Annotated in this window: 50 protein-coding genes and 1 tRNA gene (1 of these 51 cut by a window edge); 24 read left to right on the top strand and 27 right to left on the bottom strand. The window is 37.5% G+C overall.

Annotated elements, in window-relative coordinates:
* The first annotated feature begins 334 nt into the window (after positions 1-334).
* The 4 genes from PHV30_00550 to PHV30_00535 all read left to right on the top strand — a co-directional run bounded on the left by PHV30_00550 (position 335) and on the right by PHV30_00535 (position 6,358).
* Positions 335-1,201, top strand: coding sequence for a hypothetical protein (locus PHV30_00550; GenBank protein MDD5455501.1), 867 nt, complete (start codon positions 335-337; stop codon positions 1,199-1,201).
* Positions 1,202-1,286: 85 nt separating this feature from the next.
* Positions 1,287-2,411, top strand: a complete 1,125-nt coding sequence (locus tag PHV30_00545; GenBank protein MDD5455500.1) for a hypothetical protein — start codon at positions 1,287-1,289, stop codon at positions 2,409-2,411.
* A 151-nt stretch (positions 2,412-2,562) separates the two neighbouring features.
* A complete protein-coding gene (locus PHV30_00540; protein MDD5455499.1) occupies positions 2,563-4,647 on the top strand; it encodes a hypothetical protein in 2,085 nt (694 codons plus the stop codon).
* A gap of 7 nt (positions 4,648-4,654) precedes the next feature.
* The gene (locus tag PHV30_00535; GenBank protein MDD5455498.1) at positions 4,655-6,358 is read left to right on the top strand and encodes a hypothetical protein; all 1,704 of its coding nucleotides are present in this window, start codon (positions 4,655-4,657) and stop codon (positions 6,356-6,358) included.
* Between the two features lie 159 nt (positions 6,359-6,517).
* On the opposite strand, the gene PHV30_00530 is transcribed toward PHV30_00535, so the two are convergent.
* The gene (locus PHV30_00530) at positions 6,518-9,673 is read right to left on the bottom strand and encodes a C39 family peptidase (protein ID MDD5455497.1); all 3,156 of its coding nucleotides are present in this window, start codon (positions 9,671-9,673) and stop codon (positions 6,518-6,520) included.
* Positions 9,674-10,136: 463 nt separating this feature from the next.
* Here PHV30_00530 and PHV30_00525 point away from each other — a divergent pair, with 463 nt between their 5' ends.
* The gene (locus PHV30_00525) at positions 10,137-11,447 is read left to right on the top strand and encodes a hypothetical protein (protein MDD5455496.1); all 1,311 of its coding nucleotides are present in this window, start codon (positions 10,137-10,139) and stop codon (positions 11,445-11,447) included.
* Positions 11,448-11,450: 3 nt separating this feature from the next.
* On the opposite strand, the gene PHV30_00520 is transcribed toward PHV30_00525, so the two are convergent.
* Positions 11,451-13,046, bottom strand: coding sequence for a glycosyltransferase family 39 protein (locus tag PHV30_00520; protein MDD5455495.1), 1,596 nt, complete (start codon positions 13,044-13,046; stop codon positions 11,451-11,453).
* Positions 13,047-13,195: 149 nt separating this feature from the next.
* Between PHV30_00520 and accC the strand changes: the two genes are divergently transcribed.
* The 6 genes from accC to ugpC all read left to right on the top strand — a co-directional run bounded on the left by accC (position 13,196) and on the right by ugpC (position 18,506).
* Complete coding sequence (accC, locus tag PHV30_00515; protein MDD5455494.1) at positions 13,196-14,557, top strand: acetyl-CoA carboxylase biotin carboxylase subunit; 1,362 nt, start codon at positions 13,196-13,198, stop codon at positions 14,555-14,557.
* A gap of 11 nt (positions 14,558-14,568) precedes the next feature.
* A complete protein-coding gene (gene nusB, locus PHV30_00510; GenBank protein MDD5455493.1) occupies positions 14,569-15,015 on the top strand; it encodes a transcription antitermination factor NusB in 447 nt (148 codons plus the stop codon).
* The gene (locus PHV30_00505) at positions 15,000-15,647 is read left to right on the top strand and encodes a riboflavin synthase (GenBank protein MDD5455492.1); all 648 of its coding nucleotides are present in this window, start codon (positions 15,000-15,002) and stop codon (positions 15,645-15,647) included. Before nusB ends, PHV30_00505 begins: the two co-directional genes overlap by 16 nt.
* On the top strand, positions 15,637-16,845 hold the full coding sequence (locus PHV30_00500; GenBank protein MDD5455491.1) for a bifunctional 3,4-dihydroxy-2-butanone-4-phosphate synthase/GTP cyclohydrolase II: 1,209 nt from the start codon (positions 15,637-15,639) through the stop codon (positions 16,843-16,845). The genes PHV30_00505 and PHV30_00500 overlap by 11 nt, the downstream gene beginning before the upstream one ends.
* 67 nt (positions 16,846-16,912) lie before the next feature.
* Entirely contained in the window at positions 16,913-17,371 is a 459-nt protein-coding gene (gene ribH / locus PHV30_00495) for a 6,7-dimethyl-8-ribityllumazine synthase (GenBank protein ID MDD5455490.1), read from the top strand.
* 31 nt (positions 17,372-17,402) lie between these two features.
* On the top strand, positions 17,403-18,506 hold the full coding sequence (gene ugpC / locus PHV30_00490) for a sn-glycerol-3-phosphate ABC transporter ATP-binding protein UgpC (GenBank protein ID MDD5455489.1): 1,104 nt from the start codon (positions 17,403-17,405) through the stop codon (positions 18,504-18,506).
* A gap of 10 nt (positions 18,507-18,516) precedes the next feature.
* Here the strand turns inward: ugpC and rnc are convergent, their stop codons facing one another.
* Both rnc and PHV30_00480 read right to left on the bottom strand, forming a co-directional pair.
* Entirely contained in the window at positions 18,517-19,242 is a 726-nt protein-coding gene (gene rnc, locus PHV30_00485) for a ribonuclease III (GenBank protein ID MDD5455488.1), read from the bottom strand.
* The gene (locus tag PHV30_00480; protein ID MDD5455487.1) at positions 19,242-20,414 is read right to left on the bottom strand and encodes an LL-diaminopimelate aminotransferase; all 1,173 of its coding nucleotides are present in this window, start codon (positions 20,412-20,414) and stop codon (positions 19,242-19,244) included. The genes rnc and PHV30_00480 overlap by 1 nt, the downstream gene beginning before the upstream one ends.
* A gap of 137 nt (positions 20,415-20,551) precedes the next feature.
* Between PHV30_00480 and PHV30_00475 the strand changes: the two genes are divergently transcribed.
* Positions 20,552-20,848, top strand: coding sequence for a hypothetical protein (locus tag PHV30_00475; protein ID MDD5455486.1), 297 nt, complete (start codon positions 20,552-20,554; stop codon positions 20,846-20,848).
* A 166-nt stretch (positions 20,849-21,014) separates the two neighbouring features.
* On the opposite strand, the gene dapF is transcribed toward PHV30_00475, so the two are convergent.
* On the bottom strand, positions 21,015-21,851 hold the full coding sequence (dapF, locus tag PHV30_00470; GenBank protein MDD5455485.1) for a diaminopimelate epimerase: 837 nt from the start codon (positions 21,849-21,851) through the stop codon (positions 21,015-21,017).
* A gap of 106 nt (positions 21,852-21,957) precedes the next feature.
* On the opposite strand from dapF, the gene PHV30_00465 reads away from it, so the two are divergent.
* The 3 genes from PHV30_00465 to PHV30_00455 are packed head-to-tail and all read left to right on the top strand — an operon-like array spanning position 21,958 to position 25,131.
* On the top strand, positions 21,958-22,560 hold the full coding sequence (locus tag PHV30_00465) for a hypothetical protein (protein ID MDD5455484.1): 603 nt from the start codon (positions 21,958-21,960) through the stop codon (positions 22,558-22,560).
* A gap of 58 nt (positions 22,561-22,618) precedes the next feature.
* Entirely contained in the window at positions 22,619-23,341 is a 723-nt protein-coding gene (locus tag PHV30_00460; GenBank protein MDD5455483.1) for a biotin--[acetyl-CoA-carboxylase] ligase, read from the top strand.
* A 17-nt stretch (positions 23,342-23,358) separates the two neighbouring features.
* Positions 23,359-25,131: a phosphoenolpyruvate carboxykinase (GTP) gene (locus PHV30_00455; protein MDD5455482.1), complete on the top strand. Its 1,773-nt coding sequence runs from the start codon at positions 23,359-23,361 to the stop codon at positions 25,129-25,131.
* Positions 25,132-25,168: 37 nt separating this feature from the next.
* On the opposite strand, the gene PHV30_00450 is transcribed toward PHV30_00455, so the two are convergent.
* On the bottom strand, positions 25,169-25,306 hold the full coding sequence (locus tag PHV30_00450) for a hypothetical protein (protein MDD5455481.1): 138 nt from the start codon (positions 25,304-25,306) through the stop codon (positions 25,169-25,171).
* A 211-nt stretch (positions 25,307-25,517) separates the two neighbouring features.
* Here PHV30_00450 and PHV30_00445 point away from each other — a divergent pair, with 211 nt between their 5' ends.
* Complete coding sequence (locus PHV30_00445) at positions 25,518-26,711, top strand: glutamate--tRNA ligase (GenBank protein MDD5455480.1); 1,194 nt, start codon at positions 25,518-25,520, stop codon at positions 26,709-26,711.
* On the opposite strand, the gene PHV30_00440 is transcribed toward PHV30_00445, so the two are convergent.
* Positions 26,704-27,060 carry a hypothetical protein gene (locus PHV30_00440; GenBank protein ID MDD5455479.1) on the bottom strand — a complete coding sequence of 119 codons (357 nt, stop codon included), beginning with the start codon at positions 27,058-27,060 and terminating at the stop codon, positions 26,704-26,706. The two genes, PHV30_00445 and PHV30_00440, sit on opposite strands and share 8 nt — an antisense overlap.
* Positions 27,061-27,140: 80 nt before the next feature.
* Here PHV30_00440 and tsaD point away from each other — a divergent pair, with 80 nt between their 5' ends.
* Positions 27,141-28,148 (top strand): tRNA (adenosine(37)-N6)-threonylcarbamoyltransferase complex transferase subunit TsaD, encoded by a 1,008-nt coding sequence (gene tsaD / locus PHV30_00435; protein MDD5455478.1) that lies wholly within the window; start codon positions 27,141-27,143, stop codon positions 28,146-28,148.
* Position 28,149: 1 nt separating this feature from the next.
* On the opposite strand, the gene tyrS is transcribed toward tsaD, so the two are convergent.
* Positions 28,150-29,328 carry a tyrosine--tRNA ligase gene (gene tyrS, locus PHV30_00430; GenBank protein MDD5455477.1) on the bottom strand — a complete coding sequence of 393 codons (1,179 nt, stop codon included), beginning with the start codon at positions 29,326-29,328 and terminating at the stop codon, positions 28,150-28,152.
* A 78-nt stretch (positions 29,329-29,406) separates the two neighbouring features.
* Here tyrS and PHV30_00425 point away from each other — a divergent pair, with 78 nt between their 5' ends.
* Entirely contained in the window at positions 29,407-31,533 is a 2,127-nt protein-coding gene (locus tag PHV30_00425; protein ID MDD5455476.1) for a PBP1A family penicillin-binding protein, read from the top strand.
* A 2-nt stretch (positions 31,534-31,535) separates the two neighbouring features.
* On the opposite strand, the gene PHV30_00420 is transcribed toward PHV30_00425, so the two are convergent.
* The 5 genes from PHV30_00420 to PHV30_00400 form a co-directional block, all read right to left on the bottom strand.
* Positions 31,536-32,465, bottom strand: coding sequence for a ribose-phosphate pyrophosphokinase (locus PHV30_00420; GenBank protein ID MDD5455475.1), 930 nt, complete (start codon positions 32,463-32,465; stop codon positions 31,536-31,538).
* Between the two features lie 58 nt (positions 32,466-32,523).
* A complete protein-coding gene (gene miaB, locus PHV30_00415) occupies positions 32,524-33,651 on the bottom strand; it encodes a tRNA (N6-isopentenyl adenosine(37)-C2)-methylthiotransferase MiaB (GenBank protein ID MDD5455474.1) in 1,128 nt (375 codons plus the stop codon).
* Between the two features lie 17 nt (positions 33,652-33,668).
* On the bottom strand, positions 33,669-35,051 hold the full coding sequence (locus tag PHV30_00410; GenBank protein ID MDD5455473.1) for a mannose-1-phosphate guanylyltransferase/mannose-6-phosphate isomerase: 1,383 nt from the start codon (positions 35,049-35,051) through the stop codon (positions 33,669-33,671).
* Between the two features lie 106 nt (positions 35,052-35,157).
* Complete coding sequence (locus PHV30_00405) at positions 35,158-36,561, bottom strand: glycosyltransferase family 39 protein (GenBank protein ID MDD5455472.1); 1,404 nt, start codon at positions 36,559-36,561, stop codon at positions 35,158-35,160.
* Between the two features lie 32 nt (positions 36,562-36,593).
* Positions 36,594-37,082, bottom strand: coding sequence for a hypothetical protein (locus PHV30_00400; GenBank protein ID MDD5455471.1), 489 nt, complete (start codon positions 37,080-37,082; stop codon positions 36,594-36,596).
* A gap of 96 nt (positions 37,083-37,178) precedes the next feature.
* Here PHV30_00400 and PHV30_00395 point away from each other — a divergent pair, with 96 nt between their 5' ends.
* Both PHV30_00395 and PHV30_00390 read left to right on the top strand, forming a co-directional pair.
* Positions 37,179-37,385, top strand: coding sequence for a DUF1858 domain-containing protein (locus PHV30_00395; protein ID MDD5455470.1), 207 nt, complete (start codon positions 37,179-37,181; stop codon positions 37,383-37,385).
* Positions 37,386-37,420: 35 nt separating this feature from the next.
* The gene (locus tag PHV30_00390; protein ID MDD5455469.1) at positions 37,421-38,182 is read left to right on the top strand and encodes a 4Fe-4S dicluster domain-containing protein; all 762 of its coding nucleotides are present in this window, start codon (positions 37,421-37,423) and stop codon (positions 38,180-38,182) included.
* 15 nt (positions 38,183-38,197) lie between these two features.
* Here the strand turns inward: PHV30_00390 and guaA are convergent, their stop codons facing one another.
* From guaA to rpsB, 4 genes are read right to left on the bottom strand one after another with little or no spacing between them, the layout of a single operon-like run.
* Entirely contained in the window at positions 38,198-39,733 is a 1,536-nt protein-coding gene (gene guaA / locus PHV30_00385; protein ID MDD5455468.1) for a glutamine-hydrolyzing GMP synthase, read from the bottom strand.
* Positions 39,733-40,893, bottom strand: a complete 1,161-nt coding sequence (locus tag PHV30_00380) for a GuaB3 family IMP dehydrogenase-related protein (protein MDD5455467.1) — start codon at positions 40,891-40,893, stop codon at positions 39,733-39,735. Before PHV30_00380 ends, guaA begins: the two co-directional genes overlap by 1 nt.
* Positions 40,894-40,912: 19 nt before the next feature.
* Entirely contained in the window at positions 40,913-41,764 is an 852-nt protein-coding gene (gene tsf, locus PHV30_00375; protein MDD5455466.1) for a translation elongation factor Ts, read from the bottom strand.
* A 4-nt stretch (positions 41,765-41,768) separates the two neighbouring features.
* Positions 41,769-42,752 carry a 30S ribosomal protein S2 gene (gene rpsB, locus PHV30_00370; protein MDD5455465.1) on the bottom strand — a complete coding sequence of 328 codons (984 nt, stop codon included), beginning with the start codon at positions 42,750-42,752 and terminating at the stop codon, positions 41,769-41,771.
* A 178-nt stretch (positions 42,753-42,930) separates the two neighbouring features.
* On the opposite strand from rpsB, the gene PHV30_00365 reads away from it, so the two are divergent.
* Positions 42,931-43,140 (top strand): hypothetical protein, encoded by a 210-nt coding sequence (locus PHV30_00365; GenBank protein MDD5455464.1) that lies wholly within the window; start codon positions 42,931-42,933, stop codon positions 43,138-43,140.
* On the opposite strand, the gene PHV30_00360 is transcribed toward PHV30_00365, so the two are convergent.
* The 3 genes from PHV30_00360 to PHV30_00350 are packed head-to-tail and all read right to left on the bottom strand — an operon-like array spanning position 43,141 to position 44,608.
* The gene (locus tag PHV30_00360; protein ID MDD5455463.1) at positions 43,141-43,569 is read right to left on the bottom strand and encodes an ATP-binding protein; all 429 of its coding nucleotides are present in this window, start codon (positions 43,567-43,569) and stop codon (positions 43,141-43,143) included.
* A 15-nt stretch (positions 43,570-43,584) separates the two neighbouring features.
* On the bottom strand, positions 43,585-43,956 hold the full coding sequence (locus tag PHV30_00355) for an STAS domain-containing protein (protein ID MDD5455462.1): 372 nt from the start codon (positions 43,954-43,956) through the stop codon (positions 43,585-43,587).
* Between the two features lie 55 nt (positions 43,957-44,011).
* Positions 44,012-44,608: a hypothetical protein gene (locus PHV30_00350; protein ID MDD5455461.1), complete on the bottom strand. Its 597-nt coding sequence runs from the start codon at positions 44,606-44,608 to the stop codon at positions 44,012-44,014.
* Between the two features lie 162 nt (positions 44,609-44,770).
* Here PHV30_00350 and PHV30_00345 point away from each other — a divergent pair, with 162 nt between their 5' ends.
* A complete protein-coding gene (locus PHV30_00345; protein MDD5455460.1) occupies positions 44,771-45,196 on the top strand; it encodes a response regulator in 426 nt (141 codons plus the stop codon).
* A gap of 15 nt (positions 45,197-45,211) precedes the next feature.
* On the opposite strand, the gene PHV30_00340 is transcribed toward PHV30_00345, so the two are convergent.
* The 4 genes from PHV30_00340 to PHV30_00325 form a co-directional block, all read right to left on the bottom strand.
* Positions 45,212-46,492, bottom strand: coding sequence for an AAA family ATPase (locus PHV30_00340; protein MDD5455459.1), 1,281 nt, complete (start codon positions 46,490-46,492; stop codon positions 45,212-45,214).
* A 67-nt stretch (positions 46,493-46,559) separates the two neighbouring features.
* Positions 46,560-47,018, bottom strand: coding sequence for a flavodoxin family protein (locus PHV30_00335; GenBank protein ID MDD5455458.1), 459 nt, complete (start codon positions 47,016-47,018; stop codon positions 46,560-46,562).
* Between the two features lie 4 nt (positions 47,019-47,022).
* A complete protein-coding gene (locus PHV30_00330) occupies positions 47,023-48,012 on the bottom strand; it encodes an inorganic phosphate transporter (protein ID MDD5455457.1) in 990 nt (329 codons plus the stop codon).
* 32 nt (positions 48,013-48,044) lie between these two features.
* On the bottom strand, positions 48,045-48,689 hold the full coding sequence (locus PHV30_00325) for a DUF47 family protein (GenBank protein ID MDD5455456.1): 645 nt from the start codon (positions 48,687-48,689) through the stop codon (positions 48,045-48,047).
* A gap of 135 nt (positions 48,690-48,824) precedes the next feature.
* On the opposite strand from PHV30_00325, the gene PHV30_00320 reads away from it, so the two are divergent.
* Positions 48,825-48,913 (top strand) — tRNA-Ser (locus tag PHV30_00320).
* A 280-nt stretch (positions 48,914-49,193) separates the two neighbouring features.
* On the top strand, positions 49,194-49,415 hold the full coding sequence (locus PHV30_00315) for a helix-turn-helix transcriptional regulator (protein MDD5455455.1): 222 nt from the start codon (positions 49,194-49,196) through the stop codon (positions 49,413-49,415).
* Between the two features lie 497 nt (positions 49,416-49,912).
* Here the strand turns inward: PHV30_00315 and PHV30_00310 are convergent, their stop codons facing one another.
* The 3 genes from PHV30_00310 to mnmE all read right to left on the bottom strand — a co-directional run.
* Entirely contained in the window at positions 49,913-50,548 is a 636-nt protein-coding gene (locus PHV30_00310) for a hypothetical protein (protein MDD5455454.1), read from the bottom strand.
* 225 nt (positions 50,549-50,773) lie between these two features.
* Positions 50,774-50,986, bottom strand: a complete 213-nt coding sequence (locus PHV30_00305) for a hypothetical protein (protein ID MDD5455453.1) — start codon at positions 50,984-50,986, stop codon at positions 50,774-50,776.
* 213 nt (positions 50,987-51,199) lie between these two features.
* Positions 51,200-51,588 carry the 3' portion of a tRNA uridine-5-carboxymethylaminomethyl(34) synthesis GTPase MnmE gene (mnmE, locus tag PHV30_00300; protein MDD5455452.1) on the bottom strand. Its footprint extends 997 nt past the window's final position, so the window shows 389 of its 1,386 coding nt (coding positions 998-1,386); its start codon lies beyond the right edge, outside the window — the gene reads right to left on this strand; its stop codon occupies positions 51,200-51,202.

The following is a 51,588-nucleotide window of genomic DNA, read 5'->3' as shown; positions in this document are numbered from 1 at the left end:
TTATTATGCATTTACCCTTCAATAAGCTTAAATTATATACTGAGAAGTCAGTAGCCTATAAAGCTTTTCAGGTAACCTCCGCGTTTATACCCATACACGATCTGTTACCCAAAAAGCTTAGAGAAATATAGTCATAGCTTCAATTCTGTGCTTTGTCATTGCGAGGAGCGCTAGCGACGAAGCAATCCCCATAACTAGCAGAGTTCTCTTTTTGGTGAAACGATAAAAAGATTCATGCAACTTTTTTGAACGATCTTACGATATATAGACAGGCGTAAAGTTTGTAGTTTGAAAACCCTGTTTTCAGGGAATAATAATAAATGAAGGTAAAAATATGGCAGAACCAATAGCAATTAGTAATAGTTATCAAATAAATGATCTCAGTACGTCTGATAAATGGCAGAAAATAATTAATGACTTGAAAGCAACATTTCAGAAAAACTCTGAATCCGCGACAGCTGAGACAATAACCAAGGCTGTACTGGACTTAAAGCAACTTAAAGTAAACGGAATGAGCATTGTATCATTTGATACCGAAGCATCAGGCGCTATTAAATCTATAAAAGTTTTTGATCAAATTTCTAAAACATATAAAAGTTATGATTTGAAATCATTTATTGAACAGGTAGGCAAAAATAGGGATGTATTAAAAAGCCTGCTGGATAATCCTCTTATAATGCATAGCCTTAATGAGCAATTAAAAAGTGCCGGATTATCCGATGTTTCAACGTTAGGAAACAGCAAAGAAACTCTAGAGTCCGCTATAAAAAAATTGACGGAAAACTGGGACACTATGGAAATATGGAAACGACAAATGATTTTAGAAATTTTAACTTTTGTGGCTAATACTAGGAGCGAGTTGATTGAAAAGATTATAGAGGACTGGAAAAAACAACAAATAGAAGACCAGAAGAAGTTTGAAGAATGGTTAAAGAAAAAAGAAAAGACAGATAACGAAAAAAAGATATACGAAAAAAAATTGCAGGAAATTGTAAACAAAATAGAGATGATCAAGAAGAGTATCGGTATTCAGGGCCTTTCTGCTGACGCCAAGAATACGTCTGCATTAGAAGCTTTATTGGCAAATTTGGAAGCGTTAAAAAAGCAAATGGAAAATAACCTTACAAAAAATATTGATAACAAGCAATTTTTATTTAATAGATTTGACGAACAAAGACAAGAACATATTTTCGCCGGCTAAGATTTATCCATCGAATAATTTTCATACAAGTTTTCTTTCAGCCATTACGATATAAAGTATAAGGTTTATAATTCAGGGGGATAGTGTGTCCATACAACCTTTAAATTTAACAGAACAAGCGGTAAAAGCTCAAGAAGCAGCCGCTTTATCCAATACACCATCTGCATCTCCGCAAAGCTTCAATGAACTTTTAAAGCAGCCCGGCAATGTTCCTCCAGGCATTTTGCTGGCTTTTGACCAGGTGAACAGGAACAAGGTCAAACTTGGATTAACTGTTGAAGATAAACAAAAATTAAGCAAAGTTCCTTCCTTAATTCTGCCTATTAATGAAAAAAGCCTTAAATCATTAACTCCTGAACAGATAAAAGATATCAAACAAATTGATCCGCTGCTGGCAGCAAAGCTGGAAATTATGAAGTGGATGGCTGTTGAGAAAGGCAAAGCTGTAAATCCCGAAAAAGAAATGGACACTGCCAGTTTGGCTGATTTCATGGCGAATATTAAAACTTGTTTGGGATGCACAACTGACGGTGAATTAAGGGATAAGCTGGATAAGTTCAAAAAAATGGGAGTAAAAGAATTTGATGTAAATATAGACAGCGCAGGAAAAGCCAAAATCAAGATCGCTGAAGGCAAGGTAGATGCTCAGGAATTTACAAAAAACCTGTCAAACGACACAAACAATGTTTTTCTTCGGGAGGTTTTCGAGTTTGTTAGAAATCTACGCTCGGACTTAAAAGAACAGATTTTTAAAATCATTTTTGATCCAAAGAGAAAGGCAATGGAAGCCGCCGCGGAAAAGAAACTGAACAAAATGGCTGAAAAATTTGCTCTGCAAAAAATTCAAAACGCGCTCAAACTGGATAAAGTGAAAAACGACAAAAATTTACAGCAGAAATTAATGGAGGTAAAAGCCCAGATATTGCAGTTAAATGTAAAAAACAATAATTCCTCACTAACATTATCAGAAGAGCAAAAGAAAGAAATTGCTGAAGAGCTAAACAAGAACTTAACTGAAGCATATAAACTTCTTAAAGAATTTAAAAACAAAAACAAAGGTAGTGTGGATATTGAAAAAAATGTGGATTTGAATTCTTTGGATACACTGTTAAGTTTTTTAAATGATGTTAGCAAACAAAATAATGGACTAAATCTAAAAACAACTATTGCGGAAGAAAAAGCAAGATTAAATATAGTTTCTGTAACCTAAAATTCGAGTTTAAAACAATAAATCTCCGGGCACAATAATATATAGACAAACCTAATTATGATCCGGTTTGTGCTCAGGGCTAAGGGCTCGGTGCTTTGTTTTATATTAATTTATTTTTAAGTGCGAAGGAAGAAGGACGAAAGAGGAAAAAATGGCAGAGGAAATAAATGGAACCGGAATAAGAATTACAGGGATTCAGGCACTAAAAGATAATACAGCTGAAGGAACTGCAATATTCACTTTACATGTTGGTGGGAGCATAGGAACCAAGTCATATACCAAAGAACAATTATTAGATTTAGCTAAGCGAGCTGGTTTCAATGGTTTAGAAAATTTATTCACGAAGCAGAACCTAAAAGATTTGGATAGTTTTTCTTTGACAGGAAAGAAAATTGTTTCTGATAATTTAAATGACGATCATTCTATTTTGGAAGCGTTGGTTACCTTTTTTATCGACTGCAAGGTAAACGGAGGTGTTGATAATTCTAAAGCGGAAGAATTATTAAAAACAATAAGTTCTTTACCAGATAAATTTTCAAAAATGCAACATGGTAACGATAAAGCAGCCTACGTTAAGACTCTTGACCTTAAATCTCTTTTTGAAAAAGCTATCGGTACTGAAAAAGATAATTTTTTAAATGATAGCCCAAATTATCAATTCTCAAAAGGCATTTCTGAAGGAATGGTTAAACAATCGCTAGGGTTGGATGGAACAGGGCAGCCACCAGGGAATACGGATACTAAAGTCAGCGAGAAAAGAAACAAGATGGGAATTATGGAGGCTGAGATAAAACAACTTGAAGGCAAGCTTTCAAGCAAAGAGGCAATTATATTGGAAACCTTGATTAATTTGGAGGATATTAAGGATTTTCCCGAATCAAAAATTGGAGAATTGAGAAATTATCTTGCACATCTTGAGAATGCTAAGCAGAAGTGGTTCGGCAGCAAAAAAGAATGTAATATGTTGCTAAACAATATAAGGTCAGTGCTGGGATTAGCTGCTGTTGATGAAAAAGAAGACATTGATCCGAAATATTTGAAAGCTCTTGATGATTTTGAAAGAAAAGAAAACGGCAAATCGTTTGTTGAAATAGTGATGAATTATAAAGCCACGATAAAACGAAACGGATCAGGAGGCCCATCCTCAGTGTTTACAAAAGAGGAAATTAACAAAGCACGTAAGGGTTATCTTCCAAAAATCAGCAGGGATGCTCGATATTTATTTTTGGATGGTAGCGATGTTCCCTGGACAAATAAACAATGCAGCATGCTAAAATCCAGTTTACCTGAAAAACTGTTTGAGTATTATGCTAAATTTTGTACCACTACAGCCGGGATTGATTATAGGAAAATGATGGCCTGCTTTATGGCTGACTTGGCAGATGCCGACATCATGTCTCCGGATGACATTAAAAAGTTTTACAGAAAAGACCCGCTGGATGAACGTTTTTGCAGAGATATAAAGGCGAAATTTAATAAAAACAGTGATTTTGATGAAAAACTTAAACTATTTATCAAACAGGCGACAGTACCCTTGAATAGCGTGATCATAGCTGAAGAGGACCAGTTTAATCCTTATGAATTTCTAACCAAAGCCAAAGCAAACAATAAACTTGAATTGTCCAAACAATTAAAAGAGATATGGGATAATATCGGGAAAAATCATATTAAAGGAACAGTTGATACTACAGAGGTTAATCCTTTTGAGCAGGCGGTCGGAGGTAAATTGCCTGAAGATATTGCCGGAGAAGTATTGCGGGAACATAAAGACAAAGTATTAACTAATTTAAGGAAAATATCAGATGGAGCTAAATCCAAGTTAAATATTGACGAACAATTACCAAAATTAATTGCTGACAATAAATATGAAGAAGCAAGAATATACATTTATAACTTACCAAAAACCTCGGATGAAAAGAAAAAAATGGAAAGTTATTTGGATATGCTGATGCGCGCCGAACTGATTATAAGTGATCCTGCTCCGGCTAAAGCCAAAGAACTTGTTTATCTGGTTGGGTCAATGGCTCAATTCTCAGCCGCAGGCAATAATCCTCAGGGCTATGCACAGCTACTAATATATGGAATTGAAAGCTTCAAGACTGATGGCCTGGACTTAAACAAGCTTCAAGAAGCTACAAACTTCAAGGCTACTATTGACGGGAAACAACAAACTCCAAAAAGTCCGTTTGCTGCTTCCGGACTGCAAGGATTTGGGCCACCAACGGAAGGTCGGTAGAAAATAAATGCGCCAAGTAGCTATACCATTTAGGCAACAACCCCAATCACCATCGCCAGCACAACAGACCTATATCCCAGCAAGTGACCGACAACAGCAACCCGGAAAAGTCAGCACACCGGTGAGCAAACAAGGTGAGGGTGGCGAAGCAAAAGCCCCTGCTGGCAAACAGATTGAATCACAAAACTTAAAACCTCTTTGGGATGTGTTCGGTTTCTATGTTACCAACTGGACAAAGAATGGCATGGAGATAAACGCGGAATTCCTGTCCGAAGGGTTCGGCGTAGACAAAAAAACAGCCGAATCAATTATTGCCGATTTAAAAAACAAGGGCATGTTGAACGCTGCCGGATATTTAACAGTAAGCGACAAAAACGGAACCTTAAATAAAATAACAGATGAGAAAGCAAAAAAAGCTTTAATTTTTGCCTTTGAAGTGAAGAGCATTATCTCCGGCGGGTCAATCAAATGGGACGATATTAAGAAGTTATTCAATGCTTATGAAGAAAATATGGGGAGAAACAAAAATGGCGACGGAGGGATGCTTTTAAAATTAAACATTTCTGAACACAAATTCAAACAATATTTTTCAGAAGAAAAGAAGCAAAATACAGTGGATGAATCTGCCTGTATTGGTTTATCAAGTATGTTGCAAAGCCTGGAAACAGAGAGGGCGATTAGAAGAGAAGGAAAGATCAATAAAACTTTATTGGACGATATGTTTTTTAACGGCAAGAAATTAGTGAGCATTACCGAGATAGTTGAAGACGGTAAAAAATGTCTCGATATTCCCGAAAAAGGTTTAACTTATGCTGAGTTGCAACAAAAATTTAAGGCCCATGGTTACGAGTGTATAATACCCGAAGGCATTGACCCGAAACAGGAGACAGAAAGTTCTTTTTTGAGCGCGGAAATGAAGGGGTTCGTAGACTTTGCCTTAACCCAAAAAGATTATTATTTACTGACAAAAAACAAAGAATTATTGGGTGATGGCAAAACAGTCCTGAATATGGAGCCTAAAAATGTTGTTTCCTACTTGTTTGCTTCGAGTAATGACGGAATAGTTAATGATGAGAAATTTTGTTTGAACTATAATTTCAGCTCTAAATTAATGGAAGATATATCGAAAAATTTGAACCAGAAAAACATGCAGGAAATGCTTGATAAGCTGGCAAGTGAAATTGAAAAATTTTCCAAAGGAAGCCCTAAGGGCGATAAAGCGGAAGTCAAAAAAAGACTGGAAAATAACGCGGCTTATCTGGCGGTGATTATTCTTAAAAAACAAAAGGAGATTAACAGCAGCAGCGAAACTTTAATCAAAGCGATAAACTTTTTGTCCGAAAAAAGTGAAGAATTAAAAGATATCAGTGGCAAAGAAATTATTTTCCAAGATTTGATTTGTTCAATACAGGGTAGCAGAAGCCTGGAAGAACTAACCCCCAAGGATTTGCTGATTATTGCTTCTTTGCAAAAAGCTATCGAAGCGTCGGGCGTAACGACAGTACATTCATTGAAATCAACCTGCGAAGAAGCACTCAGAGTTTTGGTATCAAAATATAATAATGCCGAAATTAATGAAAGCTTCGGCAAGCTGATGCCTGAATGGTTGAAAAAGCAAATTGCCGGTATATCTGCTGAAACTGACAAACAGTATAAAGAAAACGCGGGAAAGTTTACGAAAAAAATAACCCCTGTATCGTCACAAAACTAGATGACTGAAGAAAAAATTCGAAATAGCTACACAAGATAAATAAAGATTGCGCTGTCTAACAGAATACTACTGAAGAACAGAAAAAGCTCAGGAAAAAGCCAAGAAATTTGCTTGGGAAATAGGGTTGCAGTTGAGTTAAATATTAAAAAAAATTAAAACTTACGAAGCAAAGCTTGAAGACTTTGCGGAAAAAGACCAAGCAGCTTTTCCTTGAGTCTTGATAATGTTGTTATCAGCTAACACCAACCCCGCAGTTCCAGTTAATTTAACTCCGCCATTAAAATAACTTCGATTACCCCTATTGGGGTCCATAACTAAATATTTACCTGTTTCTTTGTCTCTACCTATAATTACTATAAAATGTCCTCCGGTAGTAAAGCTTCCCGGTTTCATGGAAACTATGACCATGCGTCCCTGATCCAGGGCAGAATCTATTGAGTTTACCCCTTCACTTTGATAATCCAATCCATATGCCTTAGCAGCAGCTGGAAAAAATCCATGACCTGTACCTTCTGAAGATGTTCTATAACCTTTAGCTAATGAAAACGCTGCCAGTTTATCAGGAGTATAATTTTTGCCTGTAATAGTTGAAGCTACCATTGCCATTGAGGTTGGCCCACAACCTGAACTTGCTATATTCTGGTCCCTGCTTCCATTTCTGGAATATGAGATACCACCCCAGTTAGGGTCTCCTTGATTATAGTAAACAAATTTATTGTTCTTATATTTTATTTCCTCAATTCTTATATTTTTGTTAACTTCCAGGTAATTTTTATCTATACCATTGTTCTGCAATTTATAATACCAGTCTGTTATTTTGGCTACATAGTCTTTAGTTTCATGTATATCAGGAACATGGCCGCCGTTCTTTAATACTCTATTCTCACCTGCGTTGTAGGAAGCCAATACCAGAGTTAACAACCTTTGGGGATCATTTTTAAGTTCAGGAAATTTTGTTATAAGCTGTTCAATAATATTATTTATGTATACTGAAGCGAGAATAAGGCTCAACTTTTTATCAGCCAGATTTTCCTGTACCTTTACTCCATTTGCTATTTCTGTAAATTTTCCCTGAAGTTCTTGAGGAATGATTCCTCTGCTCAGAGCGAGTTTCGCCATGCTTATTGCAGTACCGCGCATAAATTGCATGGCGCCCATAGCACCTTTAGGGCTTAAAGCACGGTTATTGCCTCCACTTTCCTTTTTCATCATACAGGCTAGAAGGTTTGATATGTTTAAACCATAAGAACCCTTCACAAATATTTGTTCTAATGATTTAGCGTACTGTTTATACTCATCGTCATTTGCGAATTCATATAGTTTTCTTATATCTTCGGAATAATTTTGCGCAGGACTTAATTTCTCAAAATTATCGCTGCCGATCTTCCCCAGAATTTCTTTCGAAGGAAGAAGTTGTTCTAGTTCAGAGGCTGTATAAAGCCTGATGTCTTTTTGTAAATAGAAACTACTTATCCAGGCGAAATACTTTTTTAATGATTCCTCCATCTTTTCTTCAAATTTTTTTGAAGAGACAAGTTTTTTAGCCAGTTCACCTATATAACTATCTTTCAACTTCTGCTGTTCATCGTAATTGTCATTTATTTTAACTAGATAGTTGTTACGTAAATCATCTATTTCTTTTTTTTGGGAGGGATCTAATTTCTCATGTTTATTGGTAACTGCTCCCTGATCTATAGCTCGGATTGTCCTGAGGTTGAGCCGGCCGTCGGCCATTGAAGTTCGTAAGTTGCCGACACCTCCACCCAGGCCCATCGCGGATCTATTAAGCTGATAAATAAAAACTTTTTCGTCAAATTCTTCAGCGCTGCAGGAAGATAGATCATTGATCCCCAAAGCGTCCTGTATTTTTTTTCTTAGTTCCTGATTACTTAAACGGCGCAGACCCTCCAGAGTAAGATAATCACTCTCATCTGTAAGTCCGCATTCGGTTTGGACATTATCCCTGACATAAGCTTCCGGTTTGCTACTAAAAACACCCTCTTTTTCTTTCGGTTTTCCCGTGGTTCCCGGCTCCTCAACTGACTCAAGTTTTTCAAGTGTCCACCTGTCTAAAATACCTGTTTTTTGAGGAAGATTATGTTTTTGTTGAAAGTCAGCAATTTTTTGTTTTATATTATCTTTATTTATAATACCGTCTGCGTTAAGCTTGTTAATATTACTTAATAACCTTTTCGTACGACTATCCAGAATGCCTGATTTGTCTAAGCCGATGTGTTCCTGTAAACCTTTAATCAGTTTATATATCTCTAAAGGATGATCGGATAATAACTTTTCCCCGGATATGCCCAATAATGCACATAAGGCTTTTTTTTCTTCCTCAGATAGCGATTCTAATATTGTGCTTTGTTCTAAAAGTTGGGTTATTAATAATTGGGTTTTGCGATCTATAACACCAGAGGAAGGTTTTCCCTTATCAAATACTATTTCCTGAAAAGTTTTAATTTTCTGTAATTCATCTGGCTTAACAGGAGAATCCGGATTTTTCGGATCATAAGTGATTCCAAGGAGAGCGAAATATTTTATTTTTTCTTCATCATTACTTTCGAGCAAAAACTGGGTAGCGCCCTCAAATTTTCCGGTTTTTTCCAGACCATGTTTTTCCTGGAAATATTTTATTTTTTCACTTAATTTACCCGGAGTCAATTTCCTTTGTGTCAGATCATCGAAGTTAATGCCAAGTTTTTCGCAAATATCCCTTAATGAGCCTATATCATCATGCGCTAATAATTCTTCAACATATTTATCGTACGGTTCGCTGGCGGAAAAGGTAAAGTCATTAATATACCCGGTTTTTTCCAGACCATGTTTTTCCTGGAAATATTTTATTTTTTCCTGTAGTTCCCCTTTTTTTAATGACCCTTCTCTTAGTACCCCCAAATCTACACCAAGAATAGCATAACGATCATTAAGAATATCCGTATTATTAACAAGGGATTCTAGCAGGGTTTTGGTTTTATTATCAAAAAGCCCTGTTTTTTCGAATCCATATTTTTCTTGAAAAGCCTTAATTTTAATTTCCAAGTCTGAATATTTCATATCTTTAAGTTCAGAAAAATTGATCCCCAACTCCCTGCAGGCTTCTATTTGAAAACCTTTATCCTTGTTTTGTAAATAATTCAGGGTATCTATTGCGGGACTAGGCTTTATATTCCATTGAGGTATCGGTGATGCGGCACCCGGTTTGTCAGGCTTTGTTTCTTTTTTCCCACCTGCTGCTTCCGGTGTTTGAGGTTTTAATCCCCAGGCAGGAGGTGGTGTTTGTGCAGCTGATGGTGGTGGCGTTATTGGTGCCATATCTTTCCTTTATTCATAATTATCTATATATATTCTGCCCTGATTTTAATTTATTTAAACTACATATTTAGGCCGGTTAATTATATTCAAAAATCTTGGTGTATTTTTAAAATTCGTTGCCGATATATTGTTATAAGAGCAAGAAATTTGGAGGGGATGAGGATCATGACAACCAGTAAAATAATTAAAAAAATCGCCGCAAGCAGAGGATGGGAAATCTTAAGAGATTCATTTGCTAACGGAGTAGTGATAAAGAACCCGGACGTAAGAATTATTTATAAATAGTCTAACCTTGAAAGCCAGATTGGAAAGTCTCCCCCGACTCCCCGCCCAATCTGGCTTTTTTTATTTCCATATATATCGACTTTTTGTGATATATGAAATTGCTTGAAATTTTTTAAAACAGTGTTCGATATATAAGTATAAGAGGGAATTTTTAAGGCAATAAAGGGGGATGGGGAACATGGGCGAAAATTCAATAAATTTAACGAGAGCAATATTTACAATACCAGGTGAAACACCACTATTAAAAGCTAACTCTGCAGGCTCGGCAAATAAGATCAATACTCAGGAATTAAAAGCACAAAATGTAGACAGCACAGCAAATACGAGCAACTGGCTTGCATATCTTCGAGTTACACCGGTTGTTTTAAATCCGGGGGTTGATATTGTACTTGTTGGGGATAAATTAAATGAAACAACTCCATTGGTTAGCACAATTCCTTCCGCAAAAGAATTAACCAATAACAAAAACGCAAAGATCAAAGTACAGGATTTTTTAAAAAACTTAGAAGCTTTGGGAATTTCTCAGAAAACAACACAGACAATTAATAATTACATTAAAGATGAAATTCTGACAGTAAACACTCTTGCGGGTTCCAGGATATTAAATGCTGAGCAGCAAAAATCCCTTGAAAACTATAAAACGGTTATGGCTATTGTGGATATGATAAATGAAAAAAAACTAAAAACATCATCTAAGGAAACCAAACAAACCTTGGAAAAAGCAGGAGCTGAAATTTTTTTCTTAACTGGCAATGGAGAAATAGTAAAAATAAAGGACCATTTAATCCGTAAAGATAACAATCTGGTCAAAAAAGAGGAAGACATCCTCGATAGCAATCAAATGGTGAACGAATTAATAGCAGAATTTGAAAAACAATCAGGAAGAGCTAAAAGCTTTACGGATGGTCAATCTGATCAGGCAAAAAAAATAATAGAAGATAACGAAAAAGCAGTTCAACAGTTAACTGAGTTAAAAAAAGATTTGCAAATTTATAAAGAATATTCCGATACAAATAAATATTTAAAAACTTTAATTACTGCCCTTGAAAAAGCTGTTAAAGCCGGCAACATTCAGACAGCTTATGATCTGAAAAATTTAATCGATGATACCATTAAACACCTTTTGGAAAAGGGAAAAGATATAACCAATAATGGCAGAACAGATAGCATCAAAGATGGGTTCACAAAAGATATGGAAAAAAATATTGAAAAAGTACAGACTTTAAGCAAGCAACTTGATGAGACCGGCGGAAAACAAGCGCTGAACAGCTCCGGAATATACTCGGCAACAATAGCAGGCACAACTTCAAAAATTTCCGGCAATCAAGAAGGGCTGGCTGGATTATTAGACAGATTTGAGAAAGAGTTGGCAGCAATAATGGGAAAGATCATTGATTTTCAAAATAAAGGCCAAATGCTAAATATTAAGAAAGCGATCTATGATATTCCGGCGGATAATCCTAAGCCGGCTTCCACCATGGGCTGCTGATAATTAATTAATTTTGATCAGCGAAAATTGATATCCGCTTTTAATAACTAAAGTTTTTTCAGAGATTTGCTTAATTCTATTTAAATCATTAAGCGGTAATACTATGTAAATTATTCCAGGTTCGGTTGCAACTGTTTGCTTAAGCTCTTCTATTTTTTGAATATGTTCCACCTTATGGTTCAGATAATACATCAGTGCTGGGCTGTAGCCCTCAAAATTAATTATAGTATAGGATTTTTTTTCGGTTTTATTTATTACATCCGCAAATATTTTAGTGTCTTTATATTTTTCAATTGCCGGCAGGAAAAAATGTGTCAGATAAAAAACAAATAAAATTGTGCAAAGCGTATAGGAATAAATGGCCGTTGCGGGTTTTTTATTCTGTAGAAGTTTTACCAGTACAAAAATAATCGCGAAGTTCAGAATGACAGTTTTAATTAGCCAGGACTGATCTGCAGCATATATTTTCGGCAATTTACCGAAAACGCTGAACCATAAGAGGACCAGGGAGAAGAGTAAAAGAACAAACGAGCTTAGTTGCAACGGTATTTTATTTTTTATCCGATACAAAGATGCAGATATGAGAATAGACAGGAAAGGGAAAACAGAAAAAATATAATTAGGCAATTTGGTGCCGGCTAGCGTAAAAAAAATAAAAGTTATTACCAGAAAGAATATGGAAAATTGCACGAAGTCACGTTGTTTGTTGTCAGTAGTCTGCTTTTTCGAAAGTAGAAGTAGCGCATTGGGCAGAAAGAATATCCAGGGAAAAAAGAGCAGTAGTACCGGGAAATAGTAATACCACGGACCGGCTTGGTTTTCTACCGCGCCGAAAAAACGATACCAGGTGTAATCTTTAAGCGCTATGTTAAAAAAATCCCAGCCGTGACTGGTTAATTCTATAACATACCAGGGGCTGATCAGCGCAATAAAAAAAAGAAAATTCAGCCAGATTTTTTTATCAAAAAGAAATTTCAGGTCTTTTTTCCAAATTAAAAAGGGAATAATTACCATAAAAGGATGTACCAGTCCGACCGGACCTTTGGTTAATACCGCGAGGGTCGTGCTGATGGCCATAAAAAAGAAATAACGGCCCTTTAGGGTGGGATTGTAATAAGCTTTAAAAAAAAGATAAAGGGTAGTGAGAATAAAAAAGTTTAAAAACGTATCAAAAATTGCCAGCCTGCTGATTATATAATAATAAAAGGAAGTGCCCAGAATAAGCGCGCTGGAAAAAGCAATACGATTAGCGAAAAATTGTCTGGCCAGAAGATAGGTCATGATTAGTCCCAGCACACCGAAAAGGCCTTCCCAGAAACGCAGATTAAATTCTGTCCAGCCGAATAATTTGCAAAGAGTGGAAGTCATCCAGAAATAAAGAGGAGGATGAATGTACCAGTTTTGTCCGTTATAGTGCATAGTCAGCCAATCGCCGGTATTTACTATTTCTCTGGCTACAGCTGAATAATTGGTCTCAGAGTTATCAAAAAGTGAATAGTTTTGATTGCCTACTAAAAAAAGAAAAGAACCGATAATTATTAAAAGAAGTATGCGCAGCAGAATTTTACGAGTAAATTTGGGTCTTAAATGATTTAGCATGATTCTAATATTTTATTTTACCCGGTTGTTTTTATACTTACAGAGTACTATGTAAAGCCAAGTCTCAGTAATAGTAAGCCATTTTATCACCTATTGCAGATTAGGGTAATATGCTATAATTTGCAATTAACTTTCGAAGGAGATGCAAATTGTTTAAAAAAATACTTATTGCCAACCGTGGCGAAATTGCTGTCCGTATTATTCGTGCCTGCAAAGACATGGGCATCAAGTCGGTTGCGGTTTATTCCGAAGCAGATAAAAATTCCTTGCATGTAAAGTTAGCTAATGAAGCTTTTTGTATAGGTCCGGCCGCGGCCGCAAAAAGTTACTTGAATATTCCCGCCATTATCAGCGTCGCCGAAGTTACAGGCGCTGAAGCCATACACCCCGGATACGGTTTTTTAGCTGAAAACGCCAAGTTCGCAGAAGTTTGTCAGACCAACAATATCACCTTCATCGGTCCTACAGTTGATAATATTATTTGTATGGGAGACAAAGCTATTGCCAAGGATACTATGCGTAAGGCCGGCGTTCCGGTTATCCCTGGCTCTAAAGGTGTGATCGCCGATATAAAAGACGCCGAAAAGCTGGCCACACGCATCGGCTACCCGGTTATCGTTAAAGCAGTAGCCGGGGGCGGCGGCAAGGGCATGAGAGTTGCTAAAAACGTAAAAGAGTTAAAAAAGTATTTTTCCATGGCCCAAACCGAGGCTCAGGCTTCTTTCGGCAATCCTGATATTTACATGGAAAAATATATTGAAGAGCCGCGTCATATCGAAATTCAGATTTTAGCTGATAAGCATGGGAATGTTATTCACCTGGGTGAGAGAGATTGCTCTATTCAGCGCCGCCATCAGAAACTTCTGGAAGAATCACCTTCACCTGTTCTGACCAATGAATTAAGGACCAAGATGGGCATTATTGCTGTAAAAGCGGCAAAAACCATCAAGTATATCGGTGCCGGAACAATAGAATTTCTTCTGGATAAAAAGAAAAAATTCTATTTTATGGAAATGAACACCCGTATTCAGGTAGAACATTGTGTTACCGAAGAGGTCACGGGAGTTGACCTGGTGAAGGAACAAATCAGAGTTGCGGCCGGCGAAGTTTTACACTATAAACAAAAAGATATCCAAATTATCAGCCATGCCATAGAGTTCAGAATTAACGCTGAAGACCCTACTCACAACTTTCTGCCCTCTCCGGGTGAAGTTCGGCTGTATTTGCCGCCCGGTGGCCCTGGAGTGAGGGTAGACAGCCATCTGTATGCAGGCTACAGGGTACCGCCCAACTATGATTCCATGCTGGCCAAATTGATTATCCGCGGAAAAAATCGTAAAGAGGTCCTGCAAAGGGCCAGACGAGCCCTGGATGAGTTTGTGATTGACGGAGTGCATACTGTTATACCTTTTCATCAAAGAATATTGGACGATAAAGATTTTCAAAAGGGAGAAGTATATACCAATTTTATTGAAACACACCTGAATACACTTCTGGCCGGTAACACCTAAAGGCATAATTTATGGGGAAAAGAAGTACCGCGCGAAAATTGGCCATGCAGGCCCTCTATCAGTATCAGGTACAAAAAGCCAATCAGGAAGAAATCCTGGATTACACGCTTACCAAAGACCAGTACATTGAAGAGACCAGAAGCTTCGCCGCAGAAATTTTTAACGGCTGCATTGATAATATGAACATGTTGGATAAGCTCATAGCCGATTATGCCATAGACTGGAAGCTGGACAGGATTGCCTTAATTGATAAGGCCATTCTTAGAGTGGCAATTTGGGAAATGTTATTTACCGACACATCTATTAAAGTCATAATTTCTGAAGCGATTGAGCTTATCAGAAAATACAGTGTTTATGAAGCCATAAAGTTTATCAACGGAGTATTAGGTGGAATTGCCAAAAACAGGGCAGACATCCAGAAACGCGAGAGGATAACCCCCTTATGTTTACCGGAATAATTCAGGATATCGGCATAGTTGAAGAAATAGAAAAAACTTCATCCGGGGCAGTCCTGAAGGTCCGTAGCGAAAAAATATGCGGATTGTCCAAATTGGGAGAAAGTATAAGTGTTAATGGTGCTTGTCTAACGATTTCCAAACTGGATAAAACACAATTCCAGGCTGATGTTCTGAACGAAACACTGAAACGTACTAATCTTGGAACTCTGCTTAAATCTTCAAAAGTTAATCTGGAGCAAGCGCTTACACCGACATCCTTACTCGGAGGACATTGGGTGCAGGGCCATGTAGACGGAATCGGGGTGGTTCAATCTTTGGAAAAGGCAGGAGAAGACCATATACTTACTGTTAAGCCGAATGAAGAGATAATGAAATATCTTGTGCCTCAAGCTTCTATAGCTATAAATGGTACCAGTTTGACCATAGCTCATGTCTTGTCTTATTCCCTTGTAGCTTCTATAATTCCAACAACCTATAAGGAAACTAATATTCATCTATTGAAAAAAAGTGATCCGGTAAATATTGAGGTTGATATGATCGGCAAATATATATATCATTACGTACATCAACCGTTTGAAACAAAAAAAAGCAAGAAAATAAGTGAGGAGTTTTTAAGAGAACATGGATTTTAATACAATTGAGGAAGCTTTGCAGGATATTGCCAATGGGAAAATGATTGTTGTTGTTGATGATCCCAATCGTGAAAATGAAGGGGATTTGGTAATGGCCGCGCAGTTTGTCACACCTGAATCTATAAATTTTATGATTAAAAATGGCCGCGGACTAGTTTGTTTGCCTCTATCTGAAGCAATTGCGGAAAAGGTTAGCCTGAAAGAAATGGTTGCAGAAAACCGGGAAAGCCTGAGGACCGCTTTCACAGCAAGCATAGACGCATCACCCAAACATGGTGTAACAACAGGGATTTCAGCGGCTGACCGTGCCAAAACAATACAGGTAGCAATTAATCCTGCCAGTCAGCGTGAAGATATAGTTTCTCCCGGACATATTTTCCCTTTACTTGCTAAAAGAGGAGGAGTTCTGAAAAGAGCAGGGCATACGGAAGCCGCTGTGGACCTGGCTAAAATGGCAAATCTTCTGGAAGCCGGAGTTATCTGCGAAATTATTAAAGACAATGGAGAAATGGCCCGGGTAAAGGATCTGGAAGGATTTATCAAAAAGCATAGGTTAAAAATTATTACTATTGAAGATCTGATTAAATATCAGGTACAGCGAGATCGTTTTGTTATACGGGCAGTAGAATTTAATATGCCGACCGAATATGGATTTTTTAAAGGATATGGTTATAAAGACACTTTGAGCGGTATGGAAAATATTGCTTTGGTAATGGGAGATATCAGTTCCAAAAAAGATATTTTGGTACGTATGCATTCGGAATGCCTGACCGGAGATGTTTTCCATTCCCAGCGCTGCGATTGTCATTACCAATTGGATAAAGCGTTAAGGATGATTGCCAAAGAAGGTACGGGAGTAATTGTATATTTGAAGCAGGAAGGACGCGGCATAGGCCTTATCAATAAACTTAAAGCTTACAGATTGCAGGAAGAAGGCCGTGATACTGTGGAGGCCAACATCGAACTGGGCTTTGATCCGGATATGCGCAATTATGGAATGGGAGCGCAGATACTTTATGACCTGGGTCTGACTTCCATTCGCCTTATAACCAATAATCCTCAAAAAATTGTAGCATTAAAGGGTTATGGTATTGAAATAACAGAACGGGTATCGATTGAAATGAAGCCGACAGAATTTAATAAACGATACTTACAGACCAAAAAAGATAAAATGGGCCACCTGTTAAAGCTGAAATAAGAAATAGTGGTTTCCAATTCAGCTAAAAAATTTTATAATAGGCAAAAAACAAGGAGCTGATGCTGGCATGATTTACGAAGGAAAAATTAATGGAAAAGGCAAAAAGATAGCTCTTATTTGGAGCCGGTTCAATGAGTTCATAGGGACTAAACTACTGGAAGGCGCCAAAGACGCTCTGGTTCGTCATGAAGTGGACGAAAAAAATATTGATATCTATAAAGTGCCTGGTGCCTTTGAGATACCTTATACTTTAAATCTGATAAAGGAAAAAGGGTATGATGCCATCATCTGCCTGGGCGCTGTGATAAAGGGGGCCACTCCGCATTTCGAGTATGTTGCTTCTCAGGTGTCCAGAGGTGTAGCCAGCATTGCGCTGACTACAAAGACTCCTATAATTTTTGGAGTTCTGACCACCGAATCTATTGAACAGGCAATAGAAAGAGCTGGCGCTAAATCCGGCAACAAAGGCTGGGAAGCAGCGGTTAACGCCTTGGAAATGATTGATTTAAAAGCAAAAATTAAATAAAGATTTCTCTAGTATAAAAGGAGCTGAAAGCATGTCCGGAGTTGTACTAAAGCAAGTTGTCAAAAATTTTGGAAAAGTTGAAGTTGTTAAAGGTATTAATTTAGATATACAACCTCATGAATTTGTAGTTCTTGTTGGACCTTCAGGTTGCGGCAAGACAACAACCTTGCGTATGATAGCTGGCCTGGAAGAAGTAACTTCAGGTAAAATTTATATCGGTGATGAAGATGTTACTTTCACACCGCCAAAAGACCGTGATATCGCCATGGTTTTTCAGAATTACGCTTTATATCCGCACATGTCAGTTCGTGAAAACATGGAATTTGCCTTAAAGATTCGTAAACATTCCAAACATGAAATTGAGCAAAGAGTTGAAAAAGCAACGGAAATCCTGGGGTTGAAAAAATATCTGGAGAGAAAACCCAAGGAACTTTCCGGAGGTCAGCGCCAGAGAGTCGCTTTAGGCCGGGCAATCGTGCGACAGCCAAAGGTATTTTTAATGGACGAACCCCTTTCTAACCTGGATGCCAAGCTAAGGGTTCAGACCAGAGGTCAGTTAAAAAATATTCATGAAATGCTCAAAGCTACTTTTGTTTATGTAACACATGACCAGATAGAAGCTATGACTCTGGGGAACAGAATTGTGGTTATGAATGAAGGAGAGATACAGCAGTTCGACAAACCTTTGGAGGTATACGATAAACCGAATAATACATTTGTAGCAGGATTTATAGGTTCACCTTCGATGAATTTTTTTGACGGTAAAGTTATGGAGCGTAAAGGAAAATTCTATTTCGAGAGTAGCAACTTTAAGCTGACATTACCAGATACATTAAATGATGAATTTAAAAAAATGGGAGAAATTGATGTTATTCTTGGTGTTCGTCCGGAAGATATCGTAGATTACCAGAAAGCTCTGCGCAAAAAGTATACTGAGGAAAAAGTGGAAGCAAAAATTGATTTTGCCGAACTTTTAGGCCCGCAAACATTTTTACATTTATCCATCGGCGGAACCAAGTTTTTAGGAGAAGTAGACCCTGCTTTTGACTTCAAACTTGGACAAACGATTGAATTGGGTTTTTTCCTGAAAAACATGCATATGTTCGACAGCAAGACCAAGATGGCCCTGATTTAGCAGCAAAAATTTATTTAATATCTTTTCCCAATTTTTGCAGCAAATCCTGTGCAGCAGCTGATTCAGCTGATTTTTTTGATGACCCCATGCCTATTCCGATTAATTCTTTTTTATGAGTAAGAAGAATAGTTTTAACTGTAAATTTTTTGGCGTGATCAGGTCCTGCTTCTTTCAGTAACTGATATTCAGGTAGTCCCAGCCCCTGGCTTTGAGTGTATTCCTGTAGCCTGGTCTTATGGTCTTTGAGGTCCTCCTCTGAGAAATTTTTTGAAAGAACAGTGTGTAAAATATTTAAAATAAAAGCTCTGGTTGCATCCATTCCCTGATCAAGATAAAAAGCACCGAATAAAGCCTCCAGAGCGTTAGCAAGGTTAGACTCATTGGTTGCACCGAGATTTTTTTGTTCACCTTTGCCCAAGAGCAGATAATTGCCCAGGGATATCTCCAGTGCTTTTTGAGCCAGCGTAGCATCACTAACCATTATTGCCTGGCGCTGAGCCAAGTCACCCTCATTCTGGTCCGGGTATTGTTTATAGAGGTACTCTGTAATGACAAACTTTAGAATAGAATCGCCAAGAAATTCCAGACGTTCATTGCTGAATTTATCAGGCAGATTGCCTTCATAGGTATAGGAACTGTGCGTCAGAGCTTGAGAAAGCAAAGACAACTGATCAAAATAAATGTTTAGTATTTTTTCCAGTGTCCGAAGATGCTCAATGCGCTGATGGTTAAGCATTATTTATAACTTATATTTTTATCTTTTAATCTTTGTAAAGCCTGGGTAATTCTTTCCTTGGTTTCTGTTAGCGCAATACGGAAATATCCTTCTCCTTCTGGACCGTAACCATTGCCAGGAACGATTACAATACCACATTCATCAAGTACCTTGGTCACAAATTCTGCCGAGGTATATTTTTTAGGAACAGGTGCCCAAACATAAAAAGTAGCTTTAATCGGTCTCAAGTTCCACCCCAGCTCATTTAATCCTTTTGTCAAAACATCCCGTCGTTCTTTGTAAAGATTATTAGTTAATTCGATTTGTGGCGCAGGCTGTGTAAGCGCGACAATGCCGGCCTCTTGTATGGCTTTAAATATTCCCGAATCAATATTGGTTTTTATTACACCCAGAGCATTAATAGCATCCTTATTGCCCACGGCCATACCTATACGCCACCCCGTCATATTAAATGACTTGGATAAAGAATGAAATTCTATAGCTACATCCTTGGCACCATCCACTTCCAAAATACTCGGGGCTTTATAACCATCATAAGTCATTTCGCTATAAGCCAGGTCGGAAGCTATCAGGATGTTATTATTCTTTGCCCATTTTACAACCTTTTTATAAAAGGGGATTTCAGCTATAGCGGCTGTGGGATTATTGGGATAATTTACATAAAGTATTTTAGCTTTTTTTACAACATCAGCCGGGATGCTGTCCAGATCAGGTAAAAAATTATTTTCAGTTGTCAAAGGCACAAAAAAAGGTGTTCCGCCGGTAAGAATTGTTCCCATTTTATAAACCGGATAGCCAGGGCTGGGTACCAGGACAATATCTCCAGGGTCGATATAAGCGCTTAGCAGATGTGCTATCCCTTCTTTGGAGCCGATTAAGGACAAAACTTCAGTATCGGGATTCAAATCAATGTTAAACCGTTTTTTATACCAAGATGCGACGGCTTCCCGAAAATTTTTAGTCCCTTCGTACGGAGGATAATTGTGGTTTGCGGGATTATCAATGGCATTATGCATGGCAGCCACAATATGTGGGAATGTAGGCTGGTCCGGGTCTCCAATCCCTAAGTTGATAATATCCACACCTCCGGCAATGGCCTGCGCTCTTTTCTTGTCGATTTCTGCGAACAAATAGGGTGGAACATGCTTAAATTTTTTTGATGTGGTTACCATTAAATTCTCCTTAAATTCCCTGAAATTTTCGGCCTTTTTACACGATATATTATTATAAGTTCAAAAATTGACCACTTGTCATTTGAATTAAAAGATATAATATAATATATAAGGGTTTATTAAAAGGGGGCAGTGAGATGTTTTTCAACAAAAAGAAAGTTATAAAGAATCCGGATGAAATGGTCCTTCTGTATATGGAGAATCACAGCGATAAATATATTAAGGAAATAAACAAAATTGATTCTAATCTTTTAGCCAAAGTTCTCGTGCAATTTGATGTAAAGAGCGTTAGTAATTTAATGCTGAAACTTTCTCACACCAAAGCTATAGAGGTTTTTAAACTTATAGAAACCAAAAAACAGGCTGAGATTATTAAAAGATTGCCTTCCGATTATGCAGCCCTGTTCATGAAAGAAACCCTTATCAGAGTCTAGATATACTCTTAGCAAAATGGTTTTCGGCATTGTTGCCTGCGTCGCTCACTGCTCAATGTACCTGTAAGTACACTTCCGCTGTTCGCTTCTTGGCGCCTCGCCGAAATTCAATTTTGCGTCGAGTATGTTGCATTTAAACTGAAAACCATTACTGTTTTTGTATGGATTATTTTATTTTTCCGTCAAAAACTGTTTCAGCAGGTCCGGTCATAAATACCGATTTGCCATCATGCCATTCGATATTCAGGTCCCCACCCAGAAGATGAACTTTTACCAGATTGTTTAACTTTTCCAACAATATGCCTGCAACAACCGATGCGCAAGCTCCTGTTCCGCAAGCCAGAGTCTCTCCGCTCCCACGTTCCCAGACCCGCATTTTGATTTCCTTTTTGGAAAGTATTTCGATAAATTCTACATTTGTTCTTTTGGGGAAAAGTTTATTGGTTTCCATTTCTTCACCGATTTCCCGAACCGGATAGTTGTCGGTATCTTCCACAAAGACCACTGCATGAGGGTTCCCCATACCTACAGGAGTAAAAGTAATAGTTTTATTCTTTAGTCGTGCTTCTGCCAGCTTGATCGGGAACTGTTTATCCAGGTTAACGGGAATTTCTTTGGGGTTAAACCTGGGCTGGCCCATGTCTATCTTAACCAAGGCTTTGTTGTCAGCCATTTCTACAATTTCTGGTTTCATTAATCCGGCCAGTGTTTCCACTGAAAAAGATTTCTTTGTAACAAGTTTTTTCTTCCAGGCAAAAAAAGCGAAACAGCGTATCCCGTTACCGCACATCTCCGCCTCCGAACCATCGGCATTATAAATTTTCATTAAAAGGTCAGCTTTTTTTGAACGTAAAGCGAGAATAACTCCGTCAGCACCTATCCCGTAATGCCGGTCACAGAGTTTCCTGGATAATGCAGGCCAATTGATGCCGTTTACCAGCTCCTTAAAGCCGTTAATGATAATGAAGTCATTACCTGTTCCCTGCATTTTTGTGAAGTTCATGTCTGCTCCTTTTTGTTTATTATAAATTATTTTTTAATTTTGTGGTGGGATTTTTTTATTTAACTGACGAAATATTGTTTGAAATGTAACTATTCAGGAGTCCATAATGAATAAAATATTAAGTATTAATGTAAAGAAAGGAAAACCCCTATCTTTAATAGTGCCGATAGAATCTTATGCGGCTATTAAGAATGGTTCCCTTACAATAATAGCTGACAGGCTTAATGTAACCTTGCCGATTATTGGTACACAATTAAAAAAAGTGCTTACGATTTCAACGAATTCTGATAGTATTCCGCAAATAACAACTGATATTTTTCAGGGAGTTTTCATAAATAATGTGAAAAAAAAAGAAATAATCAAATTATTCCAAATATTGAATAATCCCGAGAAATTCAAGGATAAATTTCTTTGTGTCATGTCTGACTTTTCTTCGGACTTTGACTGGAACACAATATTGGATTCTGAGCATTATACTCCCGGCATATACATGGTAATAAACAAGTATAAGGCAATGATTTCCGGCAATATGCAAACAAGTTATACTTCATATGCCTATCATAATGTGAAGAGAGGACCGCTTACCGGTTCTTTATTTGTTTCGCAAAAAGATATCCAGGACAAAGAACCTGTTTTCGCCGGTGTCTTCAGAATAGGCGATGATAAGCAGGTATATATCAGAGCTCTTTTCAATATTGATGTTGAATAACCTGGATTTTTTAACTTTATTGTTATCAAACCGGCTTTAAAGTAAAATAACTTTTATAATGTACTCTTTGCAGAGCTTCAAGGAACTTCCTTCTACTAATACATATGCCTTGCAAAATTTGGCGAAACTCTCGGACAAACAGGTTGTTGTCGCTGATAAACAGACCGCCGGTCGGGGCAGGTTCAACCGTGAGTGGTTTTCCGATATACCAGGCAATGTTTACCTGTCTATAATTTTAAAGCCAAAAGATACAAACCGTTTTATTATCAGCGCACTGTCCCATTTTACAGCGATTATAATTTGTCGCACTCTTGAAGAGTACAAAGTGCGAGCAAACATCAAGTGGCCAAATGATATATTGGTAAAAGGGCAGAAAATTGCCGGCATACTTGCCGAGTCATCTTTTAGCGGACAGCAATTTTTAGGCTTGGTAATGGGCATAGGGGTGAACCTGAATATGCCGCAAGAGTTCCCCAAAAGGATAAATCGTTCGGCCACCTCTCTTAATCTGCTCCAGGGAAAAGAGGTTAACAGGGATTTTTTTATTACAAGCTTTCTCAATAAATTTTTTGAATGCTATGACAAATATTGTGAAACCGGGTTTCCGATTATTAAAAAGGAATATATTAAAAAAAGTTCTTTTATAGGAGAAAAAGTTAATGTAAAATGTGGTGAAGATATAAAGAGCGGAATAGCTCAAAGTCTCACCGATAATGGAGAATTAATATTATTAACTGATAGCGGGACACTTGAAGAAATAAGTGTTGGCGAAATCTATTAAATTAAGGAGGAGCAATAATGGCAACACCGTTGGAGAAATGGGTAGAGGAGCAGGCAATTTTAACCAAGCCGGATAAGATTTACTGGTGCGACGGTTCAGAAGAAGAAGCACGGAAACTCATTGAAATTGGAATAAAAGAGGAAAAAATTGGAGATACACCTATTTTTCGTGAACTTAACCAGAAAAGCTGGCCAAATTCATATTATCATAAAAGTCATCCGACAGATGTAGCCCGTACCGAACATCTGACATTTGTTTGTCATAAGAATAAAGATATAGCCGGGCCTAACAACAACTGGATGGATCCCGCAGAGGCCAAAGAAATGATGACCCAGCTTTCCGATGGTTGCATGCGCGGTAAGACCATGTATGTTATGCCCTATATGATGGGCCACCCGGATTCACCTTATGCCAAGATGTGTGTACAGCTGACCGATGTGAGCTATGTTGCGGTGAGCATGAGGATAATGACTCGCATGGGTAAGCAAATTCTGGACAAGATAGGGAATTCAGATAAATTTGTTAAAGGGTTACATTCGGTTGGCGATTTCGACCCCAATAAAAGATTTATCATGCATTTTCCTGATGAACAGTTTGTGTGGAGCATAGGATCGGGTTACGGGGGTAATGCACTTCTGGGTAAAAAGTGTTTTTCATTGAGAATAGCTTCCTGGCAGGGCTACAAAGAAGGCTGGCTGGCAGAACATATGGTGGTAATGGGCATTGAAGACCCGCAAGGCAAAGTAACCTATATAACAGCGGCCATGCCCTCAGCTTGTGGCAAGACAAATCTGGCCATGCTGCAATCAGCTTTGCCCGGTTATAAAATCTGGACATTAGGCGATGATATAGCTTGGTTGAACGTAGGGCCAGACGGAAGGCTTTACGCCATAAATCCGGAATCAGGATTTTTTGGCGTTGCTCCTGGTACTTCCATGAAGACCAATCCTAACATGATGAGAACATTGAAAGCCGACAAATATTTCCCGACTTTATATACCAATACCGCTATAGATATTGATAAAAATGAACCATGGTGGGAAGGTTTGGATGGCGAAATGCCAAAAAACATGATTGATTGGCAAGGTAAACCCTGGGATAAGTCTTTAAATACCAAAGCAGCTCATCCCAATTCCAGGTTTACAGCTTCCATTTATAATTGTCCCACGCTTTCTACGGAAGCAGACAATCCCCACGGCGTTCCTATATCCGCGATTATATTAGGAGGAAGAAGGGCTAAGCTTATTCCTTTGGTGCTCGAGGCTTTTGACTGGCAGCATGGTGTTTTCCTGGGTGCAAGAACAGGCTCAGAAACTACAGCGGCCGCAACTCATAAAGAAGGTCAATTAAGAAGAGACCCAATGGCTATGATACCTTTTTGTGGCTATAACATGGGAGATTATTTTAATCATTGGTTGAAGGTTGGTAAAAAACTGACCAATCCTCCCAAAATTTACACTGTTAACTGGTTCAGGACCGATGATGACGGCAAATATATTTGGCCGGGTTTCGGTGATAATATGCGCGTTTTGAAATGGATATTGGACAGGATTGATAATAAAGTGCAGGCGAATGAAACACCAATAGGGCTTATTCCTAATATTAAAGACCTGGACCTGAAAGGCCTGAATATTCCTGAAGAAAAAATGGAAAAAATTTTTGAGATCAACAAAAATGAATGGCAGGCGGAACTACAGGATGTGGAAAAGTTCTTCAACCAGTTTGAAGGGCATATACCTGATGGCATTTGGCAGGAATTTAATAAAGTTGAGAAACACTTCAGACATTAATTTCTAAAAGTAAAGGGAGGCTTAAGCCTCCCTTTACTTAATTGTTACTAAACAACAACATAAATTGTTTATTCTCAATTGTCAGGACAACACTTATAGGTGAATAAATAGGTTTATCTATTTTCACAGCTTCTTCAAACATCTTTTTCAAAACTTCCTCTTTGGTTTTTTCCATAATATTACCCTTTCTTATCATGTGAAACGCAATATTGTTGCCAGAAGAGAAAACATTAAATTTTTTCTAGTGACCACTTAAGAAATTGAATGATTCTACAGCTAATTACCATAGACCGGAGAGTACAAGAAATCTTTAATATGTATATTTTTTATACAATGGGATCGCGGATTGCTTTTTTTAAGCATCTCAAGCATAATTTGAAATTACTATGATTATTACTCGTTTTGCTCCAAGCCCGACCGGACATTTGCATATCGGAGGAGCCAGGACCGCTCTTTTCAGTTATCTGCATGCCAGGCATCATGGAGGGCAATTCCTTTTACGCATGGAGGATACGGACATCGCTCGTTCCAGCCGCGAATATGCCGACAGCATTATGCGAGACTTGCTATGGGTCGGGATTGAATGGGACAATTCCCTTATTCCCTTCCAATCGGAACGGCTCAAAGTATATGAGCCTTATCTGCAAAAATTGATAAACAAAGGATTTGCCTACCTTAAAGATGGAGCTTATTATCTCAAGGGACAAGAAGATATCGAGGATTTCGTAATCAAGAAATCCGACGGTTTACCGACTTTTCATTTCGCTGTAGTCATTGATGATCATGAAATGGGCGTAAATACTATTATTCGTGGCAACGATCATTTAAGCAATACGCAGAAACACCTGTTGCTTTATAAATATCTGGAACTACCCAAACCAAAATATTTTCATCTTCCTTTAATTGTTGATGAAAACGGTCAGCCTTTCAGCAAGAGAAGCAACGATACTAATGTTTTTTATTACAGGGAAAAATTTTATTTCAGCGCAGCTGTATTAAATTTTCTGGCCAGGCTTGGTTGGGGCTATCAGAACCAGGAAATTTTTTCCAAAGAGGAATTGATAGAGCTTTTTGATATTCAGAAGATTTCAAAAAATCCGGCCAAACTTAACAATCAAAAACTTAACTGGCTGAACACACAATATCTGAAGAAAGCTGACATAAAACAGCTTAAAGAATATCCTTTTGAACATATTTCACAGATTATAACATTGGCAGATAAGGATGGTGATAAAAAAAACTTGCTGTTACAGCTACAACAGAAGGCTTATGACCTGGCTGAGCTTGATAAGCTGACTGTTCCTTTTTTGCCCGGATTTGAGGCAGCACAATACTTTCAGGATGAGTTTGGAGAAATAAGTAAGGATTTGGCAGTACTAATCAGAAACATAAAAGAATGGTCAATAAAAACTATTGAAGAAAGTATAAATATATGGTTGTGTGCACAGCAAAAAGAACTCAAACTTATTGCTGCTCCTTTAAGAAAAATTTTAACCGGGCAGGAGAAATCACTGGATTTATTCTCACTCCTTTATTATCTGGGAAAAGAAGAGGTTCTGAGAAGACTGAATGCTATTTAGACAGATAATATCTTAAATTCTGATTTAAAAGGTTAATACGTTTTTCAATATTATCCATTTCCAGTTCGCAGTTTTTTATTTGGCTTAAAAGGTCTGATCTTCGTTCTTCCACATGCATAGACTTTTTGTGCTCCTGATTATCTTCCGAATTATAGTTATTGGCTACAGATGCAAAATTAAGCTTGGCCAGGAGTTTCTTTGATTCAAAGATTTTATCGGCAAGGCTGATTTTTTTGTTGGTGAGAATAAGCAGGTCGGATTTAGTCTTGTTATACGCCTCATATTTATCGGTTGAAATAGAAAAACAAAAACCCAGGCACAAAACCAAAAAAAGAAAGAAAGGTTTCATGATTAAGTTTATTTTAATATGTTGTCTGGAAAATATCAATTTACAGAATATTTATTTCCCAATATGATTTAACCAGAAAAATGATAACCATTGGTATAGAATCGTCTTGTGATGAAACTTCGATTGGGATTATTGAAAACGGCCGAAAGGTTTTGGCTAATATTATATCGTCACAAATTAAGTTTCATAAAAAATATGGCGGAGTTGTTCCGGAAATGGCCTCCCGTCTGCATGTCCTAAAAATTATCCCCGTCTTGGAAGAAGCGCAAAAAAAGGCAGGAATTGTTTTTAAAAATATTAATTTAATTGCGGCTACTCAGGGGCCGGGGCTTTTGGGAGCTTTGAGCACAGGCTTTACAGCCGGGAAGACATTGGCCTATACATTGGACCTTCCTTTTATTGGAGTGAACCATATTGAGGGGCACATTTATGCCAATCTCTGTGATGAAGAGAAAGAATTTGTATTCCCTGCGCTGGCATTGATTGCATCAGGCGGGCATACCCAGTTAATCCTGATAAAAAAGGAGTTTAAATATCAGTTAATAAGCAATACACTGGACGATGCCATAGGAGAAGCTTTTGACAAATCTGCCCGGGTAATAGGTTTGGGCTATCCCGGAGGTCAGATTATAGACAGACTGGCAAAAGAAGGCGACAAGAAAGCTTTCAAATTTCCCAGCGTAAAAACACCGGCGCCACTTGATTTCAGCTTCAGTGGGCTAAAAACCGCCGTTATCAGACTAGCCAAAGAATATAATCTTGTCGATAAACCCAAAGATTCGCAAATTATCAAGGATTTTTGCGCGTCTTTGCAAAACAAGCTTATTCAGGAGTTGGTCCAAAAAACTTTTTTGGCTGCTGAGCAGTTTCAGGTCAAGCATATAATTGTTGCAGGCGGAGTTTCTGCGAATTCATTATTACGTGAGGAGATTACAAAAAGAAGCGGTTATGAAATAGCACTTCCTGCCTTAAAGTACTGTACCGATAACGGAGCAATGATTGCTTCGGCCGGATATTATCGTTATAAAAAGGGATTTTCGACACCGCTGTCTGCCAAACCATTTGCCAGTTTTTCTGACCTCAACTAGATCATTGCCATTTGATTCTGGCAAACTTACGTTTGCCTACCTTCAAAACGCAATCGTTTTTTGTTGAAATCTTGAAAAGAGGATCGGTTATTTTTTGTCCGTCTATTGATACCGCACCTTGTTCAATCATTCTGCGGCCTTCTTTGTTACTGGCAACTAACTCGCAGGACAGCAACAAGCTGCTGACATTATATTCGTCCTTTTTTAATTCGATTACCGCTATTTCATCAGGGATTTCTTTTTTTTGGAACATCTGGATAAAATCCTGTTCAGCTTGAGCTGCAGCGGCCTTGTCGTGGTATTGCTCCACAATAATTTTGCCTAAAGCTACCTTAAGGTCTCTGGGGTTAATTTTTCCGGATTGTATATCTTTTTGCATGGTTTTTATTTCCAAAGCGGAGTAGTCAGTAAGCAATTCATAATATTTAACCAGCAATTTGTCGGGTATGGACATTATTTTGCCGAACATTTCTCTGGGAGTGTCTGTCAGACCGATATGATTGCCCAGACTTTTGCTCATTTTTTCTGTACCGTCCAGTCCTTCTAAAATCGGCATAGTTATTACGACCTGAGATTTTTGTCCGTATTCTTTCTGCAAGTGCCTGCCTACCAGCAGGTTAAATTTCTGGTCAGTACCGCCGATTTCTATATCCGCTTTTAAATGGACAGAGTCATAACCCTGTAATAACGGATAAATAAATTCATGCAAGCTGATAGACTGGTTTTTTTTGAAACGCTGCTTAAAGTCATCTCTTTCCAGCATGCGGGCTACGTTATACTTGGCTGTTAATAAAATCAAATCTTTGGAGGTCAGCTTATTTAGCCAGTCGGCATTATAAACCACAACCGTCTTTTTTTTGTCTAAAATTTTAAAAACTTGTTCCTGATATGTTTTGGCGTTTCTTAATACTTCTTCGTCAGTTAAAGGTTTTCTTGTTTTAGACTTGCCGGATGGGTCACCTATTGTCGCGGTAAAGTTTCCGATTAGAAAGATTATTTCATGACCCAAATCCTGAAAACGTTTGAGTTTTCTAAGAACGACCGTGTGGCCGAGGTGCAGGTCAGGAGCACTGGGGTCGGCACCCCATTTGATTTTTAATTTTTTATTGTTTTTCAGAAGATTTTCAAGTTCTTCCAAACTGATTATTTCTTCAATACCTTTAAGTAAATCTTCGTCCATTGTGTGAAAAGTCCTTTAATGAATAGGTAATCTTTGATAATATATCATATTGGAAAGTTTTAAAGCAAGGAGCAAAGAGTGGTCTTTGAAAGAAGAGTGCCTATAAAAAGTGGCTTGAAAACCGGCCGGTCAAGGTTACCCCAGAAGAAATACAGACGAAAAAAAAGGAACGAAAAAGTAGAACGATTTGTTAACAATTTCTGGAAAGTTGTGGCGGTTATAGTTGCTATTGTTTCTCTGTTTATAATAATTAATGTTATATATTTAATGTATACATTACCCGATGTTACTGTGATTTCTAACACATTACCCAACGAAACAACCAAGATATATTCGGCAGACGGAGTGATACTTGCTGATTTGCATAAAGAAGAAAACCGTGTGGTTGTTCCATTTTCAAAGATTTCTTTAACAATGAAAAAAGCGGTTGTGGCTCTGGAAGATGCACGTTTTTATCGTCATCATGGTATAGATCCGATTGGTATTATGCGCGCTCTTGTAGTGGATATAATCAAACATGAAAAAGCTCAGGGTGCCAGCACAATTACCCAACAGTTAGCGCGCCATTTATTTCTAACTAAACAAAAAAGATTACAACGAAAAATAGCTGAAGTTCTTTTAGCCATTAAAATTGAAAGACACTATACCAAAGATGAAATACTGGGAATGTACCTGAACCAGGTTTATTGGGGTAATAATTGTTATGGAATAGAATCCGCATCCATGCAGTATTTCAATAAGCACTCCGAAGAACTGACTGTTGCCGAAAGCGCTATGTTGGCAGGCATGTTGCGAGCCCCGGAATTCTATTCGCCTTATCGAAATCTTAAGGACACTTTATCACGCAAGGATGTTGTCTTAAAAAGAATCTACAAAACACATCTAATAAATCGTGCGGAATATCTGGAGGCAATGAAGGAACCGCTGATAATCTCACCACGCAGGAAATTAAAATACAAGGCTCCATACGTAACCAGTATGATAATTGATAAGTTGGTGGGGCTATATGGAGAAGAGGCTGCTTATAATAGTGGTTTAAAGGTGTATACTCCAATTAATTATAAAATGCAGATGGCAGCTGAAAAGGCAGTGGATAAAGCGATAGAAGATGGCAAAGCAGCAAGCCTTAACTATAGCCAGGGTGCATTGCTGGCTATGGATACGAATACCGGCTATGTGATTGCCATGGTAGGGGGTTACGATTTTTTAAATAATCAGTTTAACAAGGTAACCCAAGCCAGAAGGCAACCAGGTTCTGCCTTTAAGCCTTTCGTATATTTAACTGCCCTGTCCAAACAGCTTTCACCAGGCACGATTTTTAACGATTCCCCGGTAGTTTTCAATACCATTATGGGACCTTATGCTCCTACTAACTACACTCTTACTTATGAAGGACGATTACCTATGAGGGCAGCCTTAGAAAAATCTATTAATGTTGTGGCGGTAAAGATGGTGAGTATGGTTCGGCCAGAGAGTGTTATAGAAACAGCACGTTTATTTGGTATAACAACTCCGCTTATGCCGGTTTTATCCTTGGCTCTGGGTACCCAGGAGGTTTCCATGACCGAACTTACCGCGGCCTATGGAGCGTTTGCCAATGGTGGTACTCTTTTCAAACCTGTGTTTATCAAGAAAATTGAAGATCGTAATGGTGTTGTTTTGTATCGTGAAGACATCAGAAGCAAGAAAGTTTTCGATTCCAATCTGGTTTATACGCTGGTTGATATGATGAAGGGCGTTGTTGAGAACGGTACCGGGCAAGCTGCCAAACTTCCCAGACCTATGGCCGGAAAAACAGGAACTACCAGTGATTATAAAGATGCCTGGTTTATAGGTTATATCCCACAAATGGTGGTTTCCACCTGGGTGGGCAATGATGATGGCACGCCAATGCGTAAAGTTACCGGTGGTATGGTTCCGGCTTCAATATGGAAAGAGTTTATGAAGGTTGCCTTAATAAATGTTCCACAGATGGAATTCCCAAAGCCACAAGGTTTAATTCCTGTGAATATCTGCTGGACATCAGGTAAAAGAGCCACAGCTTATTGTCCGGTTACCTCAACTGAAAAATACTGGCCTGGACATGACCCCAAAGATTATTGTGATATTCATGGTCCTGACAGCAGTCGTGAAAATGATCCTGCCGCACCAGTTTCTCTAGAGAATAAAAATGGTGGTTGGGTTAAAGAGTTTTTAGAACAATAAGTTCAGTTAAAAATTTCGCTGATGGAAAGATTGTTATGATTTCTGCTTATAGCTTCGGCAAAAAGCGGTGCTGTTGATAATATTTTTAGGCCCGGGAATTTTTTTTCCTTGGGAATCGGAATAGTATTTGTAACTACAACTTCTTTAAATCCGGCGTTACTTAAACGTTCTATTGCCGGCCCTGAGAAAACAGCATGGGTGGCTGCCAGGTACATTTCTTGATTGCAACCATTTTTCCTAAGCGCATCGAGTCCCTGTGTAACACTACCACCAGTATCAACCATATCATCAAATAAAATAACGGTTTTATCTTTAACATCACCAACAACATGCATTATTTCAGCCTTGTTATGTTCCGGCCTGGTTTTATGCAAAATAGCCAGCTCTGCTTTGATGCGGTCTGCAAATTTTTTAGCGGTTTTTGCTCTGCCGGTATCAGGTGCAACCACAACAACATTATTTAATTTTTTGTTTTCAAAATATCTTACAAACAAAGGTAAAGCTGTTATGTGGTCCACCGGGATATCGAAATAGCCCTGGATCTGGTCGGCGTGCAGGTCCATGGTTATAACTCTGGTGGCTCCCGCGGTAGTGATCAAATTGGCCATTAGCTTCGCTGAAATCGGTTCTCTTGGACTGGATTTTTTATCCTGCCTGGCATAGCCGAAATGAGGGATAACTACTGATATTGTTCTGGCGCTGGCCCTGCGAATGGCATCAATAGTAATAAAAAGTTCCATTAAATTATCATTAACATTGTCAGACGCAGTCTGAATATAAAATACATTAACTCCGCGAATACTTTCATTAATTTTTGTAAAGATTTCGCCACAGCTGAAACGGAAGAATTTGATATCACCTAAAGAAATGCCAAGGTATTGAGCAATTTCGTCTCCCAGTTTGGGATGAGAACTGCCAGAAAATATTTTCATTTTTCTACCAGAAGGGCTAATCATGACCCCTAAATTAAACTACGAAAAGCTTGTTTTTTCAACCCGTATTTTTGGAGAAAGCATACTCGTCTACAGCCTTCTGTAAAAGCAGAAGCCTTGTATGTCTGGTTTTTTCATCAATCTGTTTGTCCATTTCAGCTGCTTTAGTGCCTTTTCTGGGAGAAAAAGCAGCGGTATTAACCCTGTAAAATCCCAGTTCCTGGACTGCTTTTACAGTATTTTGAAACTGTTTTTCCGTTTCCCCGGGAAAGCCAACAATCAAGTCTGTAGAAATTTTAACATCGGGGATGATTTTTTTAATAAGCAGAACCAGGTTCTTATACTGTTCATAGCTATAACCCCGGTTCATTTTTTTCAGGATTTCGTTATCGCCAGCCTGAAGAGGAAAATGGATTTCTTTATTTATTTTGGGGCTTTTGGCAATTATTCTAATAAGTTTTTCAGATATATCCTTGGGGTGTGAAGTAAGAAAATCAATTTTCGATATATGGGAATACTTATGAATATCAGTTAATAGATCGGTAAAATCATAATCCATGTACAGGTTTTTGCCATAGGAGTTAACATTCTGTCCGAGTAAAAATATTTCTGTGTATTTAGAAGAGTGAAGAGATTCTATTTCCTTAAAAATGTCTTCTTTTTTCCTGCTTTTTTCACGGCCTCGTGTATAAGGCACTATGCAGTAAGAACAAAAATTGTCACATCCAAACATGATTGGGATCCAGGCCTGTTTTCGACTATCCCTAAGAATATTTTTGAACACAAAATTTGTATCCTTATTAACTGAAAGGCTTATGCGTTCTGTATTCGAAGAGAGTAGTTGAGGTAAAAATTCAATGGAATTAACTCCTACTATATAATCTATATATGGGTGCTTTTTAAAGATATTGTTTTTTTCATATTGCGGTATACAGCCGGCCAGAATTATTTTTTGTGAAGATTTTTGTTTTTTTCTTCTACCGGCAAATTCTCTGATACGACCAAATACCCTTGTTTCAGCATTTTCTCGAACGGCGCAGGAATTAAATATCAGATAATCAGCCTGATCCGCTTTATCTGTTTGCTGTAGTAAACACTCCTCTGTAAGGATTCCAGCCATAAGCTCGGAATCATTTTTATTCATTTGACAACCATAAGTAAATATATAGAAAGTGCCGGAAATCATAGTATTAAAAGGGAACCCTAAACCCTGTTAAATTCATCTTCGAGCCGTACTATATCATCTTCATTTAGATATTGACCTACTTGCGCCTCAATCATTACCAAATCAATTTTGCCGGGATTTTCCAATCTGTGTGTCTGCCCCATGGGAATATAGGTTGATTCATTTTCCCGAAGAATTAACTTTTTTTTGCCGTTTTGAATTTTAGCTGTACCACTTACTACAACCCAATGCTCATTACGATGGAAGTGTTTTTGCAAGGATAGTTTATTTTTTGGTTTAACTACAATTTTTTTTATTTTATAGCGGTTGGGCTCCTCCAGCAAAACAGTATAAGAGCCCCATGGTCTGTGCACGGTAAGATGCGCATCCAGAAGCGGTGATTTGTCCTGGCCCAAAAGTTGAACAATTTCTTTTACTTTTTGAGAATCTCCTCGCTTGGCAACAAGAATCGCATCCGCTGTCTCGGTTATAATAATGTCTTTTAACCCTATAGTGGCTATAAGTTTATTGCCTTTGGAAATTATCAGGTTATCCTCTGAATCTATACAGACATGCTTGCCGATTACAGCGTTATTTGATTCATCTTTTTTAATAATTTTAAATAATTCATCAAAACTGCCCAGATCTGACCAGCCTATATCTTCTTTGACCATTTTCACCTTATTACTTTTTTCCATTATGGCATAATCTATGCTGTTTGCCGGAATTTTTTTCATATCCGACTCCAGTATGCGGGTTGTCTTATGAGTTGGCTCATAAATACCTTTTTTAAATGCATCTTTTGAGTATTCATATATGTCGGGAGCATATTCTTTTAATTCATTCAAAAAAGTGCTGACTTGAAACATAAACATACCGCTGTTCCAAAAGAAATTCCCTTTTTTAAGATAGGATTGCGCCTGCTTAATATCGGGTTTTTCTTTGAAAGACGATACATTTTCACCTTCTGCTTCAATATAGCCGTAGCCTGTGGCAGGGTAGTCAGGTGTTATCCCAAATGTTACCAAAAACCCTTTTTCGGCAAGGGTTTGACCTTTGAGCAACAGACGTTGATAGTTGTCAATATTATTAATCAAATGGTCAGACGGGGTCACGAGAACTATGTCATCCTGTTTCAATGATAAGCAAGCCAAAGCAATAGCCGGGGCAGTATTCCTGCCGACAGGCTCCAGCACAAAAGATAACTGCTTGACACCAATATCGGCCGCCTGATCAATTACCAAAAAATACTGAGTTTCATTAGTCACAATTAAAAATTCACTGTTTTTATTACGTAATAATGTTTTCTGAAACAAAGAGCTATTATCTTCGAAAAGTTGAATAAATTGCTTGGGGTAAGTAGTGCGTGATAAAGGCCACAGTCGGGTACCGCTGCCACCAGCCAAAATGATTGTTTTTATCATGAGAACATTACAACATATTAACAAGTTGGATGTCAATTATCATAACGGCCAGATGAGAGGGAATAGAAAAGAAAGGTTAAGAAGGAAGGATGAAGGATTTAGACTAAAAAATGAAGTCAAATCTAGCGGATTTACATAGCAGGAAGCGTTTTTCATTAATATGACCTTCCATAACCGTCAGCACTGGATTAGGTAAAACTTCCACCTCTTTAAATATCTTTTTTAGATGCGCAATTTTTTCTTCATCTGGTTTAGTAAAAAATAAAACATTATCATTCGTTTTAATTTTTGGCATAAACCAAAGGCTGAATTGTTTTGAGCCCCAAGCTGCGGGGTTTTTGAACTCGCCTTGGGGGAAATAGACAGTTTTATTTAAATAATAGGACAATTGTCCTACAGAGCCATGGAAGTCGGAAATTATTGACAGGTTGTCGGATAAAGAATAAATAATAGGTTCGAGGTTTTTTCCCAGACTATAATTTTTCATTATTTTGGGGTAGTGTATAAGTACTGCCGGTCCTGTAAACAGAAGAATTACCACGAGAAGTATTGTGAAGAAACCTTGTAAAATATTAGCTCTTATTAATATGCCGTTTAAGATTATGCCAATATAAATAGCAAGGGGTATATACATGATAGCAGTCCAGTGCCCCCAAACCTTGGTATACATACTTAAAAAAAGAAAAGAGATAAAAATAAATAACCCTAAAATAAGAAACAGATGTTTGGGTTGTTTTTTTATTGCTTTTATTAAATAAAACAAACCAAATGGAGAAAAATAAAGTATTTGTTCCAACAGAAAATCTATTGAACCGGAAAAATTAAGCTGAGTACCAAGTCTTGCTGCATGAAAGCTTAAGGAAATGAATTGATTTTGCATATTCCATAATATCAGGGGTAATAAGGCAAGAAAGAACAAAACTAACGAAATCAGAAACTCTTTAGAGCGGACAAGCTGCCTAAGCTCTTTTTTATAGAGTATGTAACCAAAAAGAAAAACTATAAGTAAAACACCTGTATATTTGCTCAGCAAGCACAAAGCGGATACCATAGCCAAGATGTACCAGTACCTGACATTGAGTGTTTGTTCAAGCTTTAAAAAGAAGTAAATGATCATGGAAGAAAATAAAAGGAGGGGTTGTTCTACCTGCATGGTTATTCCAACAATAAAAATATATGGTATTAAAAGGAAAAACAAAGTTGTCTGAGCGGCGTTTTCTTTATTCCCACTATATAAAAAAGAACTTTTGTATATAAAAAAAAGTGTACTGCCAAGGCAAAATAAGGAGGCTAAGCGTATAGCAAATAATGGTTCCCTGAAAATGAAGATAAAAAGAATATTGATCCAGGCAATCATGCCAGGATGATCCACATAAGATAATGCCGGATGTTTGGCCCATAACAGGTAATAGCTTTCATCGGCTGAAGGAGGTATAAGAAAGGCCAGGCAAAGCCGAAAAAATATTGCTATACTTATTATTAACCAGGTTGAAGAAAAATTTTTCACAGTTATATTATAGACGGTAAGAAGAATGCTTGCTATATTCCGAGGTTATTACTTAAGAACTTTAATAAATTTTTTTGAATATTTATTTCCTTTTCACTTAGCAGCATTCCGGGAACAAACCAAATACCGGGGGCAAGGACTTGAGGGAAAACAGGTTTATGGATTGTATAGTCAAAACGTTCCATTTTTTCTTTTAAAGCCTGATTCTTGCTTTTTTTAGTGCAATAAATGTAGCCTTCATTATTTTCCACAGTAGGTTCATTATCACCGGTGTTTGGAGCAATCAGATGTCGATAGCGAAAAGATATTTTTTTATGCAAGTTTAACCAGATTTGCTCATCCTTTATAATCAGGAACAGATAGCCTGAAATGTTTGTATATATGAAATGAACATTTTCAGGATGTTTATTGGTAATTTGTCCGAAAAGCCATTTTATTTCGTTGGGTTTAATAATTATCCTGGTTTTTTCAGGTATAAAAGGTAAAGAGGAATTTAGCAGTCCGATAATTTTATATTTCATAATATATTATCGTACAAAATTTACTGTAATTGATAATTTTTATTGAATTTATTTTTAAAGCTTTTATAATATACTCACCTGAAAGGAGGTTACAGCATGATTTCTAAAGATATGAAGATTATAGATATGTTAAACGAATATCCCGATTCAATTTCGATTATGCAGAAGCATGGAGTTGGATGCTTGGGTTGTATGCTGGCACATTCTGAAACAATCGGTGAGGGCTTGGCCGCTCATGGTCTGGATGTTGACGCTGTATTAAAAGAAATTGAAGATTTGACCCTGGCAAGCAAGAAAAAGTAGCATCAGCTGATGCGCTCGCTAACAGGAGTGAGATTATGGGCCTGAGAAAGATTATTGAAATTGACCGGGATAGTTGTAATGGCTGTGGATTATGTACTAAAGCTTGTGCAGAGGGAGCTCTTGAGCTTGATAATGAAGGCAAAGCAGTACTTATAAGGGAGATTTTTTGTGATGGGCTGGGTGCCTGCCTTGATGTTTGCCCCACAGGAGCCCTAAAAGTGGTGGAAAGAGATAGCGAGGATTACAATCCTCAAATAACATATGAGCATGTCTTGAAATCGCAGGGAGAAGCTGCGGCCAAACTTGTTCATGGAGCGCAAGAGAAAGAATCACCGAAACTGGCTTGCGGATGCCCCGGTACTATGGCCAAAGAAATCAAAAAGAAGGTTTCTACTGAACAAAATAGTAACGGTAATGATAATTTAATGTCCGAACTTAGCCAGTGGCCGATACAACTTCAGTTGGTTTCACCGCAAGCGCCATATTTCAATAAATCGGACCTGTTGATTGCTGCTGATTGTACAGCTTTTGCCCTGAATAATTTTCACGGCAAGTTATTAAAAGGCAAAAAGCTGGTAATTGCCTGTCCGAAGCTGGATAACAGTGAGAGTTATATTACGAAAATAGCTGAGATAATCAAACAAAACGTGATCTATTCATTAACCGTAGCGATTATGATTGTTCCCTGCTGTTCAGGCTTGTATAGAATAGCTGAAGAAGCGGTTAAGTTGTCAGGCAAAGATATAGCAATCAGAAAGCTGGTTATTACTTTAGAAGGCGATGTAAAAGCTGAATAAGGTAATTGATAGTTTTTATTCCCACTCAATAGTGGAAGGTGGCTTGGAGGTGATATCATATACTACGCGATTTACCTCCGGGATCTCGTTTATGATCCGGTTAGATATCGTTCCCAGCACATCATAGGGCAGATGAGCCCAATTAGCAGTCATGGCGTCTTCACTCGTTACCACACGAACAGCAATAGTGCTTAAATATGTACGTTTATCACCCATTACACCCACTGAACGGATAGGCAGCAGGACCGCAAAGGCCTGCCAGAGCTTGCGATATAGTCCGGCTTTTTTGATTTCAGCCATTACTATGTCATCAGCTTCCTGAACAACTTTAACTCTTTCGGGTGTAACTTCGCCGATAATCCTGATGGCTAAGCCAGGGCCCGGGAAGGGCTGACGAAAAACAATAGTTTCAGGGACCCCCAGTTCAACTCCTACTTGTCGTACTTCATCTTTAAAAAGTTTTTTTAAAGGTTCGATTATTTTGAAATTCATTTTTTCAGGCAAACCGCCAACATTATGATGCGTTTTTATTTTAGCTGCGTTTTTAGAAACACCAGTTGTCGCACTTTCAATAACATCAGGATATAAAGTGCCTTGTGCTAGAAAAGGAATATTGCCTTTAAGTTTTTTTGCCTCCACCTCAAAAGTATGAATAAATTCATGCCCGATAATTTTCCTTTTTTGCTCCGGATCAATAACATCTTTGATTTTTTCAAAGAATTGTATGGAAGCATCAATGTGTATAAGTCTGATTTTAAAATGTTTATTAAACAGTTCAACAATTTTTTGCGCTTCATTTTTTCGCATAAATCCCTGGTCTATAAACATACAAACCAACTGGTCTCCTATAGCTTTTTGCAAAAGGACAGCTGTGGTGGTGGAGTCTACACCTCCGCTCAAAGCTAACAAAACTTTTTCTTTACCTACTGTTTGTCTGATTTCTTCAATTGTTTCTTCAACAAAATTTTTCATGTTCCAGGATGGAGATAGTCCGGAAATATTATAAACAAAATTTTTAATAATATCCGTCCCCTGCTGAGTGTGCACAACCTCAGGATGGAACTGAACACCATAGAATTTTTTTTCTTTATTGGCAACAGCGGCAAAAGGAGTATTATCGGAATGGGCGATTTTCCCGAAGCCTGGCGGGAGTTTGGTAACACTGTCACCATGGCTCATCCATACAGTAATATTTTCCCAAATTCCCGAAAAAAGGTCTGAGCTGTCATCGATAATCAACTCTGTTTTTCCATACTCATGTTTTTTAAAATGAACAACTTCTCCACCTAACAAATAAGCCATTAACTGCAGACCATAACAGATGCCTAAAATTGGTATGCCCAATTTGAAAATTTCTTTATCGCATTTGGGAGCATTATCATCATAAACTGAAGATGGTCCACCTGAAAGAATAATAGCTTCGGGGTTATGAGCTTTTATTTTTTCCAGAGAAGAATCTCCGGGAATGATTTCGCAATAAACTTTACATTCCCTGACACGTCTGGCTATAAGTTTTGAATATTGAGAACCGAAATCAAGAATTAATAGCATTATTTATGGTACATCCCTAACTGCTGAGCTCTTTGATAAACTTTTCCTTCGGTAAGCAGAGAAGGAGCGATAATAATTTCTATATCCTGCATTTCTTTAATATTTCTTGCACCTAAAGTTCCCATTGATGTTTTTAGCGCACCGGAAAAGTTCTGGGTACCGTCATCATAAACCGCAGGTCCATGGATAATTGATTCCAGGGAGCCTATGGTCCCTACTTTTATTCTGGTGCCACGGGGCAGGGTAGCATTGGGTGTTGCCATACCCCAGTGATAGCCCCGTCCGGGAGCTTCTTTTGATTTAGCCAGTGGAGAACCGATCATAACGGCATCAGCTCCACAGGCAATAGCTTTGCAAATATCTCCGCCGGTAGCAATACCACCATCAGCAATAATAGGTACATAACGATTCGTATCTCTGAAATAATCTGTCCTTGCGTCAGTGGCATCAGCAACCGCAGTAGCCATAGGTACCCCGATTCCCAATACTCCACGGGATGTACATGCTGCTCCTGGGCCTACACCTATAAATATCGCAGCCACACCTGTTTTCATAAGGCTTAGTGTCGTTTCGTAGGCAGTACAATTACCGACCATAACCGGTATTTTGAGCTCTTTGACTAGTCTGGAAAGGTCAAGGGCGCCATAATGAGTTGAAAAATGTTCAACGGAAACGACTGTTGACTGTACAAGAAAAGCATCAGCCCCAGCCTTTTCTGCGATTTTACCAAAACGATCGGCATCTTGTGGAATTGAACTGACAACAGCATAAGCGCCATTAGATTTAATTTCTTTTATTCTTTTAGTAATCAGTTCTTCTTTAATGGGTTCCTGATATATTTTTTGCATTAATTCCACATATTCAGTATTGGAAACAGAAGAAATTTTTTCCAGTATCTGATCCGGATTATCGTAACGGGTTTGGACACCATGCAGATTTAAAATGCCCAATCCGCCGAGTTTGCCCATAAGTATTGCTGTTTTGGTATCAATAACGCCATCCATTGCCGAACCGATAATAGGTACCTTTAATTCTAATCCGGCTATTTTTACCGAGATATCTACATCATTCATATCAATTGTTGTTTTTTGGGGAACGAGGGCAATTTCATCTAATCCGTAAGCTCTGCGAACTTTTTTATATTTACTTAGCGATTCCATATTAATGTCCTTTACTTGTTTAACCGATAGCAAAACGAATAAAACTTTTTACCGATACATTTTTACCTGCTTTTTTGCTGGCTTCAGCAAGTATATCTTTAACTTTAACATTGGGGTCTTTAACAAAATTTTGTTCCAGCAAACAAACTTCCTCGTAATATTTTCTGATTTTTCCCTCAACTATCTTGTCTGCCATATTCTCCGGCTTGCCTTCATTAATAATTTGTGTCCTTAAAACTTCCTTTTCTTTGGCAATATCAGCTGCAGGTATATCATTAACACTAATACCGCTTGGGTTGGAGGCGGCTATATGCATGCTGATATCCTTGGCAAGGTCTTCATTGCCTTTGCCGTTTATTAAGTTTACAATTACACCGATTTTATTGTTGGAATGTACATAAGCACCCAAACAATCATTAGCGCTTACGTTTGTTGAGTAGATCCTGTTTAAAATTATTTTTTCCCCAATAACACCACCAAGCTCATCAACTGCGTCCTTTACAGTTTTCTTGGAGTCATATTTAACAGCAGCAAATGTTTCCATATCCTTGCTTTTATTTTTTTCCAACAATTTCAATAACTCACCTGCCAGATTTTGGAAATTTTCATTTCTGGAAACAAAGTCGGTTTCAGAATTCAATTCGACCATATAAGCTTCATCTTTAGAGGTGTTCAGAAGAATTTTAATAATACCTTCTCTGGCTTCGCGTTCGCTTCTTTTCGAGGCTTTAGCAATTCCTTTTTTACGCAAAAGGTCTGCAGCCTGTTCCATGTCTCCGTTGCATTCCTGAAGAGCTCTTTTGCAATCCATCATTCCGGCATTTGTTTTAACTCTTAATTCCTGTATTTGAGCGTTAGTTATATTGGCCATTTGCTTAATCCTCCACTACATTCATGTCTTCATACATTTCCTGTAATTCAAGACTTTTTTCAAAGTCATCCTGGTCCATAGGCACTTCCTCAGCCAAAGGTGCTGCAGCAGTTTCGGCTGGCACAGATGCCTCAGGCGCAGCAGAAACTAAAACATTTTCCAGTTCTTTGGTTATTGCTTCGTCGCCGGTCACAGGCAGAAGCTTCTTTCCTTCCAGCACAGCATTGGCAATTATACTGGCCAGAAGCTTAATTGTTCTAATTGCATCATCATTAGCTGGGATAGGATGGTTTATTAAATCCGGATCACAGTTAGTATCTACAATGCCGACAATAGGAATTTTTAAAACATTAGCTTCATGAACGGCAATTTCTTCTTTTTTTGTATCTACGATAAAGACTATGTCCGGCAATTTGACCATTTCTCTCATGCCATTAAGATGGAACTGAATTTTACTGCATTTTTTTGATAATACAGACTGTTCTTTAATAGCCAATGAATCAAACAAGCCGTTTTCTTTCCAGGTTTCTATTTCTTTCATTCTATTTACTGATTTTTTTATTGTTTCGAAATTCGTAAGCATTCCACCCAGCCAGCGGTTGCTGACATAGGGCATACCACAACGCTTTGCTTCTTCTTCTATTGCGGATTGTGCCTGTTTTTTGGTGCCGATAAATAAAATTGTAGCGCCTTTGGAAACTTTTTCCTTGATAAAATCATAAGCTTTATTAATATAAACCAATGTTTTTTGTAAATCTATAACATGTATATCATTACGTGAAGTATAAATATAAGGTTTCATTTTTGGGTTCCAGCGTCTGGTCTGATGCCCGAAATGAACTCCGGTTTCCAGGAGTTGCCTCATGGAAACGACTTTTTCCGGGATGATTTTTTTGGGAGCTATACTGGGTACTGCTTCTTTTTTTGCAACCTTTTCCTGTTCCTTTTCGTTTTCCTTAATTTCTTCCGTTACATTTTTCTCTGTCATTTAAAAACCTCCGATTTTGTTTTTCCTCTATTTACCTGGTTTAAACAGCAGCAATTTTTGCCACACGCTATTTAACAAAGGGTAAATATGTGTATTTAGCTCCTTAGAGCTTTAAAAAATTAGGTCATAGTTTAGCACGGCAGGCTTAATTCGCCAATAGTGAGGTATTAAATTTTTAATGAAAATTTATGATATTCCCGCTATGTTTGGAGCAAAGATGGAAAGTCCGAAAAAATACAAACTACCAATGATTATTACTATGCCTATCCAGAAAGAAACCATGCTTATAATAGACTCTCCTTCGGAGAGATTAATCAGCATGGTTCCTATACCAATTGCGATTAAATTAAGAAGACCAATAACAACTAACATTAAAGCTATGGACTAATCAGTCATTTTTGACAGGGAGTTTTTTGATCATAATGACTTCAGTTCCCTTGTCCGGCGTAGAGGTATGGGTGACTTTGTCCATTAAACTGCGCATGAATACAATTCCCAGTCCCAGTCCGATTTTATCGGGGTCAGATAAATTATTTTCAGACTGTTCATTTACCTCAAATCCTCTTCCGTGATCGACAACCTTTATCTCCAGAAAGTCATCGTGGATGAGGAAAATAATTTTAATTTCCCCAATTTTGTCTCCGTAGGCATATTGCACGGCATTGGTGCAAGCTTCAGAAACAGCGATCTTTATATCTTCAATATCCTCATGAGTAAACTTCATACGATTTGCAATACCGGAGGCAGCCAAACGAGCTACTCCTACGTAATCAGATAAACTGGGGATAGATAACTCAATTTTTATCGGTTCAACCATGCTGGCCCCTCCTTTTTAACTGTTCTTGCTGTTGATTTGATTTAGAGCTGTATCTTCATTGTCATAAAGATTAAAGTTCGTCGATATCAGACCTGACACATCAAATATTTTTCGTATTTGCGGGGTTGCATTGATGATAGTAACATAACCGTTGGATATTTTTGAGATTTGACTGGCCCCATTGGCAATTACGCCCAACCCGGTACTGTCTATATAACGAACATTCCCCAGGTTAATTATCAAATCTTTAGTGCTTGGATATTTCTCAAAAATTATTTTCAAGGCATCACTTAACTTTGGATAGGTATAAACGTCAATCTCACCCTCCAGGTCTATAATCGGTATATTGTTTTTCTCTCTCATGGACACATTTAAATCAAGAACCATTTAATCACCACCCCTTTTTATTTTATTTTATCATATCATATAAGGATATGAATAACTAGTTTTCACCATTTATTGTATTAGCCTGAGGATAGAATTTAAAAGTAAACCCGAATTTCAGTAATTCGGAATTTAAATCAACAGCATCTATATTTAGAAAATATCTTTTGTATTCAATAAAAAAAGAAGACTGTTGGGAAAGAGAAAAGTTAAGACCTCCGATAAAATGGTAATTAAGTCCCTGTTTATTGATATAATCCTGAATTATTGTATAGCCCGCTCCCGCTCCCAAATAAGTATCAATTCGAGACATAATCCCATAACCGACTAAAATGTCAAAATCCAGCGGATAAGTTTTCATAATGTTGCCGGCGCTATCCTTGTTGGAACCTGCTCCTAAACTGAATTTATAACTGAATAAATCTTTGGTTATAAGGCCGTACTCAAGGCTATAAAATCCTTCCTGTATGGAAAAGCCCGGATAAAACAGGTTGCCGGCGGATAAGGCAAAGACAGAATAGGAACTTAAAATACGTTTATTCATTTGTTCTTTTTGCATCTCTGCAAGGGTTTTTATTTTAACTTGTCTGGGATGCACGAAACCAAAGGATGAGGATAGGACAATTAAAAAAAGCAGGAATAATATTTTTTTCATTTTATTTTATGAATTTTATCGAAATTTACCTAATCATAGCACATACTTTATTAAATTTTAATATATCAAATTTTTAAGAATTTTAATGCTCCAGAATGTAGACAAAATATGAAATTTAATGTTAACCTATAAAAAATATATATTCTAAACAGAGGGGAAACGATGTTAATCAATACTAACGATGAAATACAATATATTGGGACCAAGGAAAATGGTCAACCCTTAACTGCCGTTATTGTAGATGATTCCATGGCTATGGTTAAGATAGTCAGCCGAACATTGAGTGATTTCGGGTTTAATATTTTAGGTTCAGCCAGCAATGGTGAGGAAATTATTGATGTTTTGAATAAAATAACAGAAGATGTGGACCTGATTACCCTTGATATAACTATGCCCAAGAAAGACGGGCTTGCCGTTTTGCCAGAATTGGTGAAAATGAAGCCAAAAACAAAGATAGTAATGGTTTCAGCTCTTGGAGACAAGAACAGAGTGATACAGGCAATGCAGATGGGTGCACATTATTATATTGTCAAACCGTTCAGAAAAGAAACTTTTTACGTAGTTTTGAGAAGAATATTTAAAAACTAAAACACCTCAAGATTTTTAAATCTCAGCAAAATCCAGCAACCTTAACGTTCCGTCATCATTTTTCTTATCAACGTTTTGGGTAACCGTTGTTCCATCTTGGGCGGAATGATAAACAGCATAGATATTTTTAGAATTTTTATTAAGCATAAAGGGAGAATGGGTGGTATAAAAAATCTGGAATTGCTCGGATGTTTTTGTTTCCATTATTTCTCTGAAAATTTTTTGATTTTCAGGGTGCAAAATAAGCGCGGGATTTTCTGTTAGGACTATTGTGTTTTTACTTTTAAATTTAAAGAACTGTAAAGTACTTATAAAAGATAGGATATAGACAAACGAACTGCTGAATTTTTCTATAGGGATTTCAACATTATTAGATGTATCAATTACAAAAATTTTAAACATTGAGTCTACTATGTTGTTATCAACAACAATGTACTTGTTATCAAAGCGAAGTCTGTATGATTTGAAATCGGGGAATAAATGAAACAGCTCATTATTAATCTGGTCGGCCATTTGTTCCAGCTTTAGTTTCACCTCTGTAGCATCTCCGAAAATTAATTCATCAATATCAGCATTTATAAGCTTACAAAAAGCGGTCGACGGATTGACGCTCTCCTTGTTCATATCGCTATAAAGATCTTTATTAATGTATTTAAGAGAAAGATTATTATTAAAATCAGGTATGGTTTTTAAATAATGAATTTTAGGCAGGAAAGAGGAAAGATATCCATCTATTATTTCTTCTTTCATAGACCGGAGTTGCAGAATTTCCAGTTGATTAATAAAGGATGTAACTGTTTTAGGCGGGTTCTCGAATTTTCTGGCCTCTGTCAGGCATTCTTCAATAGTAGCGATATCTTTGAGCAGGTTGCCAAATTCTACAGGTAATTGACGTTTAAAAATAATATGATTGATATAAACGTTCTCATCAACCTCAAAATCCCAAACAAACTGATTGCTGTAGTTTTTAGTAATTTTTATTAGGTTTGATTTTAAGCAATGATTTCCGAATTTCAGGTAAATAATTTCAGTTTCTTCCTTGGAGAGTTCGAATTCCGCCTCAACAATAACTGTGGATTCATTAACAAAATCTGTTTTGTTTTTAGGGGCGTCAAGAATATCATAAAGGCTGGCTGAAGAGGATGGTAAATAAGGATTAATTTTATGTATGGCTTCCAGGAACGCTGATTTGCCTGAGTTATTCTTGCCTATTAAACAGTTTAATGCCCCAACTTCGATAAGGCCTGAATTATAAATAGATTTATAATTTTTTATCCTGATTTTTTTTATAATCATTTTTTATACCGGGTGATCAGTTATGCCTATAATCATAACCTAGAATTTTACATTATCAAAAGAATTTTTAAACTTTTAATTTACTTTTTAATGTTTCAGCGAAATTAATGGCTAATTTAATATCTTTTGTATCAGGGTGACCCTTGGCAATTCCACCGAAAAATTTCCATAATCCAAATGTATCATATCCTCTACACGAAAATTCCCCGACAAGTTCTGCGCCTTTGTTTCTTAATAGACTTTTTAGAGAGGAGTGATAAAAAAAATCAACAACAGTTCCTCGGGTCGAAAATATGAACACTTTTTTGTTTAATTCAGGCAGATATTTAACCAATTTTAAAAGGTCTTGATGCAATTGGCTGAAAAAGACCCCAGAACCGAACCCTATAATATCGTAAGAACTTAGCTGTTCCGCTTTCACTTCTTGCGGTTGTTTTAGGTCGGCTTTCAGTTGTTCGGCAAGAACCTGTGCAAGTTTTTCAGTATTTTTATGATGAACAGATTTGTAAATAATCAGGATATTCATGACACTACTGAATAAAAAAGGAAAACAGAAAATAGGTGATGCTGGAAAAAAGAGCCGCAATTGGAATTGTAATCAACCAGGCCCATATTATTTGTCTGGCTGTGATCCAGCGTACATTATTCACATGTTCAACAGTTCCAACACCCATAATTGAACCGGCAATAACATGGGTTGTACTTACCGGTATTCCCGCATGCGCTGTACCTAACAAAACAAAAGCAGCGGCTGTATCGGCACAAAAGCCTTCCATCTGGCGGATTTTTATTATATTTGTTCCCATGGTTTTAACAATTCTCCAACCTCCGAACAGAGTTCCCATAGAGATTGCACTATAACAAGCCAACACCACCCAATCATTTATTATGAAAGATTTATTTATTCCAGAGGTATACAAAGTTAAAGCTATTATACCCATAGTTTTTTGCGCATCATTGGTGCCGTGCCCGATACTATAAAATGTTGTAGCTATCGGTTGCAATCTTTTAAATATTTTTGTAGCTTTTTGTGGTTTTAACTTTTTTGCTAATCGAATAATAATTATGGTAAAAACAATTGAACCGAGCATTCCCAATAAAGGTGCTATAAAAATAAATAGAAAGATCTTCATTAGCCCGCTGACAATTATAACCTGGATCCCAGCGGAAGCTATCCCTGCGCCTATCAAGGCTCCTATCAAAGCGTGGCTGCTGGATGTGGGTATACCAAAAAACCAGGTAATCAGGTTCCAGATAATTGCCCCGACAATAGTTGCCAATATTATGTGTAAGGTTATGAAATCAATATTTACCACACCTTTTCCCACCATTTTTGCTACAGCGGTACCGAAAGTGAAATAACCGATAAAGTTTGAGATACCAGCCAGAAAGACAGCTTGTAAGGGTGTTAAAGTTTTGGAAGCGACAATTGTTGAAATTGCATTAGCGGCATCATGAAAACCGTTAATGAAATCGAAAATCAAAGCGAAAACGACAATAATAATAACGAGAGTCAACATTTAACACCTAACATTTTTCACTTAACAATCTGTTAAGCTTGTTTTACTTTAATGCCGCGAATAATTTTGCCTACATAGTCTACCGCGTCCACAATAGACTCAAGATGTTCATATAATTCTTTGTAACGGATAATATCAATTGGTGCATGTTTCAGGCTAAACAACTCTGCTATGGAAGTATGAAACAGGTCGTCAGCTTCATTTTCCAGAAAGTGCATTTTTACCTGTATCTGTTCGACATTTCTTTTGTTTTCCAGTTCTTTGATGAGTAAAACCATTAATTGTCCGATTGCAATAATAATATCAGCGAATTTGTTTGCATTACTTGGGACTTTATTGATTTTATAAATATCTATTTTTTTAGCAAGATTGTTCAAAATATCAATAGCTCTGTCGAGTTTAATAGCAAGAGTGTGAATATCTTCCCGATCGATCGGGGTGATGAAAGTCTGATTCAGTTCATCGATCATTTTCTTTTCTATGGAATCCCCGCGGCTTTCGCATTCTTTAATTGATAAAAGCAGCAATTTTTTTTCGTCTTCTTTCATAGTTTCCAGATTAGCTAACAGGTCTCTGAAAAGCACTGATGCTTCTGCAAAGCAGTTCGCGTGGTCCAGCATGTAATGAAAAAATTTGGTTTCTCTGGGTAGTAAAAAATCAAAGATGTTAAATTTCATAATCCGTGCTAATTTTAGCATGCTGTTGTTAATTTTGAACAGGTTGTTTATTTGCCAAGGTATTTTCTGTCCAAGTGGCAAAAATATTATAGCAAATAGAAGTATTCGTTGATATAATTGCCTTTATTCGATTAAGGAGAGATCGCCTAGTTGGTCTATGGCGCCACTCTGGAAAGGTGGTTTACCGCAAGGTATCGAGGGTTCGAATCCCTCTCTCTCCGCCAGTCTTCGCTTAGCGACGAGAAGTCGAGGAGATTAGCGAAGACTGTCACGCCGAAACATAGTGAAGGCGGACAAGTAAAAGATAGTTGTCGCAAAGCTTCGACTCGGCAAGCCAGCCCACTATCTCACCTTGCTCCTGTCTAAGTTTTTAGCTACGTCACGAAAAATCGGCTCGAATTTCATTTTGAAGAAAAGCAAAATTTTGCGCATTGAGTTAATATTCCATTATGGTATATCCTGATTTGGAATATATCATAAAATTATCGGGGTTTCAAACTATTTATGGCTAAAACAATTTATAAAGAAAAGTACTTAAAGCTTATTGATAGGCTTAAACAAGCTAGAAGTGAGGCTAATCTAAAGCAAATTGATGTTGCCCTCTTGTTAAATAAACCACAATCATACATTTCTAAAATAGAATCTGGAGAACGTCGTCTAGATGTCATTGAAATGATGGATTTTGCTAAGATTTATAAAAAAAAATGTGAAAATTTTCTTAGCTAAACCTTAAAACACATACTTGATGAATACAGGGATAACCAAAATGAATATTAATAATACGCCAATAACAATAAATTTAAGCTTAAATTTTTGTAGTCTATTAATTAAAAGTGGTGCCGCAATATATATGACGCCTACTACTAAAGAAACAATAAGCGATATAAGTCTACTTTCGGTCTCATTATAGGTTAGTCCAGCAGACATAGTCATTAAGTTAAACGATAGTGGAACAAAAAATGCCCAAGTCAATATTCGAAATAGAACTCTTTTATTGTTTCGAAGAGGGTAAAATAATACAAGCCCTAATAGTACTAATAAAACGATAGGCGAAGGCATAAGGCCCTTTATATAAGCGATGCAAAAAAATATTTTAATTATTGCTGCATCCATATTATATACTTTATTCCTTCAACTAATATTACTCAAGTGTCAGCAGGTAAATGCTTAATTCGAACACTGCTCTTGATAATAGATTGTAACGAATATTGCACCCGTTGTTATCAGTTAAACCCCATATCCTTTTTCATTGATGATATTTCTTGTTCGATCTGTATATAGAACTCTTTTATTCTGTTGACCTGTTCCTCATAAAATTTCTTATGATCGCTTTCTATCGCATCATCAATATCATCAGGGCCAATTGCCCCTACATCATACAAAGAATCCGTTTCAGCTCTGTATTTCCAGTAAAAATCTTCAAGACCCTTAACTAACTCAAGGGTTTTTTCTGAAATCAAAAAACTATTATCCTCAATTAATTTGAAAAGGGTTTGCAAAGTCTTTACGTTAACCTTTTCTGTGGTGATTACTTCGGTTCTATCACAACCAAATTGATCAACCCTATATAGGGCATTCCCTACAACACGCAGGTTTTTACTTAGTTTCTTAAGCTCAATAAATATTTGTTTGTAAACCTCAATCCTTTCCTTAAACAATTTCTGATACTTTTCCTTTGAGATCTGATGTTTTTTGTCCGAGATAAATTGTTGTTCTGTAAGCTGTAACTCTTTCTGTTTTATCTTATTTCCATTTGCTGATATTATTGCACCCAGTAACACCGAAACAAGTCCAGACAAAGTGCCAAGTATTGCAATTACCGCTGGATAATGTTCAATTACATATTTAATGCCTGTCATTCTCATTTGATTATACTCCCAGCTCAAATAAATCAAAAGAATTTACACAAGGTTTTGGCTCTCTTAGAGCGCCAACTGACCAGCCAATCTAATTTGAATATATGTCTTGAAGTAAATTGTTTATGCTTTCATTCATCTTCTGCTCATTTAAAACATCGATTTGATCTAGGTTCTTTTGAAAAAACTCATCAAGCAACTTCCATTTGTTTTCGCTGTTCAATTCTTTTAGATATCTTTCAAATCGATTTTGGTATGCTTCTTTTCTTCTGAGATTGTTAAATTCTGACATCCTTTTTTGAAGGTATTATGTTCCTTGATATGCTTGCCGATATTCCAGTAGGTGAGTTTCTTGCCGTGCTCGATTTCGTTACAAATGGTGTCGATGAGCCATTGAACGGACGGGGGAATATTAGATACAACTTGTGGGAGGTTTGTCATACCTTTTAGTATACTGAGGACTTCAAGAAATTCAAAAGAATTTGCCGCAAGGGTTTGGCTCTCCCCGAGAGCCAACAGGTCAGCAACGCTGACCCGAAAACCTTGAAATCGTCGTAGTCGTCACTCGAGGGCGCGGCTGCCCCGCGGAGTGCCCCAGCCGCGCCCGTTTAGGCCCATTCCATTCGGATTTTGGCGCAAAGCGCCCGCCATTTTTTACTTTCCCACGCAAAATCTGGAAAAAATATCATTTAGCACTTCTTCGCTGATATCTTCACCGATTATGGAGCCTAGGGTGCTTAATGCCAGACGGAGATCAATCAACCAGAGGTCCTCGGAAAGGCCCTTTTTTATTGATTTCAAAGCCGAGGATAAAGTTTTTTTAGCGCTGATGAGCTGTTCTTTTTGTCTGTCATTACTGATAATCGCGTCCTTTTGTTCGCTAGCTGTCAGAAAATTTTTTTGAGCGAATTTGACCAGGCCTTTTTCCAGAGCTGTCAGCCCTTTTCTTTTTTTAACCGATAACTGATAAATATTAGAAGAAAAAAATTTCAGGGAGGGGAGCTCGGTAATTTTTTTCGAGCAATTTTTAGGAAGATCAATTT

This window comes from Candidatus Margulisiibacteriota bacterium (genome assembly GCA_028715625.1).
Classification (GTDB): Bacteria; Margulisbacteria; Riflemargulisbacteria; order GWF2-35-9; family GWF2-35-9; genus JAQURL01.
The sequence above is the reverse complement of the archived record's forward strand: the minus strand, read 5'-3'. Positions and strand labels throughout refer to the sequence as shown.

What these genes read in the sequence shown, in the direction of transcription:
- rpsB (MDD5455465.1), bottom strand. Translation starts at nt 42,752, where the DNA reads ATGACAGAGAAAAATGTAACGGAAGAAATTAAGGAAAACGAAAAGGAA.
- miaB (MDD5455474.1), bottom strand. Translation starts at nt 33,651, where the DNA reads ATGATTTCCGGCACTTTCTATATATTTACTTATGGTTGTCAAATGAAT.
- PHV30_00355 (MDD5455462.1), bottom strand. Translation starts at nt 43,956, where the DNA reads ATGGTTCTTGATTTAAATGTGTCCATGAGAGAGAAAAACAATATACCG.
- rnc (MDD5455488.1), bottom strand. Translation starts at nt 19,242, where the DNA reads ATGCTTAACCATCAGCGCATTGAGCATCTTCGGACACTGGAAAAAATA.
- PHV30_00400 (MDD5455471.1), bottom strand. Translation starts at nt 37,082, where the DNA reads ATGAAATATAAAATTATCGGACTGCTAAATTCCTCTTTACCTTTTATA.
- PHV30_00305 (MDD5455453.1), bottom strand. Translation starts at nt 50,986, where the DNA reads ATGACAAACCTCCCACAAGTTGTATCTAATATTCCCCCGTCCGTTCAA.
- guaA (MDD5455468.1), bottom strand. Translation starts at nt 39,733, where the DNA reads ATGCTATTAATTCTTGATTTCGGTTCTCAATATTCAAAACTTATAGCC.
- PHV30_00455 (MDD5455482.1), top strand. Translation starts at nt 23,359, where the DNA reads ATGGCAACACCGTTGGAGAAATGGGTAGAGGAGCAGGCAATTTTAACC.
- ribH (MDD5455490.1), top strand. Translation starts at nt 16,913, where the DNA reads ATGATTTACGAAGGAAAAATTAATGGAAAAGGCAAAAAGATAGCTCTT.
- PHV30_00350 (MDD5455461.1), bottom strand. Translation starts at nt 44,608, where the DNA reads ATGAAAAAAATATTATTCCTGCTTTTTTTAATTGTCCTATCCTCATCC.
- PHV30_00335 (MDD5455458.1), bottom strand. Translation starts at nt 47,018, where the DNA reads ATGAATATCCTGATTATTTACAAATCTGTTCATCATAAAAATACTGAA.
- PHV30_00475 (MDD5455486.1), top strand. Translation starts at nt 20,552, where the DNA reads ATGTTTTTCAACAAAAAGAAAGTTATAAAGAATCCGGATGAAATGGTC.
- nusB (MDD5455493.1), top strand. Translation starts at nt 14,569, where the DNA reads ATGGGGAAAAGAAGTACCGCGCGAAAATTGGCCATGCAGGCCCTCTAT.
- ugpC (MDD5455489.1), top strand. Translation starts at nt 17,403, where the DNA reads ATGTCCGGAGTTGTACTAAAGCAAGTTGTCAAAAATTTTGGAAAAGTT.
- PHV30_00390 (MDD5455469.1), top strand. Translation starts at nt 37,421, where the DNA reads ATGGGCCTGAGAAAGATTATTGAAATTGACCGGGATAGTTGTAATGGC.
- PHV30_00365 (MDD5455464.1), top strand. Translation starts at nt 42,931, where the DNA reads ATGAAAATTTATGATATTCCCGCTATGTTTGGAGCAAAGATGGAAAGT.
- PHV30_00330 (MDD5455457.1), bottom strand. Translation starts at nt 48,012, where the DNA reads ATGTTGACTCTCGTTATTATTATTGTCGTTTTCGCTTTGATTTTCGAT.
- dapF (MDD5455485.1), bottom strand. Translation starts at nt 21,851, where the DNA reads ATGAACTTCACAAAAATGCAGGGAACAGGTAATGACTTCATTATCATT.
- PHV30_00540 (MDD5455499.1), top strand. Translation starts at nt 2,563, where the DNA reads ATGGCAGAGGAAATAAATGGAACCGGAATAAGAATTACAGGGATTCAG.
- tyrS (MDD5455477.1), bottom strand. Translation starts at nt 29,328, where the DNA reads ATGGACGAAGATTTACTTAAAGGTATTGAAGAAATAATCAGTTTGGAA.
- PHV30_00395 (MDD5455470.1), top strand. Translation starts at nt 37,179, where the DNA reads ATGATTTCTAAAGATATGAAGATTATAGATATGTTAAACGAATATCCC.
- PHV30_00380 (MDD5455467.1), bottom strand. Translation starts at nt 40,893, where the DNA reads ATGGAATCGCTAAGTAAATATAAAAAAGTTCGCAGAGCTTACGGATTA.
- PHV30_00460 (MDD5455483.1), top strand. Translation starts at nt 22,619, where the DNA reads ATGTACTCTTTGCAGAGCTTCAAGGAACTTCCTTCTACTAATACATAT.
- PHV30_00440 (MDD5455479.1), bottom strand. Translation starts at nt 27,060, where the DNA reads ATGAAACCTTTCTTTCTTTTTTTGGTTTTGTGCCTGGGTTTTTGTTTT.
- PHV30_00325 (MDD5455456.1), bottom strand. Translation starts at nt 48,689, where the DNA reads ATGAAATTTAACATCTTTGATTTTTTACTACCCAGAGAAACCAAATTT.
- tsf (MDD5455466.1), bottom strand. Translation starts at nt 41,764, where the DNA reads ATGGCCAATATAACTAACGCTCAAATACAGGAATTAAGAGTTAAAACA.
- PHV30_00500 (MDD5455491.1), top strand. Translation starts at nt 15,637, where the DNA reads ATGGATTTTAATACAATTGAGGAAGCTTTGCAGGATATTGCCAATGGG.
- PHV30_00530 (MDD5455497.1), bottom strand. Translation starts at nt 9,673, where the DNA reads ATGGCACCAATAACGCCACCACCATCAGCTGCACAAACACCACCTCCT.
- PHV30_00525 (MDD5455496.1), top strand. Translation starts at nt 10,137, where the DNA reads ATGGGCGAAAATTCAATAAATTTAACGAGAGCAATATTTACAATACCA.
- PHV30_00505 (MDD5455492.1), top strand. Translation starts at nt 15,000, where the DNA reads ATGTTTACCGGAATAATTCAGGATATCGGCATAGTTGAAGAAATAGAA.
- PHV30_00420 (MDD5455475.1), bottom strand. Translation starts at nt 32,465, where the DNA reads ATGAAAATATTTTCTGGCAGTTCTCATCCCAAACTGGGAGACGAAATT.
- PHV30_00340 (MDD5455459.1), bottom strand. Translation starts at nt 46,492, where the DNA reads ATGATTATAAAAAAAATCAGGATAAAAAATTATAAATCTATTTATAAT.
- PHV30_00535 (MDD5455498.1), top strand. Translation starts at nt 4,655, where the DNA reads ATGCGCCAAGTAGCTATACCATTTAGGCAACAACCCCAATCACCATCG.
- PHV30_00360 (MDD5455463.1), bottom strand. Translation starts at nt 43,569, where the DNA reads ATGGTTGAACCGATAAAAATTGAGTTATCTATCCCCAGTTTATCTGAT.
- PHV30_00450 (MDD5455481.1), bottom strand. Translation starts at nt 25,306, where the DNA reads ATGGAAAAAACCAAAGAGGAAGTTTTGAAAAAGATGTTTGAAGAAGCT.
- PHV30_00550 (MDD5455501.1), top strand. Translation starts at nt 335, where the DNA reads ATGGCAGAACCAATAGCAATTAGTAATAGTTATCAAATAAATGATCTC.
- PHV30_00480 (MDD5455487.1), bottom strand. Translation starts at nt 20,414, where the DNA reads ATGGTAACCACATCAAAAAAATTTAAGCATGTTCCACCCTATTTGTTC.
- PHV30_00465 (MDD5455484.1), top strand. Translation starts at nt 21,958, where the DNA reads ATGAATAAAATATTAAGTATTAATGTAAAGAAAGGAAAACCCCTATCT.
- PHV30_00445 (MDD5455480.1), top strand. Translation starts at nt 25,518, where the DNA reads ATGATTATTACTCGTTTTGCTCCAAGCCCGACCGGACATTTGCATATC.
- PHV30_00520 (MDD5455495.1), bottom strand. Translation starts at nt 13,046, where the DNA reads ATGCTAAATCATTTAAGACCCAAATTTACTCGTAAAATTCTGCTGCGC.
- PHV30_00345 (MDD5455460.1), top strand. Translation starts at nt 44,771, where the DNA reads ATGTTAATCAATACTAACGATGAAATACAATATATTGGGACCAAGGAA.
- tsaD (MDD5455478.1), top strand. Translation starts at nt 27,141, where the DNA reads ATGATAACCATTGGTATAGAATCGTCTTGTGATGAAACTTCGATTGGG.
- PHV30_00310 (MDD5455454.1), bottom strand. Translation starts at nt 50,548, where the DNA reads ATGACAGGCATTAAATATGTAATTGAACATTATCCAGCGGTAATTGCA.
- PHV30_00315 (MDD5455455.1), top strand. Translation starts at nt 49,194, where the DNA reads ATGGCTAAAACAATTTATAAAGAAAAGTACTTAAAGCTTATTGATAGG.